General features: G+C 25.7%; 51 protein-coding genes and 1 pseudogene (2 of these 52 running past the window's edge). 7 read left to right on the forward strand and 45 right to left on the reverse strand.

Features of this window, described 5'->3' with window-relative positions:
• On the forward strand, positions 1–608 hold the 3' portion of the coding sequence (locus tag D3Z33_RS03455; RefSeq protein ID WP_160196384.1) for an NAD(P)H-dependent flavin oxidoreductase. Its footprint begins 475 nt before the window's first position; only the last 608 of its 1,083 coding nucleotides appear in the window; its start codon lies beyond the left edge, outside the window; the stop codon is at positions 606–608.
• A 28-nt stretch (positions 609–636) separates the two neighbouring features.
• Here the strand turns inward: D3Z33_RS03455 and D3Z33_RS03460 are convergent, their stop codons facing one another.
• Genes D3Z33_RS03460 through D3Z33_RS03470 form a run of 3 tightly spaced genes read right to left on the reverse strand, consistent with a single transcriptional unit; the run spans position 637 to position 2,493 of the window.
• The gene (locus tag D3Z33_RS03460) at positions 637–1,434 is read right to left on the reverse strand and encodes a hypothetical protein (RefSeq protein ID WP_160196385.1); all 798 of its coding nucleotides are present in this window, start codon (positions 1,432–1,434) and stop codon (positions 637–639) included.
• Positions 1,434–2,129 (reverse strand): ABC transporter ATP-binding protein, encoded by a 696-nt coding sequence (locus D3Z33_RS03465; RefSeq protein ID WP_160196386.1) that lies wholly within the window; start codon positions 2,127–2,129, stop codon positions 1,434–1,436. The genes D3Z33_RS03460 and D3Z33_RS03465 overlap by 1 nt, the downstream gene beginning before the upstream one ends.
• Before the next feature lies 1 nt (position 2,130).
• Positions 2,131–2,493 carry a GntR family transcriptional regulator gene (locus D3Z33_RS03470; protein WP_160196387.1) on the reverse strand — a complete coding sequence of 121 codons (363 nt, stop codon included), beginning with the start codon at positions 2,491–2,493 and terminating at the stop codon, positions 2,131–2,133.
• Between the two features lie 305 nt (positions 2,494–2,798).
• Here D3Z33_RS03470 and D3Z33_RS03475 point away from each other — a divergent pair, with 305 nt between their 5' ends.
• On the forward strand, positions 2,799–3,356 hold the full coding sequence (locus D3Z33_RS03475; protein ID WP_160196388.1) for a hemerythrin domain-containing protein: 558 nt from the start codon (positions 2,799–2,801) through the stop codon (positions 3,354–3,356).
• A gap of 25 nt (positions 3,357–3,381) precedes the next feature.
• On the opposite strand, the gene D3Z33_RS03480 is transcribed toward D3Z33_RS03475, so the two are convergent.
• The 9 genes from D3Z33_RS03480 to D3Z33_RS03520 form a co-directional block, all read right to left on the reverse strand.
• Positions 3,382–3,759 (reverse strand): hypothetical protein, encoded by a 378-nt coding sequence (locus D3Z33_RS03480; protein WP_160196389.1) that lies wholly within the window; start codon positions 3,757–3,759, stop codon positions 3,382–3,384.
• 76 nt (positions 3,760–3,835) lie between these two features.
• Positions 3,836–4,486, reverse strand: a complete 651-nt coding sequence (locus tag D3Z33_RS03485) for a hypothetical protein (RefSeq protein ID WP_160196390.1) — start codon at positions 4,484–4,486, stop codon at positions 3,836–3,838.
• A gap of 61 nt (positions 4,487–4,547) precedes the next feature.
• A complete protein-coding gene (locus D3Z33_RS03490; RefSeq protein WP_160196391.1) occupies positions 4,548–6,284 on the reverse strand; it encodes an ABC transporter ATP-binding protein in 1,737 nt (578 codons plus the stop codon).
• Positions 6,285–6,414: 130 nt separating this feature from the next.
• Complete coding sequence (locus D3Z33_RS03495) at positions 6,415–7,995, reverse strand: Na+/H+ antiporter NhaC family protein (RefSeq protein ID WP_160196392.1); 1,581 nt, start codon at positions 7,993–7,995, stop codon at positions 6,415–6,417.
• 95 nt (positions 7,996–8,090) lie between these two features.
• Positions 8,091–11,399: a UvrD-helicase domain-containing protein gene (locus tag D3Z33_RS03500; RefSeq protein ID WP_160196393.1), complete on the reverse strand. Its 3,309-nt coding sequence runs from the start codon at positions 11,397–11,399 to the stop codon at positions 8,091–8,093.
• Complete coding sequence (locus D3Z33_RS03505; RefSeq protein WP_160196394.1) at positions 11,362–14,505, reverse strand: PD-(D/E)XK nuclease family protein; 3,144 nt, start codon at positions 14,503–14,505, stop codon at positions 11,362–11,364. Before D3Z33_RS03505 ends, D3Z33_RS03500 begins: the two co-directional genes overlap by 38 nt.
• Before the next feature lie 83 nt (positions 14,506–14,588).
• Positions 14,589–14,945, reverse strand: coding sequence for a hypothetical protein (locus D3Z33_RS03510; protein WP_160196395.1), 357 nt, complete (start codon positions 14,943–14,945; stop codon positions 14,589–14,591).
• Positions 14,946–15,070: 125 nt separating this feature from the next.
• On the reverse strand, positions 15,071–15,358 hold the full coding sequence (locus tag D3Z33_RS03515) for a 2Fe-2S iron-sulfur cluster-binding protein (RefSeq protein WP_160196396.1): 288 nt from the start codon (positions 15,356–15,358) through the stop codon (positions 15,071–15,073).
• Between the two features lie 77 nt (positions 15,359–15,435).
• Entirely contained in the window at positions 15,436–15,960 is a 525-nt protein-coding gene (locus D3Z33_RS03520; RefSeq protein ID WP_160196397.1) for a hypothetical protein, read from the reverse strand.
• Between the two features lie 165 nt (positions 15,961–16,125).
• On the opposite strand from D3Z33_RS03520, the gene D3Z33_RS03525 reads away from it, so the two are divergent.
• Complete coding sequence (locus D3Z33_RS03525) at positions 16,126–18,201, forward strand: ATP-dependent helicase (RefSeq protein ID WP_243153401.1); 2,076 nt, start codon at positions 16,126–16,128, stop codon at positions 18,199–18,201.
• A gap of 37 nt (positions 18,202–18,238) precedes the next feature.
• On the opposite strand, the gene D3Z33_RS03530 is transcribed toward D3Z33_RS03525, so the two are convergent.
• The 3 genes from D3Z33_RS03530 to D3Z33_RS03540 form a co-directional block, all read right to left on the reverse strand.
• Positions 18,239–18,994, reverse strand: coding sequence for a TPM domain-containing protein (locus D3Z33_RS03530; protein WP_160196399.1), 756 nt, complete (start codon positions 18,992–18,994; stop codon positions 18,239–18,241).
• Between the two features lie 10 nt (positions 18,995–19,004).
• Positions 19,005–19,574, reverse strand: coding sequence for a LemA family protein (locus D3Z33_RS03535; RefSeq protein ID WP_160196400.1), 570 nt, complete (start codon positions 19,572–19,574; stop codon positions 19,005–19,007).
• 345 nt (positions 19,575–19,919) lie between these two features.
• The gene (locus tag D3Z33_RS03540; protein WP_160196401.1) at positions 19,920–20,525 is read right to left on the reverse strand and encodes a histidine phosphatase family protein; all 606 of its coding nucleotides are present in this window, start codon (positions 20,523–20,525) and stop codon (positions 19,920–19,922) included.
• A gap of 184 nt (positions 20,526–20,709) precedes the next feature.
• Here D3Z33_RS03540 and D3Z33_RS03545 point away from each other — a divergent pair, with 184 nt between their 5' ends.
• Entirely contained in the window at positions 20,710–21,204 is a 495-nt protein-coding gene (locus D3Z33_RS03545) for a peptidylprolyl isomerase (RefSeq protein WP_243153412.1), read from the forward strand.
• Between the two features lie 23 nt (positions 21,205–21,227).
• On the opposite strand, the gene D3Z33_RS03550 is transcribed toward D3Z33_RS03545, so the two are convergent.
• The 8 genes from D3Z33_RS03550 to D3Z33_RS03585 form a co-directional block, all read right to left on the reverse strand.
• Entirely contained in the window at positions 21,228–22,085 is an 858-nt protein-coding gene (locus D3Z33_RS03550; RefSeq protein WP_160196403.1) for a DegV family protein, read from the reverse strand.
• Positions 22,086–22,096: 11 nt separating this feature from the next.
• Positions 22,097–22,549 carry a GNAT family N-acetyltransferase gene (locus D3Z33_RS03555; RefSeq protein WP_160196404.1) on the reverse strand — a complete coding sequence of 151 codons (453 nt, stop codon included), beginning with the start codon at positions 22,547–22,549 and terminating at the stop codon, positions 22,097–22,099.
• 263 nt (positions 22,550–22,812) lie between these two features.
• Positions 22,813–27,081 carry a 2-hydroxyacyl-CoA dehydratase gene (locus D3Z33_RS03560; RefSeq protein ID WP_160196405.1) on the reverse strand — a complete coding sequence of 1,423 codons (4,269 nt, stop codon included), beginning with the start codon at positions 27,079–27,081 and terminating at the stop codon, positions 22,813–22,815.
• 136 nt (positions 27,082–27,217) lie between these two features.
• Complete coding sequence (locus tag D3Z33_RS03565; RefSeq protein ID WP_160196406.1) at positions 27,218–29,014, reverse strand: peptidoglycan D,D-transpeptidase FtsI family protein; 1,797 nt, start codon at positions 29,012–29,014, stop codon at positions 27,218–27,220.
• A 215-nt stretch (positions 29,015–29,229) separates the two neighbouring features.
• Positions 29,230–30,777 carry a TolB family protein gene (locus tag D3Z33_RS03570; protein ID WP_160196407.1) on the reverse strand — a complete coding sequence of 516 codons (1,548 nt, stop codon included), beginning with the start codon at positions 30,775–30,777 and terminating at the stop codon, positions 29,230–29,232.
• Positions 30,778–30,942: 165 nt separating this feature from the next.
• Entirely contained in the window at positions 30,943–31,122 is a 180-nt protein-coding gene (locus tag D3Z33_RS03575) for a hypothetical protein (protein WP_160196408.1), read from the reverse strand.
• A gap of 100 nt (positions 31,123–31,222) precedes the next feature.
• On the reverse strand, positions 31,223–31,966 hold the full coding sequence (rlmB, locus tag D3Z33_RS03580) for a 23S rRNA (guanosine(2251)-2'-O)-methyltransferase RlmB (RefSeq protein ID WP_160196409.1): 744 nt from the start codon (positions 31,964–31,966) through the stop codon (positions 31,223–31,225).
• A gap of 867 nt (positions 31,967–32,833) precedes the next feature.
• Positions 32,834–33,667, reverse strand: a complete 834-nt coding sequence (locus D3Z33_RS03585) for an aminotransferase class IV (RefSeq protein ID WP_160196410.1) — start codon at positions 33,665–33,667, stop codon at positions 32,834–32,836.
• 239 nt (positions 33,668–33,906) lie between these two features.
• On the opposite strand from D3Z33_RS03585, the gene pflB reads away from it, so the two are divergent.
• Positions 33,907–36,138, forward strand: a complete 2,232-nt coding sequence (gene pflB, locus D3Z33_RS03590) for a formate C-acetyltransferase (protein WP_160196411.1) — start codon at positions 33,907–33,909, stop codon at positions 36,136–36,138.
• Between the two features lie 36 nt (positions 36,139–36,174).
• The gene (pflA, locus tag D3Z33_RS03595) at positions 36,175–36,909 is read left to right on the forward strand and encodes a pyruvate formate-lyase-activating protein (protein ID WP_201750420.1); all 735 of its coding nucleotides are present in this window, start codon (positions 36,175–36,177) and stop codon (positions 36,907–36,909) included.
• Between the two features lie 252 nt (positions 36,910–37,161).
• Here the strand turns inward: pflA and D3Z33_RS03600 are convergent, their stop codons facing one another.
• From D3Z33_RS03600 to D3Z33_RS03690, 20 genes and pseudogenes are all read right to left on the reverse strand, one after another.
• A complete protein-coding gene (locus D3Z33_RS03600; RefSeq protein ID WP_160196412.1) occupies positions 37,162–37,347 on the reverse strand; it encodes a hypothetical protein in 186 nt (61 codons plus the stop codon).
• Positions 37,348–37,367: 20 nt separating this feature from the next.
• On the reverse strand, positions 37,368–38,597 hold the full coding sequence (locus D3Z33_RS03605; RefSeq protein WP_160196413.1) for an ABC transporter permease: 1,230 nt from the start codon (positions 38,595–38,597) through the stop codon (positions 37,368–37,370).
• Between the two features lie 11 nt (positions 38,598–38,608).
• Positions 38,609–39,511 (reverse strand): COG1361 S-layer family protein, encoded by a 903-nt coding sequence (locus D3Z33_RS03610; RefSeq protein ID WP_207708346.1) that lies wholly within the window; start codon positions 39,509–39,511, stop codon positions 38,609–38,611.
• Positions 39,498–40,175: an ABC transporter ATP-binding protein gene (locus D3Z33_RS03615; protein ID WP_347561209.1), complete on the reverse strand. Its 678-nt coding sequence runs from the start codon at positions 40,173–40,175 to the stop codon at positions 39,498–39,500. Before D3Z33_RS03615 ends, D3Z33_RS03610 begins: the two co-directional genes overlap by 14 nt.
• A 19-nt stretch (positions 40,176–40,194) precedes the next feature.
• Positions 40,195–40,872, reverse strand: coding sequence for a Yip1 family protein (locus D3Z33_RS03620; protein WP_160196415.1), 678 nt, complete (start codon positions 40,870–40,872; stop codon positions 40,195–40,197).
• A 344-nt stretch (positions 40,873–41,216) separates the two neighbouring features.
• Positions 41,217–41,375, reverse strand: a complete 159-nt coding sequence (locus tag D3Z33_RS03625; protein WP_160196416.1) for a hypothetical protein — start codon at positions 41,373–41,375, stop codon at positions 41,217–41,219.
• A gap of 51 nt (positions 41,376–41,426) precedes the next feature.
• Complete coding sequence (locus tag D3Z33_RS03630) at positions 41,427–41,585, reverse strand: hypothetical protein (RefSeq protein WP_160196417.1); 159 nt, start codon at positions 41,583–41,585, stop codon at positions 41,427–41,429.
• 39 nt (positions 41,586–41,624) lie between these two features.
• A complete protein-coding gene (locus D3Z33_RS16645) occupies positions 41,625–41,870 on the reverse strand; it encodes a hypothetical protein (protein WP_243153402.1) in 246 nt (81 codons plus the stop codon).
• 66 nt (positions 41,871–41,936) lie between these two features.
• Positions 41,937–42,062: pseudogene (locus tag D3Z33_RS16890) on the reverse strand (hypothetical protein); the annotation flags it as partial.
• A 301-nt stretch (positions 42,063–42,363) separates the two neighbouring features.
• The gene (locus D3Z33_RS03640) at positions 42,364–43,638 is read right to left on the reverse strand and encodes a sensor histidine kinase (protein ID WP_160196418.1); all 1,275 of its coding nucleotides are present in this window, start codon (positions 43,636–43,638) and stop codon (positions 42,364–42,366) included.
• Positions 43,635–44,336: a LytR/AlgR family response regulator transcription factor gene (locus D3Z33_RS03645; RefSeq protein WP_160196419.1), complete on the reverse strand. Its 702-nt coding sequence runs from the start codon at positions 44,334–44,336 to the stop codon at positions 43,635–43,637. The genes D3Z33_RS03640 and D3Z33_RS03645 overlap by 4 nt, the downstream gene beginning before the upstream one ends.
• A 179-nt stretch (positions 44,337–44,515) precedes the next feature.
• On the reverse strand, positions 44,516–45,703 hold the full coding sequence (locus D3Z33_RS03650) for a cation diffusion facilitator family transporter (RefSeq protein WP_160196420.1): 1,188 nt from the start codon (positions 45,701–45,703) through the stop codon (positions 44,516–44,518).
• 61 nt (positions 45,704–45,764) lie between these two features.
• A complete protein-coding gene (locus D3Z33_RS03655; protein ID WP_160196421.1) occupies positions 45,765–47,387 on the reverse strand; it encodes a hypothetical protein in 1,623 nt (540 codons plus the stop codon).
• Positions 47,374–48,168, reverse strand: coding sequence for an ABC transporter ATP-binding protein (locus D3Z33_RS03660; RefSeq protein ID WP_160196422.1), 795 nt, complete (start codon positions 48,166–48,168; stop codon positions 47,374–47,376). The genes D3Z33_RS03655 and D3Z33_RS03660 overlap by 14 nt, the downstream gene beginning before the upstream one ends.
• Before the next feature lie 84 nt (positions 48,169–48,252).
• Positions 48,253–49,626 carry an aldehyde dehydrogenase gene (locus D3Z33_RS03665; RefSeq protein ID WP_160196423.1) on the reverse strand — a complete coding sequence of 458 codons (1,374 nt, stop codon included), beginning with the start codon at positions 49,624–49,626 and terminating at the stop codon, positions 48,253–48,255.
• 58 nt (positions 49,627–49,684) lie between these two features.
• Complete coding sequence (locus D3Z33_RS03670) at positions 49,685–50,620, reverse strand: hypothetical protein (protein ID WP_160196424.1); 936 nt, start codon at positions 50,618–50,620, stop codon at positions 49,685–49,687.
• A 40-nt stretch (positions 50,621–50,660) separates the two neighbouring features.
• Positions 50,661–51,314 (reverse strand): esterase/lipase family protein, encoded by a 654-nt coding sequence (locus D3Z33_RS03675; RefSeq protein WP_160196425.1) that lies wholly within the window; start codon positions 51,312–51,314, stop codon positions 50,661–50,663.
• Between the two features lie 4 nt (positions 51,315–51,318).
• A complete protein-coding gene (locus tag D3Z33_RS03680) occupies positions 51,319–52,641 on the reverse strand; it encodes a glutathionylspermidine synthase family protein (protein ID WP_160196426.1) in 1,323 nt (440 codons plus the stop codon).
• A complete protein-coding gene (locus D3Z33_RS03685; protein ID WP_160196427.1) occupies positions 52,634–53,953 on the reverse strand; it encodes a glutamate-cysteine ligase family protein in 1,320 nt (439 codons plus the stop codon). The genes D3Z33_RS03680 and D3Z33_RS03685 overlap by 8 nt, the downstream gene beginning before the upstream one ends.
• A 13-nt stretch (positions 53,954–53,966) precedes the next feature.
• Complete coding sequence (locus D3Z33_RS03690; RefSeq protein ID WP_160196428.1) at positions 53,967–54,296, reverse strand: tRNA-binding protein; 330 nt, start codon at positions 54,294–54,296, stop codon at positions 53,967–53,969.
• Between the two features lie 110 nt (positions 54,297–54,406).
• On the opposite strand from D3Z33_RS03690, the gene D3Z33_RS03695 reads away from it, so the two are divergent.
• Positions 54,407–56,023 carry an amidohydrolase gene (locus D3Z33_RS03695; RefSeq protein ID WP_160196429.1) on the forward strand — a complete coding sequence of 539 codons (1,617 nt, stop codon included), beginning with the start codon at positions 54,407–54,409 and terminating at the stop codon, positions 56,021–56,023.
• Between the two features lie 9 nt (positions 56,024–56,032).
• Here D3Z33_RS03695 and D3Z33_RS03700 read toward each other — a convergent pair whose 3' ends face one another.
• Positions 56,033–57,430, reverse strand: a complete 1,398-nt coding sequence (locus D3Z33_RS03700) for an MATE family efflux transporter (RefSeq protein ID WP_160196430.1) — start codon at positions 57,428–57,430, stop codon at positions 56,033–56,035.
• A gap of 108 nt (positions 57,431–57,538) precedes the next feature.
• Positions 57,539–57,671: the end of a hypothetical protein gene (locus D3Z33_RS03705; protein WP_160196431.1), read on the reverse strand. It continues 620 nt past the right edge of the window; only the last 133 of its 753 coding nucleotides appear in the window; its start codon lies off the right edge, out of view; it ends in the stop codon at positions 57,539–57,541.

Raw genomic sequence — 57,671 nt, forward strand, 5'->3', positions numbered from 1 at the left:
TTGTAGTAGAAGGTCCAAAAGCTGGAGGGCATTTAGGATTTAAAAAATCTGATTTAGATTTAGAAGAAAATATTTTAATTAATATCGTTAATTCAGTATTAGAATCTATTAAACCCTTTGAAAAAAAATATAATAAATCTATACCTATTATTGCAGGTGGTGGTATTTATAGTGGAGAAGATATTGCTAAATTAATTCAATCTGGAGCATCTGGAGTACAAATAGGAACTAGGTTTGTTGCTACAAATGAATGTGATGCATCAAATGAATTTAAAGAACAAATAATTAAGTCTACAAAAAATGATATTAAACTAATTAAAAGTCCTGTAGGTATGATAGGACGTGCAGTTAACAATAATTTTTTAGAAGAAGTTTCTTTAGAAAGTAGACATCCTAAAGGATGTATATCAAATTGTCTTAAACCATGTAAACCTAATAAAGCGCCTTATTGCATAGCTGATGCATTAATAAATGCACAAAAAGGTAATTTAAAAGATGGATTTGCATTTGCAGGTGCTAACGCTTACAAAGTTAATGAGATAACATCTGTAAAATCATTAATAGATGAATTAATAAGTGATACAAATAAATATTTAAAAAATAATTAAAAATACTCTCCATCTCTGGAGAGTATTTTTATAAATCTATCTTTTTCTCTAATATATATCCTGTAGTAAATAAAAATGCTACAAAAAGTATTAAAGAAAATATTAATGAAGGTATATTAATAGAAAGTGCTTCTGTCATTGTACTCATCTCTAAATTAACATTACTAAAAGTAAGATTTTCTTGTAAAGCTTCACTATTTATTGTTATATTTAAAGGAAGATATGTTATCAATAAATAATCAATATAAGATTTAGCTACAGTTATTGCTATAAATACTATAAATGATATAAACTTACCAATCTTTTTAACTCCTAGAGCTGCTTTACTTATAGCTATGGAAAAATAAACACTCATAACAAATATTATTGAATCTAAAATACCTAATAATGCAACTATAATAAATTCTGGAGTTAATAAAAATTTATTCACATCTCTAAGTATAGTTGTTAATATTGGTTGCTCAATTAAATTTGAATATTTATTTAATATAAAATAAACAAATATTAATTGTATTAAAGTATATACTGCATACCAAAAAACAGTTACTATTAATTTAGATAATACAATAGAATTCCCTGATACAGGTAAAGTTAAGGTAAGATACCCTCTATCTTCATATACTTCTTTACTAAATGAACTTACAAAGTAAAATAGTATAGCTACATTTCCTCCAATAAATCCTAGTAAAGTTAAAAATATTGTTCTTCCTACAGTATCTACATCAGCTGTTAAATAAGTAAATAAACTTAGAAGTATAAGTGCTATTACTAAAACTGAAATAAATTTAGTACTACCTTTAATTTCATATTTCATTAAATTTAACATTACTTAAAAACCTCCCTATATAATTCATCTACAGACATATTTCTTTCGTTTCTTAAACTTTCAACATTTCCATTTAAAACTATTTCACCATTTTTAAGAAATGCTACTTCTTCAAATACTCTTTCAAGATCATGTACTAAGTGAGTAGTTATTAACATTGAACTATCTTCATTATAATTATTAATTATAGCATCTAATATCTTTTCTCTTGCTACAGGATCTACCCCTGCAATAGGCTCATCTAATATATATAATTTTGCATTTCGTGACAATACCAATGTTAAATTTAACTTTTCTTGCATTCCTTTAGATAACTTTGTCACTTTCATATCTTCTTCTAATTCCATAAATTCTAAAAGTTTTTTTGCTTTTTCTCTATCAAAATCATTATAAAAATCATCAAATAAATCAATAGAATCTTTTATTTTCATCCATTTATATAAAAAATTTCTATCAGGTAAATATGACACCATAGATTTAGTTTCTGTTCCTGGCTTCTTTCCTGCAATAGATACTTCTCCTGTAGATTGTGTAAGTATGCCCATAAGGATTTTAATCATGGTAGTTTTGCCACTACCGTTTGGTCCTAAAAGTCCAATTATCTTTCCTTTTTCAATATTTAAATTTACATCTTTTAAAGCAGTTTTTTTCATATATTTCTTGGTTAAATTTTTCATTTCAACAATATTATTCAAGTTAATTTCCCCTTTCTAATTCATCACTTATTATATTAATTATTTCAGTTTTATTAAAACCTAATTCCTTCATATTATCCAAAAATGAATTTATTATTTCTTTACATAATTCATTTTTTAAATTAAACATTATTTCCTTATCCTCAGTTACAAATGTACCCATACCTCTTTTTGTGAAAGTAATATTTGCCCTTTCAAGTTCACTATATGATCTTTGCACTGTATTTGGATTAACTTTAAACTTTTCTGACATGTCTCGTACTGATATTACCTTATCTCCATTTTTTAATTCCCCTTTGGCTATAAGTCTCTTTATATAGTTCATTATTTGAATATAAATAGGTATATTATTATTAAAATCCATATAATCCCTCCAAGGGTTTTATTGTTTTATATCAATAGTACACTATGTCACTAAGAATGTCAATGATAAATATATTTAAAATTTAATTTTTTAAAAGTAATATGGTAAATATCCCAATTAAAATCCATATAATCCCTCCAAGAGTTTTAATGTTATATATCAATAGTACACTACATCACTAATTATGTCAATAATAAATATACTTGAAATTTAAATTTTTTAAAGTAATATGACAAATATCACAATTAAAATTCTTAATTATTGGTATAATTATATTAAGAACAATTTTTGAAAGGAGATAATTTATGAATTCAATAGATGTTTTAGTAAATGAACATAATAATATAAAAAGAGTTTTAAAAATAATTAGGTGTCTTTGTGTAAATATGGTAGAAGGAAATAAAGTAGAGATAGATGATTTTTCAAAAATTATTGATTTTATCAGAAATTATGCAGATAAATATCATCATGGTAAAGAAGAAGAAATGCTATTTAAATATATGCAAGAAGATTTATCTTCTGATATAGGCGAAGGACCTGTTAGAGGAATGTTCATAGAGCATGATTATGCAAGAAGTTTTATTATGAATTTAGAAATAGCTATAAAAGAATATAAGAATGGTAATACTGAATCCAAAGTAGATATAATTGCAAATGCCATAGGATATGCAAATTTACTAAATAACCATATTCTTAAAGAGGATAATGTAATTTATAAATATGCTATAACTCATCTACCTAAAAAAACTATAAATAAAATGAATAAAGAATTTGAAATTTTAGAACAAAAACAAGAAAATATAGAAAAAAGAAAAAAATATATAGATTTAATTGAAAACTTAAGTAAAAAATATAACTGCTAAGATTATAATCTTAGCAGTTATATTTTTAATAATATGGACTTCCATAACCAGGATAATTATAGTAATCACGATCTCTATATCTTGGATAATAAGGTCTTCTACGTCTATTAAATAGTGACCCTAATAATATTAAAGATATAAAGTCTCTAAATATTCTTCGCCTTCCATAATAAGGTCTTTGCATATTTACTCCCCTGCTCATAACACGTCTTTCCCTTATGTCCTCCTCTATTTCAGGATACTCATTTATCATATCATCATATATCTCGTCTATCATTTTTTCTAATTCTTCTTCTGTTGGCATTTCATCCATATCACTATATGGATAGTATTTCATTATAGTATCTTCTACTTTAGGATAAAGCTTCCTGTAAATATCAGGATAAGGTATAGTTCCATTCATAAAAAATCCTCCTCTACATTTTTTCCTTCAATATATACTATGTGAAGAAGATTTTTTTGTGAATATATTATGATTATTAATATTTTTCATCTATTAATATCCCTGAATATTCAATCTCATTATGAGTATACCCTTTAGAATCATTACTAATATCAGGTATTTTTATAGATTTAAATTTATAATATAAAACATCCATTAATTCTTTTAAAGGCTTTAAAGAACTCTCTAGTTTTTCTAAGGTTTTAATACTATCTATAAACTTATAAGTATCTAGTTTTAATCTTTCCTCGTTTCCAATACTTATACCAATTTTAAACAATTGTTCTTTATAGTTTTTTACTATGTTTTTTATCTTAATATTATAAGTCGTATTAAACTCTTTATCTAATATCTCTAAGGACTCTAAAGTTTTATTATATTTTTCTAATAGTTTTTTCATATTGTACGCTCCATAACTATTATTCCTTTGAAGTGCTTTAATTTCCTTTTCTAGACTTATTTCATTATGATAAAACCTATAATAATGTTCTTGTAGCCTTTCTAGATTATCATAAAATTGATCTGATGCTATAAGGTGATTGGCATTAGAATAAGAAATATTATTTTCAGTCTTATTTGCAGCCTCCACCTTTTTTACCCCTGTGGTACTTAATACTTGCCTATTCCTTTCAACAAAACTACCATGTATTCTTCTTTTACTTCTTGAAGTACTAGATACTGAAGCCATTAGAACACTTCCCCTCATCTTTTACTTCTTTATACCCCTAAATTTTAGTTTTTAACTATATTTATGCTACTTCATCAGGAATATATCCTTTAAATTGAGATTTATATAATTTAGAATATAACCCTTTATTATCAATTAAGTCTTCATGTGTACCTACTTCTTCTATTCCTTTATCTGTCAGTACTACAATTTTATCTGCATTTTTGATTGTAGACAATCTATGAGCTATTACTATAGTTGTTCTTCCCTTTGATAACTCTTCTAATGCTTTTTGTATTTTTATTTCAGTTTCATTATCTAAAGCACTAGTTGCCTCATCAAGTATTAAAATTGGTGGATTTTTAAGGAAAACTCTAGCTATAGAAATTCTTTGCTTTTGTCCACCAGATAATCTAACTCCTTTTTCTCCAATATATGTTTTATATCCATTAGGTAATGATATAATAAAATCATGAATATTAGCACTTTTTGCTGCTTTTATAACTTCCTCATGTGTAGCATCTGATCTACCATAAAGAATATTTTCTTCAATAGTACCAGTAAATAAAAATACATCTTGTTGTACAAATCCAATATGTTCTCTTAATGATTTTACTTTGATATCCTTTATATCTATACCATCAATAGTTATACTTCCTTTATCTACCTCGTAAAATCTTGGAATTAAGTTACACAAAGTTGATTTTCCACCACCTGAAGGCCCTACAAGTGCCAATGTTTTTCCATTAGTTATATCTAAATTCATTCCTGAAAGCACTGTTTCTTCTTCATCGTATGAAAATGTTACATCCTCAAATTTTATATCTCCTTTAACATTATCTAACTCCATTGCATCATTAGAATCAATTATATCGGGTTTAACTTCTAATATTTGTAAAAATCTTTCAAAGCCAGTCATACCTGATTGAAATTGCTGTGTAAATTGAGTAAGTCTTCTAATTGGCTGCATAAAGAAATTTATAAATAATAAAAATGCTAATAAATCAGGTATATTCATAGTCCCATTATATATAAAAATACCCCCTACACTTACAACAACTAAATTCAACATATTTATCAAAAAATTCATTCCTGTAAAGAATTCTGCCATAGATTTAAATGCATATTCTCTTGAATCTTTAAACTCTCTATTCCCTAATTCAAATTTATACATTTCATATTCTTCATTTGTAAAAGATTTAGATACCCTTATACCAGATATGCTATCTTCAACTTGAGCATTTACATTAGCTATTTTTCTTTTCACTTCTCTAAATGCTTCATTCATTTTCTTCCTTTTTTTCAAAGCAAAAAACAACATCAAAGGTACAAATATAAATACTATCAATGTAAGTGGAACATTTATAGTAAACATTAAGATAAAAGATCCTATTAGCATTATAACTGATAAAAACAAATCTTCAGGACCATGATGAGCTAATTCTGATATTTCTCTTAAATCATTTACTATTCTTGACATAATATGACCTGTTCTTACTTTATCAAAATAACTAAAAGGCAATGTTTGAAGGTGAGAAAACAAATCTTTTCGCATATTCGCTTCCATTCTTGCACCAACAACATGTCCCCAATAGTCTACTATATAATTAAACAACGCTCTTAATATAAAAAGTAAAATTAAAGTTCCTGTAATTATATATAATTCCCTCATTTTTCCGTTTGGTATAATATCATTAGTTAACTCACGTGTTACCATAGGAAATACTAAATCAATCAAAGCCATAAAAAAAGCACATACCATATCTAATATAAATAGCTTTTTGTGTGGCTTATAATATGATGCAAATTTTCTTAACATTTTCATCTCCCCTTCATATATCTTCTATATATAGTTTAATTCTATTAATTATAGAAGTCAATAATATATTTAGAGAGTCTAAATAAATATAAATGATACCTTAAATTTAAGGTATCATTTATATTTATATTTATATACTTTCTTTCTTTCTTATTTTCCTCTTAGTTTTAGGATTTATACCATATTTCTTTCTAGATAATTTAGATAACCAGAACATAAGACCAAATAATAAAATTATTCCAAGTGGTATAAGTATTAATGGTGTTATGTTAAATTGTCCCCATAATAGATACATAAATACTGCAACTATTGCTGTAGTTATTGCATAAGGTACTTGTGTTGAAACATGATCTATATGGTCTGCTCCTGAAAATATTGATGCAAGTACAGTTGTATCTGATATTGGTGAACAATGATCTCCAAATATAGCACCTGAAAATACTACTCCAGCCATAGCTACAGATAAATATGCATCCTTAGTTAATGCATAAGCAAGTGGTATAGCTATAGGTGTAAGTATTGTCATAGTTCCCCAAGATGTACCTGTTGCAAATGAAATAAGCATACCTAATCCAAATATTAACATTGGAACAAATACAAACGGTAAATTTGGAGGTATTGCTTTTACTATGAATTCATCTAATTTCATCTCTGCAGTTATTGATCCTAAACTCCATGCCATTACAAGAATTACACAGGCAAGTAACATAAGTTTAAGACCATCTACAAAAGTATCCATTGCTTCAGATAAAGTCATTATTTTTGTAGAAAGTGCCATTACTATACCAGTTATAGACATTGCAAATGCTCCCCAAAGTAAAGCTTTTGCTGGATCAGAAGCTCCCAATATATCAGTTATACCTCCTGCACCTCTACCTGTAAACCAAAAACCAAATAGTGTAACACCTACAAGTACTATTAAAGGTAAAAAGAATGTTATAAGCATTGGTTTTGTATCCTTTGGCTCACCTAATTCATAATTAACATCAAGCATTGGTTTTGCACCATCACGAACTATTTTTCCTTCTGTTACAGCTCTATGTTCCGCTTTAAGCATTGGACCAAAATCTCTTCCTGTTATTACAAGCATACCTACGAGTAATACTGCAAATATACAATAAAGATTTAAAGGTATACTATAAAGATATCCTGTAAAGGGTTGTATACCATCTATACCTGCTGTTTCCATGCCTGTTTTTACCATACCTATTTGAAATGCTATCCAATCTGATATAAAAAATGTTGCAACTGGTGCCGCAGTAGAATCTAATATGTATGATAATCTTTCCGAAGATATTTTATGTTCTTCTGAAATATCTCTAAAAACATTACCCACTATTGCAGCATTTACATAATCATTAAAAAATATTACAATACCAAGTACCCAAGCGCCTATTCCAGCTGCCTTTCTAGTTTTAATTTTCTTTCTTGCCCAAGCAGTGAGGGCTTCACTACCTCCAAGTCTCCAGATAAATGCTACACCTGAACCCATCAGTAGATTAAATAACAATAATGATGCATTCCACTCATCTGTAATAGAACCTACTACTGTATCCAAAGTATATACAGTACCAGAGAAAGGATTCCATCCAGAAATTATAAGACCTCCTGAGAATATACCTATAAATAAAGAAATTAATACTCTTTTTGTTACAAATGCTAATACTATTGCTACTAGTGGTGGAACAATGGCTAGCCACCCATAATCCATAAATTATCACTCCTCCTATTATTTATTTTGAAATTCCTTTATTTATATATATTCTACATAAATTATTAAATTCCTTTAATTTTTTAGAATATTTTTTATTTACAGATTTTTTGATAATTGCAATATATGCACTTGTTTGTATTTTTACTATAATGTAATTCTTCATTATGCGTGTTTACAAAAGTAATAAATTTTTTTATTCTATCTATATTCTCATTTAGACCATCTTCTGATATATCAATATTCATATATTCTCCTGTTTTAAGTAACATAATTCTAGCTTTTTCCACATTAATTTTATATAGATCCTTTACAACTGAAGTATATAATTGCATTTGTGTAGAATATTGGTCTAATATATGTTTTTTATTTTTTACATCATTAGTTTTAAAGTCAATTATTGTTGCTTTATTACCATCAATTATTATTTTATCAATAACACCAGATAATTTAATATCTAATATATTATAATAAAAATGAATTTCATTGTATTGCTCTTTATTATGAAAGTCATTCATGTCTATGTAATTATTTATATATGGTAGAATTTCATTTATTTTATCTGTTGTAATATTTATATTTTTTTCTTGAAAAACCTTTTTAATTAAATTACACTTATCTATCTCTGGATTATATAATTCACATATTCTATGAACTAAAACTCCTTTTTCAATACTTGATAATGTATTATTTATATTACCTTTAGAGTTATTAAAGTTAATTACAGGACTTTTTTTATAATATTCATAATAAAAGCTTCTCTGACAATTTTTGAATTTCATATAAGCACTTATACTTAATGTTTCAAATTTCTTTTTTATATTATTTTTTATATTAATTAAAGGAAATATATTTGTATCTATATCTCTTTTTTTCAAATGACTTTCTTGAAAGTTCTTTACTCTTGGTATTTTCTCATATTCTAAATCTATATTATTTATATATTTTATATTTTCAGTAGATATATTTTCTTCTATCATTGATTTAAAAGAATTTTTATAATTTCTTCCTAAAGATTGAGATCCAAGTATTAACTTTTCTTCAGCACGAGTCATAGCCACATACAATATTCTTTTATTTTCTTCAAAGTCTTCAATACTTTCATTTTCTAATATATTAGAATAAATAAATGATAATTCCTTTGATTTCTTTTGATTTTTATCTACATGCTTTATTCCTAAACCTTTATATTTTGAAAATAAAATATCTAAATTATTATTTCTAAAAGGTTTTGAAGTTTGTGGTATAATTATTACTTTAAACTGTAAACCTTTTGATTTATGAATAGTCATAATACTTACACCTTTAGAATCTAAACTATTCACATTATCTTTTTCAATATCTTGTCCATATTTTTTAAAATCATCTATATAATTTATAAATTCATTTAAATCTAGATTTTCTTCATATACTAATTTTTTTGTAAAATCAATAAATTTTTCTATATTAGAGATTTTTTGTACATTATCATCTAATAGCAAGCAAGTTTCTTTAAATTTAGTGACCTTTAAAAGCTCTATTAATAATTCGTCTACCCTTAATATTTTTTTAAGCTTATTAAATCTTTTTATAATTGAATAAGCAAATTCTAATTTATCCTTTTCTTTGTTTTCTATAAAATCTTCATAGTCATAAAAGTGTTTATATAATGTACTATCTGAAACTCCTATCATAGATGATCTTAAAAAGCCTATAAAAGAAATCATATCATCATTATTATTAATAGATTTCAATGCATTCATTATATCTACTATCTGTTCTAAATATAGCAACCCTTCACCAGAAAAGTTTGAAAAAGGTATGTTATATTTTTTTAAAGCTGATTCATATAATGAAACATCTGTCATACTTCTAAAGAGTACTGCAAAATCACTATAATTATATTCTCCTTTATCAACTGATAGCTTAATTCTTTTAGCTATTAAATCTGCTTCAATCTTTTTGTGATATTCACTTTTATTTTCATCATTTGGAATTTCAATTTCATCATTCTTTAATATTTCTACATCTATTTCATTCTCAGTAGATTTATTTGAATTAAGTATTTGATATTTATCTACCATTAATTTTATAAAGAAGTCATTTATTACTTTCATTATTGTGTTTACAGTTCTAAAATTATCATCTAAATTAATTATTAAATCGTTATTTTTATTAGAGATATCCTTTGAAACTTCATCAAATACTGATACATCTGCCCCTCTAAATCTATATATAGATTGCTTAGGATCACCAACTACAAATAAATTATTTCTGTCTAAAGGTTTATTTAATGAACATAATTTATATAATATACTTTTTTGCAAATTATCTGTATCTTGAAATTCATCTATCATTATATACTTGAATTTGTTTATGTAATGATTTAATATGTTTTTATTATCAAATAATTGTAAAGTTAATATTTGTAAATCTTCATAATCTAATTTAGATAATTTTTGTTTTTTTTCACTATATTTTTTGTCTAATAATTTTAATATATAAAAGGTAAATATATATATATCTTTGTTTAATTTTTCTAACATTACTAATAAATTATTAATCATACTTTTGACTTCATCTATATTGTCTTGTAACTTCTTGTTTTTCCCTAAATTCTCTTTTATATATGCAAGATTAAATAAATCTTCTTTTTTTATTTGATTACTCTGTTTATCATACAACTCTAACCATATTTCATCATTTTTTAATTTAGCTAATTTTGAATTTTTACGTGAATTTTCTATTAAATATAATACTTTTTCTTTTATAGCATCTAAGTTAGAAAAATCTACTTCCAAATTCTCAATATTTTTAAGTGTTAAATCTTCTATATAATTTATATTCTTCCCTGTAGTTCTTATATCTAAATATATTCTTTTTAAGGTCTGTATTATATTGTCCTTATGCATACTTTCTTCTATAGAAAAAGGAGTAAAATACTCTAAAAAATTATATATTTGATTATCTTTCTCTACTTGTATAGTAAATATATCACTTAAAATTTCTTCGATAAATTTTTTCTTTTCATATTCTTCTAATATCTTAAATTTTGGTTGTACACTACTTTCAATAGGATTTTCACTTAGTATTTTGGAGCAAAATGCATGAATCGTTGATATATTAGCCATTTCTAAATCTTCATATATTCTTTTCCAGTATTCTTTTTCTTTAGATTCTTCTTCTATTTTTTCTATTACTCTTTTTCTAATTCGTTCTTTCATTTCACCCTGAGCTTTTTTAGTAAACGTAATAGCAACAATAGATTCAATTTCACTATATTTATCTAGATTGCCATTTTCTAAAATATTTATATATCTATCTACTAAAACTTTTGTTTTTCCACTTCCTGCTCCTGCATTTACAGCTAAATTTTCATTTATTGTATTAATAGCTTGCTTCTGGCTCTCTGTAAGTTTTATCATACTCTACATCCTTTCCATCTATTCTTTCCTTATTATATCTGCATATTTCTTTATAAGGGCAATAAGGGCTACATTCTTGAGGCTTTACAAAAAAATCACCTAATTTTATACCATGAATATATCTATTGATTTTGTCCTTAGTTATTTTCATAATATCCTGCCATTTTTCTTCATTTAAAGTTTTCTTTTCATCTATTATATCTTTAGACTCTTTTTTAGCTAAAATATTTATATACTTTTTGTCATTTAAAACTATATAGCCTCCTGATAATATTTCATAACCTATCTTTTCCATAGCCATTAAATATATAGGTAATTGAAGGCTTGTCCCTTCCTTAATATCTTTTAATTTTAATCCATGAGAAGTTTTATAATCATATATTATTATTTTTTCATCTTTTATATCTACCCTATCTATTTTTCCTAATAATTTCACATTAAAATCTTCAGTTTCTAAAATGAAATCTTCTTTATAACCAAATTTATATTCAAAAAAATTAGGATAAATTTGCTTTTCTTTTAATCTATTTAAATCTTGATATAAAAACTCTAAAATAACTTTTTTCATAAACTCTATTCTTAAATTCCACATTTTATTTATATTTTTTATTTGTAATTCATTTTTTACTGTCCTTATAAGTATTTTAGTTACAATGTCTTCTATCTTTTCAATTTCAAGAACTTTATTATCAATATAATTATAAATTTTATTTTTATATCTAGAGTAAAATTCTGCTAATACCATATGATAAATATTTCCTTTATCCCTATTATCAAAATCTTTCTCTTTTTCTTCTTCATTGATATTTAATACATATTTAAAAAAGTATTTCATAGGACATTGTCCATATGTTTCAAGACTAGTTATACTAAATGTCTTATCAATAAAATTATATTCTTCATTAATATTTCCATCAAATTCACTAAATTCATGGGAATTTCTTTTAAACTCTACATTAACATTGCTCATTATTTTAGATATAGCATATTTATCTAGGTTATTATACATATTAATTTCACGAGACATATCTTCACCTTTGGAATATTTATATAATATATTTTGAAGTAGCTCTTCATTATTATGTATATTCATTAAATCTTTTTTAAAAATATAATCGCTATTTATGTTTTCTATATGTTTTTCATTTAATCCTATATTTTTAAATACTTCCTCTATAAAAATAGATGGTATTGAAAGTTCAGATGTATTTTCATTACAATATGATAGCAATAATTTTGAATTTGCTCTAGAAATTGATATACCAAATAATAATTTCTCCTTATCATATAGCTCTATATTAGATGGATATATAATTCCTTTTTTATTTAATAAATTCATATTTCTCTTATTAAAGAACCAATTATTTTTCTTTATTTTAGGATATTTACCTTCACTTAATCCTAATATATATACATTTTCAAACTCTAATCCTCTTGATAGTGAAGGACTTATTATATATACTCCATTCTTATTTTTTTCTTTTATAATTAGTTCTTCCTCTTCAAACAAACTTTTTAATAAATTTATAAAGTATTTTATATCAAAATTACTATTTGGAATAATATCAATATAATTTTCCAATTTTTCAAATAGAATATCTAGATTATTAATAAATGCTACATCTCTATAATATATATCTTCATCATTATGTAACTGATATAATTCTTCTATATTATCTTCTATTTTATAATCTATTAATAAAGTATTTAAAAATTTTATAATATCGTGTGGGTATCTTATTGAATCCAATTCGGGTATTTTTTCTAATAATACATTAATTTCAGTTTCTATTATTTGGATACTTTCTAATTGTTGATTATATTTTTTATCGTTAGACGCATTTATTAAATAGTTTAATTTTTCCTTTTCTTTAGATATTGCAATACCAATATTACTTTCCTTATAATTGTCATATATATAATCTAAACTCTTCTCTATAGTTTCTTCAGGTATATTATATTCTATATTTAAATAAGGTGATTTTAATACTTTAACTACATTACTTATATTATTATTATTTATTAAATCTAATATATTTAATATATCTCTTGCTATAGGTATATTAATCATTTTTTCTTTTTTATCTAAATTACAAGGTATGTTATAACTACTTAACTTTTCTCTCATTAATTCACCATAAATATTTAAATCATCAGTAATAACAGCTATTTTATTTGGGAGTATTTTACCTAGTATATCCTCTTTTACATCATTAGCTATTTTCATAATTTCCAAATTCAAATTATCTGCTCTTATTACATTTATTTTTCTAGTGTCAAAATTTTCATTCTTTTTATTAGAAAATAATTCAATTCCTAATTTATCAAACAAATCTTTTTGCTCATTTTCCTTTTGTTTTAATATAAAACCTAAATCTTCTAGTCTTTCTATTGTTTTTGTTATAGTTATATACTCTTTATCTGTTTTATATGGAATGTTTATTAAAATATCTATATTCATTTTAGACAATTGCTTAATTATTTCAAATTCTTGTGATCTAAAATCAAAAAATTCATCTATTATTATTAATTCTAAGTTTTTAAAAACACTTTTAGTTTTTTCAAAATTATTTATTGATTTTAAAAAAACTTCTTCTTTATCTAATAAATTGTTGTTATATAGAAATAATTGATATTCTTTATAAATATAAAATATCTCTTTAAACTTTATATGTTGATTTTCTTCAATATTTATATCTTCACCTGTTACTAAAGATCTTTTTATTTCACCTATTATATAGATTAAAGATTCTATAAAACTATCATTTTTCATTATATCTTTATAATATTTAATTTTTCCTTGTTGCTCTAATTTTTTTAATATATCTTTTAATATTATTTTTTTTGCTATATCTTGTATCTCAGTATAAATTGATTTATCAATTAATTTGTCTACTATATCATCGAATGTTATTACATTTAAGTTAAATGCCCCTTTAACTTCACTTAATAATAATTTTCTATATTTCGCAAGTAAATCTCTAGAAGGAAGTATGTAATTCATTTTTTTGCAATTATTATTACTTACATATTTTCTTGCCTCTTCTATTAATTTATTTGTAAAGTTATTATTTATATCACCAAAAAAAATTATCTTTTTACTCATTTTATACCTCCAAAAAATTTATACTATAATTATACTAAAGTTTTAATTTATTTCCAAAAAAATAATCCCCTTATATAAGGGGATTATGCAGAAAATTTATATTCTCTAAATATAGAAACTATATCATCTACATTATATTTGCTTGTTTTATCATAAATTAATGAATCTAATATCCTTTTTAATTTAATTTCAAATTCATCGGCATTTGGATTATCTAAATGAAATGGATTTTTTACTATATTTAATTCTAATAATAATTCCCAGAACGTTCTATAACTTACAATTTCTAAGGTTGAAATAGGATATTCTTCAATAAATTTATTCTTATCTATTTTACAAGCTTTTTTATATAGTCTTCTTGTTATATAGTTGTCAGTATCTTTTAGTTCTAATAGACTATTATAGTACTCCTTTGCTATTTCTCTTTTATTAATAATCATATAAATGCCTCCTTAAAACTCAAACTCAATATTAAAAAGATTATAACATGAAAAAGATGCTATAATTGTCGATTTTTCAGTATTTACAAAAGTTTAAAAATCATCTTAAATTATTGAGATAATAACTAGGCATCTACTACAATATCTTTATATGGAATAAAACTACAAGATAATCTCCAATTATCTTCTATTTGCTCATCAGATAATTTATTATATTCTTCAGCACTTACATCAATAATATCATTACCCTCAATCACTTTTACTCTACATCCTCCACATAATGCATTTCCACCACAAGGAGATAATATAGGTATTTTATTTGCCCGAGCAATTTGTAACAATGTATATCCTGGATAAGTCCTTACAGTTTTTCCACTCTTTTTAAATTCTATATTAATATACATATCATTCATCTAATCAACCTTTCTAAAAATATCATTATTAATATACCCAATTCATAATTAGTTTAATATTTTTAGAAATAAATTAATTAATTGTTAATAATAGATTCATATTTTTCTACTATTTCTTTACCTATTTCATCTTTAGATGATAATATTATAAATTTGATTCTATTTTTATCTACTGAATGAATAGCATCTTTTATCTGACTCCATTCTAAATTATCTAAAATATAATCATTTACCAAAACATGAATACTCTCATCACTTTCAATAGTATTAAGCTTAGATATAATTACAGGAAATAATTCTGCTGCACTCATAAACCCTACTATTGATTTTACTTTTACTATATTAATATCTTTTTTATTCATATAATCTACTAAATTATCTTTTTGTAAAAAATCTTCAACTGATATCTTTATGTGATATCTTTTTTCTATATTAGATTTATATGGAGAAGATATGAACCTTGAATACTTTTCTTTACTCCAAAAAGAATCTAGTAATACTATTTTCTTTCCTTGTTTTGATAATTCTACAATATATTTTTTTGCATCTATTTCAGCTTGTTTTATCTTTCTATTTAAAAATAATACATTTCTATCATACATAATATTCACTCCTCTTAATTTAATACTAGTTATTAGTACCTGATACTAATATTATATGTTATTATAGCATAAATATATCAATTATGTCGAGTTTATTGTTATTGCTGTATTAGTATAAACTTTTTTATGATATACTTTTATATTATAGATAAAGGAGTGTCACTATTGTCTAATAATTTCTTTGACAATTTATCAAGTAATTTTAATATAAATTTAAATCCTCAACAACGTGAAGCAGTATTACATAAAAACGGTCCAGCTCTAGTACTAGCAGTACCTGGTGCTGGTAAAACTACTGTTCTTATATCTAGAACTGCTAATTTGATTTTAAATCATAATATAAATCCACAAAATATATTATCTGTAACTTTTAGCAAAGCTTCTGCTATTGATATGAAAAGTAGATTTTCAAAGGTATTTGGTAATAATTTAGATAGAAAAGTACACTTTTCTACAATTCATAGCTTTGCATACAGTGTTATAAGATATTATTCAAAAATCAGTAATGATTATTATACTTTAATTGAAGGTAAAAATTCTCCTGTAAATAAAATTTCTATACTTAAAAAACTATATATGGAATTAAATAATTCTATGCCTTCTGAAGAAAAGTTAGAAGAACTATTAAATGCAGTAGGCTTTGTAAAGAATATGTTGCTAAACAAAGAGGATTTTACAACATACAAAAAATTAAAAATAAATAATTTTAAAAAGATATATGCTAAATATGAAAGTTATAAAAAACAAAATAACTATATAGATTTTGACGATATGCTTTCATTAACTATTAGTATATTTGAAAAAAATCCTCTTATATTAAGTAACCTAAAACAAAGATATCAATATATACAAGTAGATGAAGGACAAGATACTTCTAGAGCTCAACATAAAATAATTCGTCTTTTATCTAGCCCAAAAAACAACCTATTCATCGTGGCTGATGATGATCAAAGTATATATGGGTTTAGAGGAGCTTATCCAGAGTATTTATTAAATTTCGAAAAAAATTATTCTCATTCCAAGAAATTTTTTATGGAACAAAATTATAGATCTAGCAGTAATATAGTTGATACTTCAAATAAGTTTATTACAAATAATACTATTAGATATAGTAAAAACTTATATACTGAAAATAGTGAAGAATCACCTGTAACAATTATTAAATTTAAAGATGAAAAAAAACAATATGAATATTTATTTGATAATCTCAAAAATAATAGTCATGACTCAGCAATTCTTTTTCGAAATAATATTTCTACTATATCCATAGTAGATGGATTACTAAAAAATAATATTCCTTTTTTTGTAAGAGATTCTAATATAACATTTTTTAACCATTGGATAGTAAGGGACATACTATCTTTTATAAAATTATCCTATGATGAAACTGATATAAATAGCTTTGAAAAAATATATTATAGAATGAATGGATATATTTCTAAAAAGCAAATAAGTTTTATTAAAAGTAAAAATATAGATGAATCAATATTCAACAAACTATTAAACTTTCCCGACCTAAAAATTTATCAAAAAAATAATATTAAAAGAATACGAGATAAATTTAAAGTCATTAGAAAATTAAATGCAAAAACAGCAATTGATTCTATATTATATGATTTAGAATATGATGAATTCCTAAGAAAAAATTCTAAAAGATATGGACAATCTTATGAAAATATAAAAATAATAATCTCTACAATAAAACTTATTTGTAGAGATCTAGAGTCTCCAATTCTTTTAATAGATAGGTTAAATTATATAAAAAAATCTCTATATGAAAATAGAGATTTTGGTGAGGAAAAAGTTAGACTATCAACTTTTCATTCAGCAAAAGGATTAGAATTTGAAAGAGTATTTATGATTGATTTAATTGACAATGAATTTCCTAATAGTAATAGTATTGATGAGTATGAAATGGGAAATAAAAAACCACTAGAAGAAGAAAGAAGACTCTTTTATGTAGGTATGACTCGTGCTAAAAAAGATCTGAAGCTTCTTACATATAAATCTCGTGATGGAGAAGAAGTGTTGATATCAAGATTTGTAGCTGAATTAGAAAGAATAATCTCAAATCAATCTTTAGGTATAAATAACGGGGACAATATAGTTCATAAATCTTTTGGAAAAGGAATTGTACTTGATATAGATAAAGATATACTCACAATTAAATTTGAGAAATATGGCAAAAAGAAAGTTTCATTAAGTCTTAGCATGGAGAATAATTTATTAAAAGTAGTATAGGGCAGATATTAATATCTGCCCTATACTACTTTTAATTTTACCAGCCACCGGATGCGCCGCCTCCTCCTGAAGAGCCGCCACCTCCTCTTCCTGATCCTCCTCTTCCTGATCCTCCTCTTCCTCTTCCTATACTTCTTATTATCATATAAGTCAAGAAACCACCAAAGAATCTAAAATCTATAAATATTAATATAATAATGAGTAACCCTATAAATATTTTCTGAAGTGTACTAAAGCCATTTGATTGTTCACCAGGTTTATTTTCTTCTATATTATCTTCTTGATTTATACCTAAGTATTCATTTTCTATTTCATTTGTTATATTGTCAAATGCTAAAAGTATACCTTTACTATAATCGCCATTTCTAAAATTAGGGTTTAAATACTCATCTCGAATACGTCCTGCTTTTCCATCAGGAAGTGCTCCTTCTAGTCCATATCCTACTTCTATTCTAAGTCTTTTTTCATTTGGAGCTACTAATAAAAGTACTCCATTATCCTCTTCACTACTACCAATTCCCCACTCTCTAAACAATTCATTAGCAAATTCTTCTATAGAACTCTCTTGTAGTGAATTAACAGTAACTACAACTACTTGTGCACCATATTTACTATATAAATTCTTGTTTTTATTTATAATATGTTCTTCCACATCAGATTCTATAATATTTGCTTCATCATAAACATAGTATTCATAACTAGGTTCTGGAAGTTCAAAATCTGCGGCAATAGATATATTAAAATTAAATAATATGGAAAATAATAGTAATATAGTGAGCATCTTTTTGATCATATTCTATCACCTATTCAAATTCTACATCAGGTACTTCTTGATCTTCTTCAGATACCTCAAAATATTCTCTTTTATCTATTCCAAATATTCCTGCTACAATATTTGTTGGAAATCTCCTTATCTTACTATTTAAAATTTTAGCTGATTCATTATAATCCTTTCTTGCAACAGCTATTCTGTTTTCTGTACCAGCTAATTCATCTTGAAGTTGAATAAAATTCTGGTTAGATTTTAACTCAGGATATCTTTCTACCACTACATTAAGTCCTTGCAAGGCATTTGTAAGCTGATTATTTGCATCAGCAAACTCCTCAGGTGAATCTGCTTTCATAACTTTACTTCTTGCTTCAGTAACACCAATTAATACCTCTTTTTCTTGATCTGCAAAACCTTTTACTGTTTCTACTAGATTAGGTATAAGATCTGCTCTACGCTTCAATTGATTTTCTACTTGAGCCCATGAACCATTCACTTGTTCATCTAATGATACTAAGTCATTATAACTCCCAGCTAAAAACATAATAGGAATTACTAAAATAATAATTATCACAACTAATACTATCAACAACGATTTCTTCATAAAATATCTCCTTTCAATCATATATTATACAATATGTATATTATACTCTAATTATATGCTTATACACAAATTTTTATAAAAAATAACCCCTAGATTCCGTTTCTAGGGGTTACTCCACATTGGGAGGTTTCATTAAAGTATTATCGGCAAGATATACTTTTAAATATTACTATGGAATTGTGTAAATTATGAATTTACTTAAACGGGTAGGTATTGATAATGGGGGTAATTTATTATTCAACACCTTAATTTACTTTATTGTTTAATTGAGATTCATTCTCAACTCTATAAATATAATACCACAGTTGATAATTATTATCAAGTACTTTTTTGAAATTTTTTATTTTAACTAAAATGACTTGTATCCCCATACATTTTTATATCAAATTTATCATTTTCTGCTTCTACTATTGTAAGGCTAGTATTAGGTAATACTTGTTCTTTCCATAAGTTATCTATAGTTCTACCTTCAACATACATCATTATAATTGCAAGTACTATCCCATGAGCTACTATAAGTACTTTGCCATCATGTTGTTTTTTAATATCTTCTATTGCAGGAACAACTCTATTATATACATCTTCATATGATTCTCCACTATTAGGCTTGTAATCCATTGGAGAGTTCCATAAATTATCAAACATTTTAAAATGTTTTTTCTTTATTTCATCTCCTTTAATGCCTTCCCAGTCACCAAAATTCATCTCTTTTAATCTATCATCTGTGACTATATTAATTTTCCTATCTCCTTTTATTATATTTGCAGTATCATATGCACGTGGTTGAGGACTAGAATATATTGCTTCAAATTCAACTTCTTTTAACCTCTCTCTTAAATTTTCTGCATCTTTTATTCCTTTTTCTGTCAACGGAGATCCCATCTGTCCTTGAAATCGCGCCTCAATATTCCACTGAGTTTGACCATGTCTTGTTAAATATAATTTTGTCATATAAATCACCTCTAAATTTTATTCATAATACTATATTACCCTATAATTAATAATTAATCTAATAATATACTATGATTATTTAAAATATAATTAGGATATATATATGTTGTTAGTGTATAATATAATTGATATAAATTTATTAGGAGATGATATTGTGAGTGAAAAGCCAATTGTAACTATTGAAATGGAAAGTGGAGATAAAATTAAACTAGAGCTATATCCTGATATAGCTAAAAATACAGTTAATAATTTTATTTCTTTAATAAAAGAAAACTTTTATGATGGTCTTATTTTTCATAGAATTATAAAAGGATTCATGATTCAAGGTGGTTGTCCTCAAGGTAGTGGAACAGGTGGACCTGGATATAGTATAAAAGGTGAATTTAGTGGTAATGGTATTAAAAACGATCTTAAACATGAAAAGGGAATTATTTCTATGGCAAGATCAGCTCATCCTGATTCAGCTGGTAGTCAATTTTTTATAATGCATAAAGATTCTCCACATCTAGATGGTCAATATGCGGCATTTGGAAAAGTAATAGAAGGAATAGAAATAATAGATAAAATAGCAGAAATGGAAACCGGATACAACGACAGACCTTTAGATGAGCCAAAAATAAATTCAATGACTATCGATTTAAATGGATATGAATTTAATGAACCAAACAAAATAAAATAATAGGCTAAATTTAGCCTATTATTTTATTTTGTTTTATTTAAGAAAAATATTGCAAGGGTACCTGGTCCTGAATGTGCTCCTATAGAACACCCTATCATATTAATTACAAACTCTTTAATTCCAAACTTTTCTTTCATCATATTTTTTAATTCATTAGCTTTTTCTAAATCATCTCCATGACTTATAGCAACTGTTTGATCTTTTAAATCTACTCCTCTTTTATCCATTATTTCTATCATTCTTTTCATAACCTTACTTGAACCTCTGACTTTTTCAATAGGTATTAGTTTACCTTCTTCTACATTTAATATAGGCTTTATGCTTAAAAGTCCACCTACAAATGCTTGAGTTTTACTTACTCTACCACCTCTATAAAGATATTCTAAATTATCTACTGTAAAGACATGCTCCATATGATTACTGTAAAAATCAATTTGTTCTAAAATCTCATTTATAGTTTTTCCTTCTTTTGCTAAAGATGCTGCTCTATGTACTATAAGACCACAACCAAGTGAAGCAGCAAGTGTATCATAAACCTCTATTTTTGATTCAGGATATTCTTCTAATACCTCTTCTTTCATAAGATAACCGGTATTAAAAGTACCTGATAATTGTGATGAAAATCCTATATAAATAATTTCTCTATTTTGTTTAGCATATTTAATGAAAGTATTTTTAAATGTTCCTGGAGATACTTGTGCTGTTTTTGGAGCTTTTCCATCTTTCATGAGTTTATAAAGCCCTTTAGGATTCATATCAACACCATCGCCATATTCTTTATCATCTATTATCACAGATAAAGGTAATATTTCTATATCTAATTCTTTTATTATTTCTTTTGGTAAATCACATCCACTATCTGCAATTATTTTTACAGTCATATAATCATCTCCTATTTTTTATAGTTTTGATACACCATTTCAACATGAGGTATATCATCTTCTAAATATACATTTGAAACTTTTTCAAATCCTAAGTTTTCGTAAAAACCAATTAAATATTCTTGAGCAGAAATTCTAATTATATTATATCTTAAATTATTTATTATAAAATCAATAGCTTTATTCATCATCTCTATAGCAAGACCATTACCCCTCTGATTTTTATCTACTAAAACTCTTCCTATTGAAATATTTTCAAAGGATATCCCAGGCTCTAATATTCTTAAATATGCAATAACATTCATATCTTTTTTTAAAAAGATATGATAAGAGTCTTTATCTCTATTATCTATTTCATCATAAGGACAGTTTTGTTCTACAACAAAAACATCTATTCGCTTTTTTAATATTTCATATAGTTCATCTTTAGTTAATTCATCATAAGTTTTTATTATCCACTCCATTTCATCACTCCTAAAAATTTATATCTTATTATTAGTAATATATATTATTGCTCTTAAATAAATTATACTATAAGGTTATAATTCTTTCCATCATATAGATAAATAAGAGGTGATTTAATGAGTAAAATTTTTTTCATTAGAAAAAAAACATTATATCTATTGATAGGTGCTTTAATACTTCTAATAGCAATATTAGCAGGTTCAGCACTAATTTAACTTAAAATCTAAAGAATAAGGCCCTAATTTCGGGCCTTAAAGTTTTGCTATTCATTTGTTTCAAAAACTTCTTTATTTTCCTTTTTAGTTTTTTCTAAATTTTTAAATGCTACAGCAAGCATAAGCTTTATACGGTTTAATTGATTTACTTCGCTTGCTCCAGGATCATAATCTATAGCTGCTATATTTGATTTAGGATATGACTTTCTTAATTTTTTAATCATTCCTTTTCCTGTTATATGATTAGGAAGACATGCAAATGGTTGTAAACAAACTATATTTTCTACTCCTTCTTCTATCAATTCCACCATTTCAGCAGTTAAAAACCACCCTTCCCCTGTTTGATGTCCAAGTGATAAATGTTCTTTTGCTGATTCAGCAAGTTCTATTATCTTTTTAGGTTCATTAAACCTTTTACTTTTCTTCAATGCTTTTTTCATATCTTTACGTAAAAATTCAATAGCTTTTATTGAAATATTGCCTAAAAATTTATTTTTTAAACTACCAGACAATTTTTCATATTTAAAATTATTATTATATGAAGAATATAAAAAGAAATCTAATAAATCAGGCACTACTGCTTCTGCTCCTTCTTCTTCTAGTAATTCCACTATATTATTATTTGCAGTTGGATGAAATTTAACAAGTATTTCTCCTACCACTCCTACTTTAGGCTTAAGCATATCTTCATTTATATCTAATTTATCAAAGTCATCTACTATAGAATAAATATTATTTTTAAAATCATCTGTATCTTCACTTGATAAACTAATTTTACATTTATCCATCCAATATCTATACAACTTATCTGATGATCCTTTAACTTTTTCATATGGTCTAACTTTATATAATACCCTCATAAGCAAATCACCATATACAAGAGATTTTACCATTTTTATAGCCATTTTTAAACTTACATTAAATCCTGGTTGTTCCTCTAATCCTGATGCATTAAGTGAAATTACTGGTATATGATTTAATCCAGCATCTTTTAAAGCCTTTCTTATAAAAGCTATATAGTTTGTAGCTCTACACCCTCCACCTGTTTGAGATATTATCACTGAAGTGTTATTTAAGTCATATTTACCAGACTTTAAAGCATTCATAATTTGACCTATTGTTATAATAGAAGGATAACATGCATCATTATTAACATATCTAAGTCCCTCATCTATAGCTTTATAGTCCACTGATGGTAAGATCTCTAAATTATATCCTACACTTTTTACTGAAGCTTCTAATAACTCAAAATGAATAGGGGCCATTTGAGGTGCTAATATAGTATGAGTTTTTTTCATTTCTTTTGTAAACAATTTTCTCTTATCATTATCATATACTTTTTTAGGAATGAAGTTTTGGTTGTCTCTTTCATCCATAGCAGCTATAAGTGACCTAATTCTAATTTTAATAGCACCTAAATTATTTATTTCATCTATTTTTAAAACAGTATAAATTTTCCCATATTGTTCTAAAATCTCATTTACCTGATCAGTAGTTACTGCATCTAAACCACAACCAAAAGAATTCAATTGAACAAGTTCTAAATTCTTTGTTTTTGCTACAAACTCTGCTGCTCTATACATTCTAGAATGATATACCCATTGATCTACCACTCTAATTGGTCTTTTTACTTCTTCAATATCATCTATAGCATCTTCTGGAATTACAGCAATACCAAAGGAATTTATCATTTGTGGTATTCCATGATTAATCTCTGGATCTATATGATAAGGTCTACCTGTTAAAACTATTCCTTTAATATTATTTTTTTCAATGTATTCTAAAGTTCTTCTACCTTGCTTTTTAACATCCTGTTTAAATTTATCTAATTCTTTATATGCAGCTTCTACTGCATACTTTATTTCTTTTTTAGATAAACCTTCTTCTTGTAATTCTTCTATTAATCTTTTAATTAATTTATCTTTGTTATCTAATGGTAAGAAAGGATTATAAAATTTGATATTCTTATCATTTATATCTTCTACATTTGCCTTTAATGTTTCAGGATAAGAAATTACAATAGGACAATTATAATGATTGTCGGAATTCTTATCTTCTTTAATATTAAAAGGAATACAAGGATAAAATATTTTATCCACTCCTTTGTCTATCAAATCCATTATATGACCATGTGTTAATTTAGCTGGATAACAAACTGATTCAGAAGGTATACTATCCATTCCCATTTCATAAACCTCTTTAGAAGATCTTCGAGATATTCTAACTCTATAACCCAATTCAGTAAATAAAGTAAACCAAAAAGGATAATCTTCATACATATTTAATGCTCGAGGTATTCCAATTTCACCTCTTATAGCTTCATCTTTTGAAAGAGGCTTATATTTAAATAATCTTTTATATTTATATTCATATAAATTTGGAATATCATTATTCTTTTTTTCTAATCCTGCTCCTCTTTCACACCTATTTCCTGATATATATTTCCTGCCATCAGAAAAATTATTAATAGTCAGTAGACAGTTATTCCCGCAAAGTTTACATCTATCTATATTAATATCTATTTTAAAATCATCAATCTTTTCTTTTGTTATTAATGTAGATTTGTGATTAAAATTATATTTTTCTTTTGCAATAAGAGCTGCTCCAAATGCTCCCATTATACCAGCAATATCTGGCCTTACAACTTCTCTTTCTGAAATAATCTCTAAAGCCCTTAAAACTGCATCATTATAAAATGTTCCTCCTTGAACAACTATTTTTTCACCTAATTCTTCAGGTGAACGAAGTCTAATAACTTTATATAATGCATTTTTTACAACTGATATTGAAATACCTGCTGATATATCTCCTATATCTGCCCCTTCTTTTTGTGATTGTTTAACTCTTGAATTCATAAATACTGTACATCTACTACCTAGATCTACAGGATGCTTTGAAAATAAGGCTTCTTTTGCAAAATTTTTAATATCCATATTCAAAGATTTTGCAAAAGTTTCTATGAAAGATCCACATCCAGAAGAACACGCTTCATTCAACATAATGGAATCTATAACACCCTTTTTAATTTTCAAACTTTTCATATCTTGACCACCGATATCTAATATAAAATCTACACCTGGAAGGAAAAAATCAGCTGCCTTATAATGTGCTACAGTTTCTATTTCCCCTATATCGATTTTTAAAGCAGATTTTATTAAATGTTCTCCATATCCTGTAACTGTAGAATTAACTATATGGATATTATCATTTAATTTATTATACAAGTCTTTTAAAGCTCTTATGCTGGAGTTTAAAGGACTACCTGTGTTACTTCCATAATAAGAATATAAAAGCCTTCCTTTCTCATCTATTAATGCCAATTTGGTCGTGGTAGAACCTGCATCTATTCCTAAAAATGCATTTCCTTTATAGTCTTTTAATTCTATTCTCTCAACTCTATTCTTGTCATGACGTGATTTAAAAACTTTATATTCATTTTCACTCTCAAATAATGGCTTAATTTTTTGTACTTCTCCTCTATTCATTTTATATATTCCTGGTACTCTCTCATACAAACACTCAAATTGAACAGGTTCTTGTTTTCTAGAAGAAAGAGCCGCTCCCATTGCAACAAAGTACTGAGAATCTTCAGGAAATATTATATCTTCATCTTTTAATTTTAATGTTTCTTTAAATCTTTTTCTAAGTTCAGACATAAAATATAATGGACCACCTAAAAGAGCTACACTTCCTTTTATAGGTTTTCCTTGTGATAACCCACTTATTGTTTGATTTACTATCGCTTGAAGAACTGAAGCTGCAATATCTTCTTTTCTTGCACCTTCATTTAATAAAGGTTGTATATCAGTTTTTGCAAAAACTCCACATCTAGATGCAATAGGATAAATTGTTTTATATTTTTTTGCAAGTTCATTTAATCCAGATGCATCAGTTTCTAATAGTGAAGCCATTTGATCTATAAACGCACCTGTTCCTCCTGCACAAGTTCCATTCATCCTTTGCTCTAATCCTTCACCAAGATAAGTTATTTTAGCATCTTCACCACCTAATTCTATAGCTACATCTGCTTGTGGAATATATTTTTCTATAGAACTAGTACATGCTACAACCTCCTGTATAAATTCAGCATTTAAGTTTTTAGATATTGAAAGACCTCCTGAACCCGTTATTAAAACTGTAATTCTTTTCTTATGTAATACTTTTTGAGCATCTGAAAACATTGATATAACTGATTTTTTAATATCAGAAAAATGCCTTATATAATTTTTATAGAGTATATTAAACTTAGAATCTAAAACTATCATTTTTATAGTAGTAGATCCTATATCTAAACCTACATTTAATATATCGTACATATTAAGCCCTCCACGTACCAACATTTATTTTGTTTGTTATTATTTATATTACTATAATCAATGATTAATACTTTTTAGCTAGATTTAATTATATTAACTATACTATTTATTTTTAATTAAATTGTTCAATTTATATTTAATCTTCTACTTTTCTTTGTGGTACATTGAGATATGTTAATGATTCTTCAATTACTTCTTTAGTTATAGGTGCGGCTAATGCTCCACCATAATGAACTCTTCCCTTTGGCTCATCTATAATAGTCAAAACAGAAAGCCTTGGATCATCCATAGGAGCAACTCCTACAAAAGAAGCTATATGTTTACCATTTACATATTTTCCATCAATGGCTTTTTGACTAGTTCCAGTTTTACCACCTACTCTATACCCTTCTATATACGCATTTTTTCCAGAACCATTAGAAACTACAGATTCCATCATATCCATCATAGTTGCAGCTGTTTTTTTAGATATAATCTGCCTTTTATAAGTTGACTCAAATTCTTTTATTACTTCCCCTTCATCATCTAATATGTTCTTTACAATTCTTGGAGTCATTAACTTACCATCATTTGCTATGGAAGAAACTGCATTTATAAGTTGAATAGGAGTTACAGCTATACCTTGTCCAAACGACATGGTAGCTATATCAATATCTTTCATTGTCTTTTCACTTTTAACTAATCCTCCAATTTCAGAAGGCAACTCTACACCTGTCAAGTCTCCCATTCCAAAAGCTTTTGCATATTCTACTATTTTTTCTTTCCCTAATCGCAAACCTAATACTACTGGTACCTCATTACATGAATTTTCAAGTGCTTCCTCTAATGTTTGTTCTCCATGTGCTTTTAGACAAGTTATATTTCCAGGAACTTGAGTAACTTTACCATCACAGAAGAACTTTTCATTTGTATTTACAAGACCTTCTTCTAAACTTGCTGCTGCAATTAATAATTTAAATGTTGAACCTGGTTCATATATATCTGATACAAGAGTGTTCTTCCACATATCATATAATGTGTTTTCTTTTTCTTCCCAACTTTTTTCACTAAATTTTTCTTTATATTCTTCTCCTAAATCTATCCAAGGAGACTGAGGATCATAATTTAAAACCATTCTATCGTTTGGATTATATCCAGGTTTAGAAGCCATAGCAAGAATTTCACCAGTTTTAGGGTCCATTACAAGTACTGATGCTCTTTTTGCTTTATTATCTTTTAAAGCTTTTTCTGCTCCATTCTCAGCAAAATGTTGTATTCTCTCATCTATAGTTAATACTAAGTTATTACCATTTTCAGGTTCATATTTTTTTTGATAATTATATGGAAGTTCCATCCTATTCCCATCTACTGTTTTAATCCATCTACCAGGATTACCCATCAATATTTCATTAAAATATTTTTCTATTCCATATTGACCAACTCCATCTCTATTAGTGTTTCCAATAACTTGAGATAGAAAATCATCAAAAGGATAATATCTCTTACTTGTTTCATCAACACTAACTCCTATTAAACTTTCTTGTTTCAATTTTTCTGCCTTTTCTGTTTCTACGTATCTTTTTATCTCATACCAATTTTTGTCTGATCTTAATGCCGTTTCGACCTTTTCTTTTTCTATATCTATTATTTTTGAAATCTTATTTATGTAATCTTCATGTTTTTCTTCAGATATGTTTTGAGGCATAATAGATACAGTATATAGAGAAATGCTAGTAGATAATTTTTTACCATTTCTATCATATATATCTCCTCTATTAGGCTTCAATTCTATATCTCTAGTCCATTGATGAATAGCTTTACTACTTAAGCTATCACTTTGCACAATCTGTAAATAACCTAGTCTTATTATAAAAATAAATACTAGGGTCGACAAGATTAATGAAGATATTATTAATCTATTTTTTATAATCTTACTATACCTTTTCTTCTTCATAATTGTCCTCCGTTTCTTTAAGTATATTTTACCACAGCAAGAAGAAATTTTCACCTTTTATGCATAAAAATAGACCAGCGTTGCTGGTCTATTTAGGGGGAGTTTAAATGAATTTAAGTTTTAAAATATCAAATATTAACTTATTATTATTAGATGATAATTATTATCATTAACATCCTATTCTTATATTACCCTTTCTTATTTTTATTAAACATTTATTTTAAATCTTTTATTTCTATGAAAGTTTTATCTTCAGAATTCATATCATATTGAACATACAATGAAACTTTTTTATAATCAGGTGATATCTTAGCATCTACATTTAAAATATTTTCCCCATAATTTTCCTTGAAATTAACCAAGTTACTTATATTTAAATTTTCATCGACAACAAATATTCCTTCATCAGTAACAATATATATATCATTATTATTAAAACTAATATCATATACATATCCTATATTTTCTGATAAAATTTTCCCTTTATTAATGTCCATAATATTTATATTTTTAACATCTTTATCAATATCCATGAATAAAAAAAGTCCATTCTCAAGTAATTTTAAAGGCGTGATTTTGTGCACAGGATAGTCTTCACTTATATCAATTTGATCTTTAAGTACTGTATGTTTTTTTTCATTTAATATAGATATATGTTCTACATTACCATCTATTTTTTTTACATTTCTATTTATAATATCATTTAGCTCTTTTATTTCTGCAGTCTCTATAATAATTGAACCACTCTCTTGTGTCCAATAAATTCTTGAAGTAGTTAATTTCCCTTCTAAATCAACTACTTTCAATTTTTTAGTGTCAGTATTATATATTCCTATCTTATCAGATAAAAGATAATTCATCTCTAAATCATTTAATATATATTCATCATATTTAGATGATTGAATTAAAAATGCTAGTTTTTTACCGTCATGAGACCAAGTAGGAAGAGTTAATTTACTATCTCCAAATTTTAATTCTTTTTCTATTCCTTTATTTATATCTATTACATTTATAATATCATCTCTACCTGGTATTTGAGATACAATATGTATAGAGTCAGGACTCCAGCTAGCTGCAAGATATGAATACACATAATCAATATCAGGTATATAATTTGCATCTTTAAATTTATCATTTTCTAAATAGTATATAAATCTTTCATTACTTTCTAGATTACTATTTCTCGGTATTCCATTTACAATAATTTTTTTACCATCTGGAGAAACATTATACCATTCTTGAGATTCAGATATTTTTTTCTTCTTATCTTTATCTTTCATATAAAATAATCCATCAAATCCATCATTTGAATATACTATACCTTCTTCATTTGCTCTTTTCCATTCCCAAATAACTCCATCAATATGGAATGTTTCTTCAAGCTTTTGATCTTCTGCATTATATTTGTAAATTATATTTTTAATATTTTCATCTTCAAATGTCAAATTAAAACTAAAAGAATTATTATTAGTCCAAGATAAATCTGTTATAGGATTTATTGATTCTAATTTTGATTTTATATATGTTTTATCACCTTGTTTTTCTATATATATTTTTTCATCTTTATTTTCTTCATTTTCTTTTTTAGAATCTTTAGTTTTTTTATTTTCTTTCTCTTCATTGTTTCTACTGTTTTCTTCATCCTCTTTTTCTATTACAATTATTTTTTTTATTCCTTCTATATCTTTTTCATCTAAAGTAAGTGAAATTATAAGCGCTATAGTTATAATACAAAAAAACAAAAGAATTTTTTTGTCTTTCATATTTTCACCCCCCATTTTATAATATTTAATCTAGTTTTACTTTATACCATACTTTATTTATACCCACTTATTATTTTGATATAGTAGATTTTTGGTTACAATAATATTACAATTATTAATAACAAAAAAGAAGCATAGAAAGATTTTTCTATACTTCTTTTAATATTAAATATCATCAACTGATGTCATTGCATTTTGAATCTTTTTTATAGATTGTTCCTTGAGGCATTCCATATGATAGGATTTTTTGATTTTTACGTCATAAATCAATTCTTTATCCAATGGATTGTCCTGGCAAATATAACATGTATTTTCATTCCCCATAAACTTCTTTAATATACCCATTTTTAGCCCCCTAACTTAATTCAAGTTTTTTTCTAAAGTTTTCCATTGGACTCTATATTGTAATTATATTATATTTTTCCTCAAAAAGATAATTAATATTTTATTTCATTTTATTACTTTTTTGCCTCATCATTTCAAATGCAATTATTGAAGTTGCTGAAGTAACTGCAAGTGAAATTCCTTCATCCCTACCATAAGGAATACTAATTATAGTATCTGCTTTATCTAAAAACGATCTAGTTATTCCTCTTTTTTCCCCACCAATAAGTAAAAATGTAGGTCTATCTAAATTTACATCATATAATGATTGCGAATCTTTCTTTGCAGTAGCTGCTATATTTAATCCATTTCTACTAAAAAATTCTGCAGCATAATCTATATCTTCTGCTATAGCCATAGGCATAAGTTCTGTAGTACCTGCTGAAGCTTTAGCAACAATACTAGTAGCTTCCATCCAGTTTCTTGGCTTTACTACTACCCCATCTACTCCAGCTAAATAAAGACTTCTTACTGCATATCCAAAATTATATGGATCTTCTATACCATCTAACATTACAATAAAAGGATTATTATTATCTTCAATAAGGTTTTCTAAAGTTAAAAATTTCTTTTCGCTAACCTTAGCTATAATACCACCATGAGTTTTCCCCTTTGTCATATCATCAATTACTTCACTGTCTACTTTTTTTATTTTAATACCTTTTCTATCTATCCAACTAATAAAACTTTTAATTCTTCTACTCTTTTTATTTTTATCAACATAAATCCGACTAATTCTTCTACTTTTTGCTTTTATAGCAGATTCTATAGATAATTTTCCTTCTAATATATATTCTTTTGTCATGTAACCACCTTTCTTTATTATATATTATACTTTAATTTAATAAATATTAAAATATAAAAATAAAATGCGACAATTGTCGCATTTTACTAAGTTTTAATTGTAGATTCTATGATCAATTGCTCCTTCATACCAATATTTTCCTTAGTATCAACTAAATATTTACTAATCAATATCATATTACTAACCTCCTTTACCTTAAAATTTATTTATTAAATTCTATTTTAATATATTCATCTAATCCACAATCTCTTTTTATAGAACTCATATTTATTAGTCTATCAATTGTATTATGCATAATTTCACCTCCTATTATATAACTTAATTTTTTACTTTTCTTCATAAGAATCAATTTTATAACCTAATTCTTCTTCTATACCATCATAAACCTTAAACATAATATCACCACCTATACTCTTTAATGGCTAATACTTACATGATTCTATTTTTTTAAATAAATCTAATTCTGTTGATTCTTTTGAAACATTTACAATATTGCTAGTTTCAAATACTAAAAACATGATATCACCTCACCTCTTTATTAATATGTGTAACAACAATAGATTGTTACATTTATTACAAATAGACAACAAAAAACCGCAGTATTAACTGCGGTTTCTTCTAAAGACACAAAAATAGCCGCAGTTCTGCGGCTATTTAAATATCTAATTGTAAAAGTATATAAATAAATCGCAGTATTCCTGCGATGTTTATTACAAATATAATTTATGTAAAGCTAATTTAATTATAAATCGCAGGTCGTTTTTTATATTCAATTTTTTTAATTTTTAATTCATTTCTTATCATCATCTAAACGACCTCCTTTAATTTATTTGTTATAATTGTATCACATAAATTTTCCTATTACAACTATTTTTTTAGAAAATTTTTATTTTTCTTTATATATTCATCTACTCTTTTATTATATTCTTTCCTTATATTTTTTATTACTCTATTTTTAGCTGAATTATATTTTCTATCATCAACTACTTTTATCGGTAATACTCCGACAGATGTGCCACTCATAAAAATACCATCAATATTATTAAGCTCTTCTATTTTTAAATTTTTTTCAACTATATTTACATCTAAACTTTCACACGCTTTTAATATATTAGCCCTTGTAACTCCTAAAAGTACTTCTCCTTTTGGAGCTGTATAAACTTCATTTTCTTTTATAAAAAACATATTTGAACGACTTCCTTCTGTAATATATCCTTTTTCATCTATAAGTAATGCTTCATATGCATTTTTTTGTTTTAACTCTTCTTTTACTTTTGTTTTAAAAGTATTATTTACTTTCTTAACATTAGGTAAATCTCTCATAGCCTTAATTGTAATAGTAGCTACACCTTCATCATATATTCTTTCCTCTGGATAATTACTTTTTATAAAAAGGAATACAGATTCAAAATTATCACCATAATAATTTAATATAATTTTTATATTCATATTGAATTCATCATTTTTGCTTATAAGTTTATAAATATTTTCTCTTATGCTTTCTTCATTTATTTGAGATTCATATCCTATCAAATCAATAGATTTTTTTAATCTTTCTATATGTTCTTCTAGAAAAAGAGGTACTCCATTAATAACTCTAATAACCTCATATACTTTTTCTCCTTCTTTTAATTTTAATTCTTTATTATTAGACACTTCATTGTTATAAATAAAGAACTCTTTGTTAGTTTCTATATTCATTTCACACTACCACCTTTTTTACTTGATTTATACCTTTAGTATACCAAATATATTGATAATATAAAATCTAAAACCATATATTATATTGAATAAAATAACTCTACATACACAAAATATATTATAAGTACAAAATAATAAAAATACCCTTTACAAATGATTTTCATATGCTATAATAAAAGCAAAAGTTATTGTATACAATATTCAGTATCCAAAAAATAAATTTACTGGAGGTTTTAATATTGAATAAAGAATGGCAAGATTTTAAAACTGGTAATTGGACAGATGAAATAGATGTACGAGATTTTATACAAAGTAATTATACCCCTTATCTGGGTGATGATTCATTTTTAGAAGGGGCAACAAAAAATACAATAAAACTTTGGGATAAAGTATCTGAATTTATGAAAGAAGAAAGAGAAAAAGGAATACTAGATGCAGATACAAAAATAATTTCTACTATAACTTCCCATGATTCAGGATATATTGATAAGGGTTTGGAGCGTATTGTGGGGCTTCAAACTGAAAAACCTCTTAAAAGAGCTATTATGCCTTTTGGTGGTATAAGAGTTGTAAAAGGATCTTTAGATGCTTATGGATATGAATTAGATAAAGAAACTTCAGCTATATTTGATAATAGATATAGAAAAACACATAACGATGGAGTATTTGATGCTTATACTGATGAAATGAGACGTGCAAGACGTTCAGGAGTTATAACAGGTCTTCCAGATGCTTACGGTAGAGGAAGAATAATTGGAGACTACAGAAGAATAGCTCTATATGGTATAGATAGATTAATAGAAGAAAAAGAAAATGAAAAGAAACAATTAAATATGGACTTTATGTCAGCAGATGTTGTTAGACTTAGAGAAGAAATTTCCGAACAAATATATGCTTTAAAGGAACTTAAAGAAATGGCAGCTAAATATGGATTTGATATATCACGTCCTGCTAAAAATTCTATAGAAGCTGTACAGTGGACATATTTTGGTTATCTTGCAGCAGTAAAAGAACAAAATGGTGCTGCTATGTCACTTGGTAGAGTATCTACATTTTTTGATATATATTTTGAAAGAGATTTAAAAAATAAAACTATAACAGAAAAAGAAATTCAAGAAATTATGGATCATTTTGTTATGAAATTAAGAATGGTAAGATTTTTAAGAACTCCTTCTTATGATGAGTTATTCTCAGGAGATCCTACTTGGGTTACAGAAGTTATAGGTGGTATGGGTATAGATGGAAGAACTCTTGTAAGTAAAACAAGCTTTAGAATTCTTCATACATTATATAATATAGGCCCTGCTCCAGAACCAAACTTAACTGTACTTTGGTCAGAAAGACTACCAGAAAACTTCAAAAAATTTGTTACTAAAGTATCTATAGATACAAGTTCGATTCAATATGAAAATGATGATTTAATGAGAGAAACTTATGGTGATGATTATGGAATAGCATGCTGTGTTTCAGCTATGAAAATAGGCAAACAAATGCAATTCTTTGGAGCACGTGCAAATCTTGCAAAAGCTCTCCTATATGCTATAAATGGTGGTAAAGATGAAAAAAGCGGTGCTCAAATAGGCCCAAGATTTGAACCTATTACTTCAGAATATCTAAATTATGAAGAAGTTGCAGAAAAGTTTGATCTTGTAATGGATTGGCTATCACAACTATATATAAATACTCTAAATATAATTCATTATATGCATGATAAATATTCATATGAAAGAATACAAATGGCACTTCATGATAAAGATGTAGTAAGAACTTCAGCTTGTGGTATAGCAGGATTATCAGTTGTAGCAGATTCATTATCTGCAATTAAACATTCTAAAGTTAAGGTTATTAGAAATAGTGAAGGTCTTGCAATAGATTACGAAATAGAAGGTGAATATCCTGCATTTGGTAATAATGATGACAGAGTAGATAAAATAGCTACTTCTATAGTAAAAGATTTTATGAATAAGCTTAGAAAGCATAAAACTTATAGAAATTCTATCCCCACCTTATCTATATTAACTATTACATCAAATGTAGTATATGGTAAAAAAACAGGAAGTACTCCAGATGGTAGAAAAGCTGGAGAGCCATTTGCACCAGGTGCAAACCCAATGCATAGTAGAGATACAAATGGAGCTATAGCATCAATGGCATCAGTTGCAAAAATACCTTATGAACATTCAGAAGATGGTATTTCTTATACTTTCTCAATTGTGCCAAAAGCTCTTGGAAAAACAATAGATGATAGAACAAATAACTTAACAGGCCTATTAGATGGATATTTCCATGATAAAGGTCATCATATAAATGTAAATGTATTTGATAGAGAAACTCTATTAGATGCAATGGATCACCCAGAAAAATATCCTCAATTAACAATAAGAGTATCAGGATATGCAGTTAACTTTATTAAACTTACAAGAGAACAACAATTAGATGTAATAAATAGAACATTCCATAAAAGAGCTTAAAGTTAATATCTTTATCTCTTAATAGGAGGTGTAAGTTTGAATATAGAAGGCAACATTCATTCAATAGAAACATGTGGTACAGTAGATGGACCTGGTGTAAGATTTGTAGTATTTACTCAAGGTTGTCCTTTAAGATGTCAGTATTGTCATAATCCAGATACATGGAAAGTAAATGATGGCAAAAAAATATCAGTAGATGAACTTATGGAAAAAATAATTAAATATAAATCATATATGAAATATTCTGGTGGTGGTGTCACTTTAACAGGTGGCGAACCACTACTCCAACCAGAATTTTCAAAAGAATTATTTAAAAGATGTAAAGAAGAAGGAATTCATACAGCCATAGATACATCAGGGTTTATTCCACTTGATAAAACAAAAGAAGTCTTTGAATATACTGACTTAGTATTACTTGATATTAAATCATTTAATCCTATTTTATATAAAGATTTAACAGGGGTAAATAATGACCCTACTATAAAACTAGCTAAGTATTTATCAGAAATAAATAAACCTACTTGGATTAGATATGTATTAGTTCCAGGTCTTACTGATAAGGATGAAGATATAAAAAATTCAGCTAAATTCCTCTCCCCTCTTAAAAATATAGAAAGAGTAGAACTACTTCCCTTTCATAAAATGGGAGAATATAAATGGGAAGAGCTTGGATATGAATATAAATTAAAGAATACCCCTACCCCATCAGATGAAATGGTAGAAAGAGCAGCTCATATATTTAAAAGTAAAGATGTAAATGTAGTTTATTAAAGAACCTGTGGTCAATTTTGACCACAGGTTCTTTAATATATTATTTAAACTCTTTTCTTAAATCATATTCCACCTGAGCTATTAAAGATATAACGAATATAACAAATAAAACAATATTATATTCAAATAAAAATTCTATATCTTTTTCTATATAACGACCTTATTTTCATTAATTTTATTAGTTTTATTATTTTTATGATTAAATAACTTATATAATAGATTTTTTATCATAATAGATCACATCCCGGCATACTATTTCCTTTTATTTAACTTTAAAAACCATATTCCTATAGCAGATGATAAGATTAATATAGCATATACAAAGTATTTTATTTCATCATATGTGATATAATTAAGGGTTACTGCTATAAATGATGTTATGAATGATAACCCTAAAATTATTTCTAAGCTCAATATAATTTTTTTTGGTTTTATCATAGTATCACTTCCCTTTATAATTACTCTTGTCTAAGTGCCTCTAACACACTTATTTTTGCTGCTTTGTTTGCTGGGTATAATCCTGATAATACTCCTACAATTACAGAAAAAATAATTGCAAATAATGCTAGCCATATTGGAATAGATGTAATATTATTTTCAAGACCATTCATGAATATTTTAGCTACAGTATTGATTATAAATGATAATATATAACTTAGAATTAGCCCTGCTATTCCACCTAATAATCCTATAAACGTAGCTTCATATAAAAATTGTTTTCGTATATCTTTTACTGACGCTCCTATTACTTTGTTTACCCCTATTTCTTTTGTTCTTTCATAAGTACTCATTATCATTGTATTAGTTATACCTACAGCTGCTACAATAAGAGCTATACTTCCTATTCCTCCAAGAAACAGTTGTAAAAATTTAAACACACTACCTACTTGTTCTATCATATCTTTTGTAGAATAAGCCATATAACCTTTATCATTGATTTCTTTTGATAGTCTATCTATCTCATCCATATCATTAGCTACTACTCTAATATTAGAATAGCCTTCTTTTTCTATTATATCTCTAGCATTTTGCTTTTCTTCTACAATATCTACTAGTTCATCTATATCCATTACAGCAGAATAATCTTCTGCTCCTCCAGTAGATTTTAATATTCCTGTAATTCTAGTTCTATATTTCTTTGAAGTTTCCTCTTCTACTTCTGAGATGCGATCTGAAAAGCTAATGGAAGAAGAACTTCTAAGTAAATCTTTTTCACTTTCATTAGATATTTGTTCTGAAAGGCTTGAGCCTAATAGAATAGAGTTATTCCTTGGAAAACGTCCTTCTTCTAATTCATATCCTAATTCATCTATCTCCTTTGTATCTATACCTGTAAAAGTAGCTGATATAGTTTCTCTACCTATATTTAATTCACCATAAGTCTGATATATGGGAGTAACTGCTTTTACTCCTTCTAACTGCTTTAATTCATTTACATGTTCTTTTTTTAATATCTTTACACTATCTCCTTCATTAGGTCCCATATTAACTCCAGGATAAACTTCAATATTAGTCATATTTCCACTTTCAAATTCTCCTGTAACACTTTCCTCTAGTCCTACTCCTAAAGAAACCATAGTTATTATTCCTGCTGTACCTATCATAATCCCTATAAGAGTTAATATAGTTCTAAGTTTTCTTCTCCACAAACTCGTCCATGCAAATTTTATTATATCTTTATCTATCATATTATCCACCACTAAAATCCAAATAATCCTTTGATAAATCTAATAAATGCATTACCTTCTTCTTTGTTATTAGAATTATCAATATTTTCCCCTGATTTCACATTATATTTTATCTTTTTTTCTATTTCTGTATTTTTATTAAGTCCATCAATATAGCTTACTTTTACATTTATATTCTTTTTACCCTCTTTATCAAATACTGTATTAAAAGTATAACTATCAAAATCACCACTATTAAAATTACCTAGATATTCTGTATAGTTATTTTGTCCTTCTCCTTCTACAGATACAGTTACTCCTTTAACTTCAGTTATAGAATTGTTTACTATATTTATAGTTGATTCTACTTCTTCTCCTATAGATATATCTCCATAATCACCTTTACCTAAAACTTTTATACTTTCTTTTTCAGATAATAATATCCCTATAATTTGATCTTCAGTATAAACTTTCCCATTAGAATCCATATAAGATAAAGAGACCACTAAATTATAATTTCCTGGTTTCATATTAGGTGAAGAATATAAATCATACACTACTTCTTCTTTTTTATCAGCCTTTATGAGAGAAATATATTTTACATTACTTTGATTTATAGGAGAAAAATTATTTAATTTCACTTGTTCTTCTTTTGATTGTATTTCTCCTGATTGCATATCTTGTATTTCTTCTTCTACTTTATCTTTTAATGTTAATTTAACTTTTCTTGCATGATATTCACCATAATTATTTAATGTTAGTTTTATTTTAAAATTTTCTCCTGGGCTAATTTCCTCAGGTTCTATTTTATATTCTGAAATTACTACTGCAGGACTTTTAGGTGCTGCATATATATTAGTTGATACTAAAAGAATTGTCATTAAAATTATTAAAATAGTTACTACATTTCTTTTCAACATATCATTTCCTTTCATCTTTTATTATTTTTCCATCATGAATAGATATGATTCTATCACAATTATTTGCAACATTTATATCATGAGTTACAATAATAAAAGTAACTTTATTTTCTTTATTCATTTTAGTTATAAGAGATAATATTTCCTTACCTGTTTCTGAATCTAAATTTCCCGTAGGCTCATCACATAAAACTATTTCAGGATTATTTACAATTGCCCTGGCAATACTCACTCTTTGCTGTTGCCCTCCTGATAGTTCACCAGGTTTATGACTTTTTCTATCATCTAGTCCTACAAGTTTTAAAGCATGAGTTGCCATATCTTTTCTTTTATCTTGTTTTACTCTTGCATATATAAGAGGCATCATCACATTTTCAAGAGCTGATAATGTAGGATTTAAATTAAAGGATTGAAATATAAAACCTATATTATTTCTACGAAATAAACATAAATCATTTTCAGAGTAATTTGTAATATCTTTATTTCTAATTTTAGCTTTACCTTTTGTAGGCTTTACTAGCCCTCCTGTCACATTTAATAATGTAGACTTTCCTGATCCAGAAGGACCTATTAATGCTGTAAGTTCACCTTTAATTATATTTAAATCTACCTCATCAAGTGCTTTTACTATGCTTTTTCCCATCTTATAATGCTGAGATACATTTTTAAGTTCTATTATATTTTCCACCAAATCACCTTTACTGAACCATATTAGATAAATTACTATTTATCATTGCAGATCCTACTGTAAATAATGTAGTAACAATAAATATTCCTACATTTATTATTAGACTTTTTTTCATTGATAAATTAAACATCACTTTTATACCTATGATTAAAAGAACTAATTGCCAAATAGACCAAATGTTAACTACAGATAATATACTATCCATAGTAGTAGTATCTGCAGATGGATTTAAAAACAAACTTTGAATTAATCCAGCTATTGATACTGGATAAGATGCTACTATAACTACTGCAAACATTTCTTTAAATTTTCCTTCACCTTTAAATAACTTAATAAATACATATCTAAAAAAAGCAGAAATTAAATATGTAAGTCCGAGTATTAGAACTGCACCAAGTATAACAAAAACTGGTGAAGAAAAAAAACCAACAATATTTTCTGTAATTTCTAATTCTTCTCCACTCAATCCTTCTAAAGCTTGATTTTTTATTTCATCCGTTTTTGAATTTGTAATCATAGCAGTAATCGCTGATAAAATAGTAATCATTATAAAGTGAATCAAAGCCTTAGGATTTTTCTTAAATTCCTCAAAAAATCTGCTTGGCTTTACTATGTACCATTTAATCTTTTGTACTAAACTAACTTTCTCATCCTCCATCATTAATTCTCTCTCATTTTCTTCATTCATACCAATACACTCCCTTTAATTTTTATTAACAATTTATTACTATATATTAGTTCTATAATTATTCCATTATTCCTTTAATTTGTTATCTTTTTAATATAATTGTAATATAATGTATTTTACAGATGGAATATAAATATAACTAATAGAAATACTGCAAATATGCTTAACAACTTTATTAAAATACTTATGATATCGTGATTTTTAAAATTCAAATTTAGCACATCCTTATTTTTCCTATATATAGTCATAGTATTATATTGATATATATTTTACAATAGATAATGGACGAACGACAATTTTATCAGTATGAATGACAATTTGAGTATAAAAACACTCCAAACTTTTTATTTTGGAGTGTTTTTTCTTTTTTCTATTAAATCATATATGAAATTATAAAGCACAACTCCACCCATGACTACAATTGCCCTTGGAATAAATGACTCTGGAGCTATAAAAGCTAGAAATCCAATATAAGGAATAAAAATTATATCACTCTTTTTCATGTTTATCCTCCATATTTTATTAATTTAAATCCTCATCTATCATATTTAATCCTACTTTCTACTCCTATCTTTTATCAAATATTCTATTATCAAATACAATGGAAGAAATAAAATTAATAATTTAAGTCTAGATTGTAGAGTAATTGAAGAAATTATTATTAATACTATTAGAAACAATTTAAAAAATATATCATAATTATTCTTTTTCATTCAAATACCACCTATATTAAGCTTTTATAAAAAATTAACCTACCTTTTATTTTCAAGTATATCTTTATTAACTGTATGGAATTCTTTAGAAATCATTTTATTTGTTAAAATAGAAGGTAAGATAAATAAAGCTGAAAATATAAAGCTTTTTATATTAAATTCACTCATATTTATATAGATTATAGCTTCAGATACATATAGAATAGATAATCCAATTGTGAGTAAAATACCATCTCTAAAATATACTTTATTAGCTAATTTATTATCTTTGTAAAAAAGATTCAATTTAATATAATTCAAGTATTGATATATTATAATGCTATAAAAATGATAATATAATATATTATATTTAATACTATCTGTAATTATATGAGCTATTGTTGGCAGGGTAAATTTACTTATAAAAGCTTCTCTATCTACTCTTATTGCTTTAGATTCTAATCCTAATTTTTCTGCCCCTTCAACTATACCCTTTATATTTGTTCCTTTTTACATCTTAACTATAAACAATTACATAACTTTTAATTTCTTATCTATACATATCCTACCAATTTAAAAATAACTTGTACATAGGAAATGGATAAATAGTAATCTAATCCGTATAAATAACATTTCTAAAGAGTAAAAAATGTCATCTATAGATTTTTCATATTTATGGAGTGAACCCAAAACTTTTGAAATATTAGATAAGAATATTAACAATTATTGATTTTTCCCTTTCATATAAATATTGAGACTGCTATAGCTATAGCAGTCTCAATATTTATAAAATTTTCTATTAAAACATAATCCTAAATTTAATGAAATTAGAAGTATATTCATTCCTATATTCATTTTCAACTAAAATTCTTATATTATATTTATTTAATCTCTTTTTCACATTATAAAGACCATATCCCCTACCCTTTTTCTTTTTAGTGGAGAATTCTTTTTCAAAGAATTTTTCTATTTTTTCTTTTTCTACTTTAGGATGTTTGTTACTAACTTCTATAATATCATTACCATATTTTCTTAAAAATTTCACTACAACTACATTGTCTTCTACTTCTGTTTCAAATGCATTATCAATTAAATTTCCTAATACTTGAATCAATTCATAGCTTTTTAATTTTGTATCTATCATAGGATTTTCTATTACAATGTTAAATTGAATATTATTTTTTTCTGATTCTTTTTGTTTACTGAACAAAAATCCTGCTAATATTTTATCTTTTAATTTTATAAGATTTCCTAAGTCATTTATATTTTCAATTTCTGAAGTATATTGTTTAAGAGATTCAACTACTTCATTATTATTACTATTAGAATATATAATTGAGTTTATAGCTTGGATATGATTGTCAAATTCATGTTGCTTTCTTCTTACCTCACTAATTAGATTATCTATAATAGGCAAATTTCTCTTATACATTTCTAGTTCTCTAGCTTCATATTCATTTCTTATACCATTTTTAATTACTATAAAATATATAAATATTATACTTAAAGATAAAATAGAAAGATCAAGAAAATTATTTAATAAATTATCTATATCTAATCTCCAATACATTAAAATAATAATTAAAATCATAAATATATTTGCTAATAAAATTATAGCAATTTTCTTTTGTTGATTTATATATGTTAATAATACATGTATTTTAATCTTATAAAAAGTAAATATCACTATAAAAATAAATATTATCTGAGAAATTAATCCATAAAAAAACTTATATTCTATATTACCAATAATTATATTTAAAATTATTAATGATATGTATTGTATAGTTAATATTAATACAGTAGATAGAAACCAAATTTTAAATGTAAATACTAACCCCTTTCTATAAGTTAAATATATAACGATGTATAAAAATATAAGAACAAGAATTGGAATATATTCAATAGGAATAATAATTTCTATAACTGACATAATTAAAGAGTATAAAAAAATATAAATAAGTGATTTTTTAAATATTTTATATTGATTTTCTTCTCTAAGTAAACCCAAGGAAATAATTATAAACCCTAAAACATCAAAAATAGATAATATAAATGATTCAAAAACTGTCATTGTAATAACTCCATTACTTGGTTTTTATATTTTCTGCTTACAGGCATATATTTAGCGATATTTTTAAAATGTAAAACCCATTTAGTTCTATCTATTTTAGTAATATATTTTTTATTTATAATATAGGACCTATGGACCCTAATAAAATCATCATTTAATATTTCTATTAATTTATTTAATGTATAGGTCTTAATTTCATATTCATCATTTAAAGTATGTATATATATTCTTTTAAGTTGAGATTCTATATAAATAATTTCATTCATTGGTATAATATATGTTTCTTCTTTTTGATTTATAGTTAAATTATTTTCTTGGTGATTTTCTGTGAAGCTTTGTATAATAGGGGCAAAAATGTTCTTTACTTTCTCTTTCTTAAAAGGCTTTGTAATAAAAGCATACGAATGAATTTCTCTAAATGCTTCTAATTCTTCATTTATCATAGATGTTATAAATATTATAGGAGTAATTATGTATTTATTTAATTTTCTTAGCTCTTGTCCTAATTTAATACCAGAATAGTCTTTTAAACCTATATCTAATATAAATATATCTATGTTACTCCTTATAGAAATATCAAGAGCTTTAGATGAATATTCTGTAGATATAATTTCTATGGAATCATCTATCTCTCTTATTATTTTTATTATTGAACTTCTAATTAATTCATTATCTTCTACGATTAATATTTTACTCATAACAGCTATCCCCCTTTTGTTAAACATTAATCTATATCACCATACAAATTATAACAAAAATTAGTATTATAAGCAATTAACTTTATTAATTAACAAATTATATTTTTATTATCATGAATAAATTTCATTCTTTTTAAAATTAACTATAAAAAAACTTTGAAGACAGTATCTTCAAAGTTTTATCTAACAATATCTTGATAATCTATTGTTATATTTATTTTACAATAGAAATCTCTATCTATATTCTTAATAACATCTATTAAATCATTTTTAAATTCTTCTTCAAAAAAGTTTTTTCCTATTTTATTACCATCAAGTGATACATCAAATATAATACATTTATAATTACCTTTATCTATTATATTAAAATCATGTATTGAATTTATAAGGTAATTATCTTTTAATTCTTTTCTTATTTCCTCTATTATTTTTTCTCTTGTTTCTGTTTCTAGACCTATTGGGTCCATATGAATAACAAGATCAATATCATATTTTTCTCCTAGTTCCCTTTCAGCTTGATCTATTATATTATGAATTGTAACTACGTCTATATCAGGTGGTATCTCTGCATCAATTGTAGCCATTGTTTTTCCTGCTCCATATTGATGAACTTTTAAATCATGTACCCCTAATATATTATCATATGATAATACTCCTTCTAATATTTTTTCTATTAGATCTTCACTTGGAGCTTCTCCTATAAGTTCACTTACTGCTTCTTTTATAAGGGTAAATCCTGAATAAAATATCATAATTGCTACAACTATTCCAATATATCCATCTATGGGAAAGTCAGTTACAAATGATAATGCAAGTGATAATACTACTATAAGTGTTACAAGTGAATCCCAAAGTGAATCTATTGATACTGCTTTTAGAGCATTAGATTTTATTTTTTTACCTAAATATTTGTTAAATGAACTCAACCATACTTTTACTACAATAGATATAATAAGAAATACAAATAATAATAATCTAAATTCTACTGGTTTTGGATCAATTATTCTATCAAATGATGATTTTACAAATTGAACACCTACAAACATTATAAGTATTGCAATAGTAAGAGTAGTTATATGTTCTACTCTTCCATGACCATAGGGATGATTCTTATCAGGTGGCGTATTTGAAAGTTTAAATCCTACTATTGTCATAATGGAAGAAGCTGCATCTGCTAAATTGTTAAATGCATCTGCTGTTACAGCTATTGATGATATTATTATGCCTATTACAAGTTTTAATATTGCAAGTAGTGTATTTACAATTACTCCTACTATTCCAGAAATATAACCTACTTTTTCTCTTGTATATTTATTGTTATAATTATTATTTTTCAATGTTTTTTTTAATATGTATTCTGTTATCATTTCTCCTCCAATAAATCCTTTTTATAATCAAATAACATTATAATATAATTGAGAATTTTTATCAATTATATTGCTGAGTATAATTTTTATCTTCTTTTAACCCATATTTCCAAGCAAAAATATTAGCTATTAATAATATTATTATATAAACATATTTTCCATAAACTACCTTTCCTGATAAGTAATGTAATCCTGCTAATATTCCAATTGTTAGAAAAAGTTTGAAAGCATCTAATATAGATCCCTTTTCTTTTACAGCCCCAAATTGTTCTGAAAATGGCAATGTCTTTTTTCCTGTTTTAAATAATATAAATAATCCTAAATAAAGTCCAGTATATGCTATTATTAAATCTATTATAATATTTTCTTTAAGTATTATAAAAAATATTATACTTACCAAAATGAATATTGGAGTTATAAAATTTACATATACTGACTTAAGTGTAGCTTTATAAATAATTTCTTTGTCTATTCTAAAATAATTATAAATCCAAGATGCTTTATAGCTATCTGAGTATTTTAATAATTGTAATATAGTGACTAACGAGAAACCTATAAAGTATATACTTAAAATAGATGATATCCCAGAACCAAATGACATTATAAACGGAAATATAATACTAAATCCCAAGTTGGGATATACTCTTAACTTAAAATTTCTTTCATTTCTCATTATATTACTAGCAAAATTAAAGAAGTTTTTTTCAGATCTTGTTTTACATATAATATTACTTATTAAATGAGTAAATCTATGTTTTTTCTTTGTATTTGTATCTTCTGCATTTAATTTTTGTAGATTTCTTTCAAAGGATGGTATTAATTTTATATATATTATTATTGAAATTATAGGAATTACTATGGCAAATATTGAATATAAAATTATAATCGGATCTCTACTATTATTAAATATAAATTCAAAAAGTGAAGCAAACCATACTGGAGGTAAAAATCCACTCCACCATGTAGGGTCAAAATTTATCTCTAATAATTCTGTTATACTAAATAACCTTCCTATTATTTGATATGAAAGTGTTATTGTTATTGCAAGCCCTATTTGAACATAATTAATTATATCTTTTAATTTTTCTCCACTAAATAATTTAAGTATTACTAGATATAAAAGAGCTGTAATCATTATTATAAATAAATCTAATAGTATTAGAGTAAATAGATATAATAGAAAAAAAGCTATTCCTCTTCTAAATATTGAAACTACAAGTGAAGGTAATACTAATGCTCCTGTCACCATTGAAACATAATATGATATATGAAGAACCTTTGCCATATTAAGTGTTATACTATTTACTGGCTTTGTAAGAATTATATTTTTATCTCTAACATCTAAAAGCACAGAAGAAAAATCAGATATTAATGATGTCATCATAAAAAACATAAAAAGTCCAAACACTATACTCATTGGAAATAAATAATATGAATCTACAAATATAAAAAATATTATAGGTAATCCTAATAGTACATATACAGGGAGTGAACGTAAAAATTGATTTTTTCCTTCATTATCCGCGTTTGATGTATTATTTGATTGACTTATTCCTGTTTGTCTTCTTGTATCTAGAGTAAGTTTTATCTTTAGTATTTCTCTCATTATAGAATAATCTATACCCATTTTTGTAAATAATATCTTAAACTTATCTAAAATCTTAAGTATATTATATTCTTTCATTAACTTCACCTCTAGAGATAGTATTTACTATTTCTTTTGCTATATTTTCATGTTCATTGAAGCCAGTTAATTTATTAAATATCTGTTCAAGAGATCCTTCTTTAAGTTCCGTATTCAAGCTTTCCATATTTCCATCTGCAACTATTTCTCCATCATTTAAAAGTATAATTCTATCACTTAACTTCTCAACTACTTCCATAATATGAGATGAATAAAAAATAGTTTTACCTTTTTTTGCAAGTTCTTTTAATACTTCTTTAAATACAAGTACACTATTTGCATCTATACCACTTAATGGTTCATCTAAAAATAATATGTCAGGATCATTTATTATGCTTGATATTATAAGAACCTTTTGTTTCATTCCTTTTGAGAAAGAGTTTATTCTTCCGTCATATACATCTTTTATACTAAATAAATCCATTAATTTTTGTGCTTTTTCATCTGCTTCACTATAATCCATACCATAAAGACTTCCTATAAAAGTAAGATATTCACGAGCAGTCAAATTTTCATACATATCTGCTGTTTCAGGTACATATCCAATTCTTTTTTTATAATCTACAGGATTTTCTACTATGTTTTCTCCAAAAATTTCTATACTGCCACTATATTCTTCTACAAGTCCTAACATGATTTTTACTGTAGTGGATTTCCCAGCACCATTTGCTCCTATATAACCTATTATTTCACCTTTATTTATATTTAAATTAATATCATTTAATACCCTTTTACCCCCATAATATTTATTTAAATTTTTTATTTTTATTATATTTTCCATTTTACTCACCCCTTTTAAACGTTGATAATATTATATCATATATATTCTATACATTTACCAAAGCATAGACAAATGCCTATGCTTTTATTTTAAAACTTTCTTAATTAATTTTAAAGCAGTTTTTGAATAGGGTGGATACCTAAAGTTAAAATCAAATGACTTTGAATTTTTAAATATACTTTTTTCATGTGTAAAAGTATCAAAGCTAGCCTTACCATGATAATGTCCCATCCCACTATTTCCCACTCCACCAAATGGAAGCTCAGATGATGACAAATGAAGTATTGTATCATTTACACATCCTCCCCCATAGGAGACTTCTTTTATAACTTTTTTCTCTATGTATTCATTATCTGTAAATAAATATAGTGCTAATGGTTTAGGATGAGAATTTATCATATTTATAGCATCTTCAATATTTTCATATGTTAATATTGGAAGAATAGGCCCAAATATTTCTTGTTTCATTATATTATCATCCCAAGAAACGTCATCCATTATTGTAGGTGCTATATATAAATCCAATTTATCTGTTTTTCCTCCATGTAATATATTACCATCTAACAATAATTTAGACACTTTATTAAAGTGATCTTCATTTACTATTCTAGGATAATCATTACTTTCTATTGGATTTTCACCATAAAATTTCTCTATATAATATTTTAGTTTTTCTATTAATTTTGCTTTTAACTTTTTTTGAACTAATATATAATCAGGTGCAATACAAGTTTGACCAGAATTCAAAAACTTTCCCCAAACTATTCTTTCAGCTGCTATATCTATATCTGCATCTTTATCAACTATTGTAGGAGATTTTCCACCAAGTTCTAGCGTTACAGGAGTCAAGGTTTTGCTTGCAGCCTCCATTATTTTCTTACCTATATTTACGCTCCCTGTAAAAAATATATAGTCAAACTTTTCTCTCAAAAGTTCCTTGGATACAGTACTCCCTCCAGGAATAAACTTTACATGATTTTCATTAAATGTTTCCTTTATTATTTTTTCTAGTATTTCTGTTGTATTAGGTACTTTTTGGGACACTGTAAGTATAGCACAATTCCCTGCTGCCACTGCTCCAAGTAATGGTTCAAGTGTAAGTTGAAATGGATAGTTCCATGGAGATATTATAAATACTACTCCCAATGGTTCTTTATATATATAACTCTTTGCTTGAAATTGGAATAGTGGAGATTTTACTTTTTTAGGCTTTGCCCATTTTCTTAAATTAGATGTTATATGATCAATCTCACTTAAGGTAATTCCTATTTCCGTTGCATAAGATTCAAATTTTGACTTACCCAAATCTTTATATAATGCATCAGATATATCATCTTCATATTTCTTAATATTTTGTTTTAATATATTTAATAGTCCTATTCTAAACTCTATATCTTTAGTATGACCTGTAGCAAAATATTCTCTTTGTTTTTTTAATATATATTTATATTCAGTCATGGTATTTACACCCCTTTTTTACCTTTTAATCATAAATACCCGAAAATTTATAGTAATATCAATTTGCTACTTCTTTTATTTTTTCAATATTATCTAATACTACATCTCTTTTTATTTTTACTAAATTAATATCTTTATAATTAAGAGAATTTATCAGATCTTTTATTGATATTTCAAGTGTGTATAAATGCTTCTCATCTTTTTTTTCAATATTTATTTTTTGTCTTAACATAGAAAAATAACTTTCATATTCTTTTGATACTTGTTTAGCCTTTTCAAAATCTTCTTCTAAGGCATAAAGATATATTTCACGAGCAATATATGTTATTCTATTTAAGTCCCCCTCTATATTTCCTTTATATAAATCAAAATAATTACCTAAAGAAAATATTAACTTATCTGATTGTTTAAGTGAATTTATTTTTTCTTTTTTTCCTACAGCTATTGTTAGATTGTTTAAATGGTTTTCAGTTTGACTTATAGTATCAGTATTTATACCTTTCTCCATGGCCTTTACCTTGTATTTACCCCAATTAGTATGTATCTTTTCTATTGTCTTTGATAAATCCATCCAATTTTTCTCTATTTTTTCATATTTCTTTATCTTTTCTTCTTCTTTTTTTTCTTCGTAAGTTTTTTCTTCAGGTGGTATTACTGACTGGGGATTTTCTGAACCTTGTGAGCCTCCTGACTGCCCCTCTGATTGTCCTCCCGAGCTTGAGTCTGAGCCTTGGCCTTGTTGTTGAGAATCTTGTTCTTTTTCAGAGTCTTCTTCTTCTTTTTTGTCTTTTTCTTCTACAAATATAGGTTTTTCTTCCTCTTTCATTATTTTTTCTATCTCTTCTATGACTTTACCAACATTCTCTTGAACCTGTGTTAATTCTTCAGGTATTTTTTCTTTATTTTCTTTCATTTCAGTGCTTTCTTCTTTTTTTGTACAAGAAGAAAGTAAAAACAAAATTATTAAACACAATATTAATACTTTTCTTTTCATAAATAATCACCTCAAAACTAGTATTTCCAGAGGTGATTATTTATATCCTAAAACGACTATATTCTATAAAATTTGAAATATATTTTGCTGTTTTTCTTCTTTTATGAATTTCAAAATGATTGTATGGTAAAACAATAAAATCATCAATATCTTCATATTTAACAGAGTCTACACTTACTTTACCATCATTTTCACTTTTAAAAAATGGTTTCGTAATGATTCCAGGTTCATTTCCTGCTATTGCTCCTATATTTATATGAGTACCGTCTAGTGAGCTTATTTTCTTTACATTTTCAGGATGTAAAGATCGTAGAGTCTTAAATATTCGTGGAATGATATAGAAGTACTCAGTAATAAATTCTGCTAGTTCATTACCAGTATTAGGGGTAGCTATTAGTATTATTTTATCTATATATTTTGATAGTTTAGGGTAATCTATTATAAATTTTCTTATAACAAGTCCCCCTGTACTATGACCTGCAAGTGTTATCTTTTCTTCGTTTTTTAATTTCATAATTTTCTCTTCTAAAAACAACTTAAATTCTTCAACTGCCTTATCTATTTCATCGAAAGTAAGTGGAAGATTCACACAAATAGCATCGTATCCTAATTCTTTCATATACTTTTTTAGTCTTCTCATATCTCTATGAGTTCTAAGATAGCCATGTACCAATACTATTTTTTTTTCACTCAAATTATCACTGCTTTCCTATATGAAGTGTTGGTAAAGTATATCCATCATGAATACCAGATATTATTGACTTTTTGCCTACACGTGAATATACTCCGTAAAAATTCTCATTATATATATATAACCCTGTAATATTTTTAAAGTATCTTTCTCGTTTTTCTGATTCAAAATCAATCATTAACGTTTCTGGAGGATTAAAATATTCTTGTAATAAATAGTTATTATTATTATTTTCTTTAATTAGATTTTCCCATTCTTGTTCACTATAATCCTTCCCTACATATACTCCTTTTGAAGCGTATAAATCCATTGGTTTTATGATAAAATTATCTTTATTTTTAATTACTTCATGAACATCTAAATTATCTAAGATAAGCTCTTTAGTATATGGAATATGCTTTTTGATAAATTCTCTTTCATTTTCATCTAAAAATTCTAAAGTTTCCTTCTCTTGTAATATTTTAAATACTATTTTATTATGAATTATTTGTGATTTTATAGGTCCTATTATTTCTGTTTTTCCTTTTTTTATTCCTTTTATAAAATCTTTTATTTTATCTTTATTGTCTAATAAATCTTTTGTTACAAGTCTTCTATATACTATATCAATTTTTTCATTTTCAAAGTATAAATATCCATCTTCATTATATTCTATCTTATCTGGACTTATTATTTCACACCATAACCCTCTTTTTCTAAATCTATCTCGAAATTCAATAAATTCATCCATTGAAGATTTACTTATAAAGTCCACAATAGCTATAGAAGGCTTTTCTTCATGATGATTCTCCATATAAATATTTAAAATTTCATCAATCCATGTTTCAAATAATTCAAATGGATGAAATTCATATCCCCCCCCAAATTGTTTTGCTGCTTTTGTTTCTAAATATATACGAGATAATTCTCTTTCCTCATTCATAGCAGAAGTACCATCTGTATTTATTTCACAAAATTTAAAATAACCATTATAATCATAAAATATATCGAACCTTGCCATAGGAAAAGGGGAACTATAGTTTGTAGGTAAAAGTATAAGTTCATTTAACCACTTAGGAAATCCAAATTTTTTCCTATACTCAGGATCATTTAAAAATTTTTCTATAATCTTTCTAAATATTTGGCTCATTGTTTTTGTTAATTTTTTAAAATTTTCTATATCATTATCTGTATAAAATTTAGGCATATATAAAAAGGGAACTGGTTCCCCTTTATACGTAGCCTTAGAATTTCTTACTTTTTCTTTCATATCAAAATAATCTTTTTGATATTCATCAATATTTTCTAAAATCATATCTCTATATTCTTTGTCTATTATCTTTCTATTCATTTTTCGCCTCCAAAACTATATCATTTAATATATTTTCTTTTATTGCTTGATATAATCCATAATTCATATTTTCTTTTATATTCATAGCTGGTGTTTTTTTCTCACTTATTAATTTTTTTAACGGCATTAAATATCTTTTTTCATATTCATTTAATGAATTATAAGCTAAATTATATATCTTATTTACTATATTATTTAAATTAAAGTCTTCTACATCAGCATTATAACCATATTCCATTATTCTTTTTTTCATTATGCTAATTTTTTTATCATCAAAATCCTTAAAAACATCTAATAATTCATCAATATTTGAATCACTATACATTATTCCCTTCACAAGTGCAACCCCTGCTAAATTCAAAGGAAAAGGTACTGAATCCATCATTCTAACCTCTATAAATCCTTTAACTCTAACATCTGGAAAAAACATAGTTAATATATGTTCAAATTCATCTTTTGAGATATTACATACATCAAAGATATCTTTTGTTTTTTTCTCTTTAGTAAATATAAATTCTCCTTCTTTTTTAATTATTATTGGAGGATTATTTAATATATATTTTGCATAGTCACTATATCCAAAATCTTTATCTAAAGCACCAGTCACAATTTTCGATCTATCATTATCACATTTATTCCATATATCTGTTCTAAGTATATTATTAGGATAGATCTCTTCTTCAAATATAGGACTATTATCAAACATTAAAGAAAGTATAGGAGATAATAAATTTGAAAGTCTAAATTTTCTTTTAAAATCTACTTCATCTCTATAATCTATGGCAACTTGTAGAGCTGCAGTACCTTTCATCATATTATGTGCATACTTCCCTTTGTCTTTAAAATACTCTGACATATATTTATATCTTTCCTTTGGAATAAATTGAATATCTTCTATTTTAGTATTTGGCTGGTATCCCATACACACTATATACTGATTTTTCGTTTCAAGTATAGGTACTATATCATTTAAAAAATTCATATAAATATCTTCTATTTTTTTGATGTCTTTAAAAGGATTAATACTTACTTCAAACTGTGCTCCTGGTTCTAAGGTTATATTTATATTCTTTTTATAAAGTCCCATAAGATAATTATCAGTATAAACTTCATTCCAACCTTTTTCCTTTAACTTAATTAGAGTATCTTCAACTCCTTTTTGTCCAAAATATGGAATTGATTTCAGTGTCTCTTTATCTATTATAAAATGCTCAAACTCTGCACCTATTTTCAATTCTTCTTCTTTTGTATGATTATTATTAAAATACTCTTCGAAATACTTAATTTGTTTGTCTATAAAAAAACTATCCAACTTTCCACCTCATTTAACCCAATTTATCTCCTTTTTCTGTTTCTTTATCTGGAGATATTAACACTACACCATCTTTAGTATATACCCCTAAAACTAATACTTCAGACATAAAATTTGCAATTTGTCTTTTGGGAAAATTTACTACTCCAAGGACATCTTTCCCTATTAAATCATCAAGTGAATATTTTTCTGTAATTTGAGCACTAGATTTTTTTATTCCTATTTTTTCTCCAAAATCTACCCATAATTTATATGATGGATTTCTTGCCTCCTTAAATTCTTCTGCTCTTATTATTTCTCCCACTCTTATATCTAGTTTTAAAAAATCATCTATATTAGCCAAAAAAATCACCCCTATCATTTCCTTTTATTATACCAAAATTTATAGTTAATAGAAAATATTATATATAAATGATAGAATATAATTAAATATATTTTGTAAGGAGGAAAGTTATGAATAAGATTTTTGTCAATGGAAATATAGTTACAATGGATCCTAATCAACCTAAGGTGGAAGCAATATATATAGAAAATGATATTATAAAAAATATTGGATCAAATAAAGAAATATTAAATTCAAAAGATAATTCAACAGAAATAATTGATTTAGAAGGAAAAACTATGTTGCCTGGTTTTAATGATAGTCATATGCATCTTATAGATCATGGGTTAAGTTTAAATAAATGCTCTTTAGTAAATATTTATAGTATAGAGGAATTAATCAATAAAATAATCTCTTTTACAAAAGATAATTGTAGTGATTGGATTTTAGCCGAAGGGTTTAATCAGGATAAGTTCAAAGATAAGAAACTTCCTAATAGATATGATTTAGATAAGATTTCAACTGATAAACCAATATTTATTACTAGAACTTGTTTACATCTTGGGGTAGCAAATTCTAAAGCACTCAAGTTAGCTGGTATTTTAGATCATATTCCTGAAATAAAAGGTGGAGAGATAGACTTAGACAATAATGGAAATCCTACAGGAATTCTAAAAGAAAATGCTATGAAGCTAATTACAGAAAAAATACCTACTCCTTCAAAGTCAGAAATAAAAAATCTCATAATTAAAAGTGCGAATATATTATTATCTAAAGGTATTACAAGTATTCAAACAGATGATTTAAATAGTGTCAATGGACTAGATTACAAAGATATTATAAAAATATATAAAGAATTGATAAATGAAAACAAACTACCTATTAAGATCTATGAACAATGTAGGATGAATACAATAGATCATTTAAATGACTTTATAAACAATAATTATAACAATTATAATGGTAATGAGTTTTTTAAATTAGGACCAATAAAATTATTTACAGATGGTTCCCTTGGCTCAAGAACTGCTAATTTAAGAGAACCTTATCATGATGATAATTCCACTAAAGGGATCTCTACTTGTAATCAAAATGAATTAGACAAATTTGTTATGAAGTCACATAATATAGGATTAAGTGTAGCTATTCATGCTATAGGTGATAAAGCAATGGATAAGGTTTTTAATAGCATTAAAAAAGCTTATGCTAGAAATCCAAGAAGGGATGTCCGTCATGGTATAGTTCATGCACAAATTACAGATGAAAAGTTGATAAATGAGTTCAAACTCTATAATGTCATTGCATATGTTCAACCTATATTTTTAAATTATGATGTACATATTGTAGATGATAGAATAGGAAAAAATAGAGCTAAAACAAGCTATGCTTACAAAACTATGATAGATAATAACATAAAAATTTCATTTGGTTCTGATGCACCTGTAGAAACATTTGACGTTATGAAAGGGATTTACTCTGCAGTTACTCGTTGTGATTTACAAGGAAATCCTAAGGGTGGATGGTTATCTAAAGAAAAAATTTCTATAGAAGAATCAATTTATAACTATACTATGGCTGGTAGTTATTCTAGTTTTGAAGAAAATATTAAAGGAAGTATTTCAAAAAATAAAAAAGCTGATTTAGTAGTACTTGAAGAAAATATATTTGAAATTGATAAAGATAAAATTAAAGATATTAAAATTTCTATGACATTTGTTAATGGAATTTTAAAATATAAAAACAACTGATAATTAAATTTAATTATCAGTTGTTTCTCTACCTATATCTGTTTGTTCCTTTTTAAATGTTTTTTTATAGAATATAACAAATGTTATTGTGGTTGCTAATGCTGCTATTATATCTGCAATTGGCTCTGCAAGTAATACGCCAAATAATTTATCATCCATAAAGTTTGGAAGAATAAATATAAGTGGTATAAGAAGTATTATTTTTCTAAGAAGTGCTAAAATTAAAGAAACTTTAGCTTTTCCAAGTGCAAGGAATGTTTGTTGAAATGCTACTTGAGCACCAAATGCAAATATACCTGCAAAATAAATCCTTATACTCCATGTAGTCATATTTAATAGTTCAGGATCATTATTAAATATAGATACAAATACCTGTGGTATAATCATAAGCATTGCCCACATGATTGTTGTATATGAAAAGCACAGTTTTGCCAAAAGAATAAAAGTTTCTTTTACTCTTTTTATGTTTTTAGCTCCAAAATTATAACTTATAATTGGTTGTGCACCTTGTGTTAATCCCATCATTGGTAATATTATAATTTGCATAATACTACTCATTATTGTCATTGCACTAACTGCAATATCTCCACCATAATTCATAAGCATATTATTTAAAGATATTAAAACTAAACTTTCTGTAGACTGCATTATAAATGGTGATACACCTAATCCCATTGTTTTTTTTATTATACCTAGATCTGGAATCATATATTCTTTTCTTATCTTTATCTTTGTTTTTTTACCAAATAAAAATATAAGTACCCATATAGCAGAAACAGTTTGAGAAATTATTGTTGCTAATGCTGCACCTTTTACTCCCATATCAAACCCAAATATAAATATAGGATCTAATACAATATTGATTATTGCACCTATTATTACAGTCATCATTCCAAATTTAGCAAACCCTTGTGTATTTATAAAAGGGTTCATTCCTAATGCAATTTGAACTGCAATTGTACCAATGGCATATATACTTAAATAATCAAGTGAATAAGAAATTGTTGTTTCACTTGCCCCAAAAGCCCAAAGTATTGGTTCTTTAAATATCAACACAATTGTAGTTAGTATTAAACCAACAATTACAACACTAGAAAAACTGTTACTTACAATTTTTTCTGCTCCATCATTATCCTTTTGTCCCATCTTTATAGCAGCAAGGGGTGCGCCACCCATTCCTACAAGAGAACTAAATGCCATAACTATCATAATTATGGGAAATGCTACCCCAATTCCTGCCATAGCTATTTCTCCATTATCAATTCTTCCAATATAAATTCTATCAACAATATTATATAATAAATTAACTAATTGAGCTATTATGGCTGGTAATGATAATTTAAATAATAATGAAGACACTTTCTCTTTTCCTAAGTCCGTTCCTTCTTTTTTTATCATATTAATCATCTCCGTTAAATTTATAAAAGCGGGCCTAAAATATTAGACCCACTAAATAATTATTATATACCTATTTTGACTATTTTAAAAGTTAAGTTTATTTTATAATAATATTATTTATTCTGGAGGTAATTTATTTGCTTTTTGCTGAACTTCTTCTGTCTCAAAATCAGGTGATAAAATTAATTTACAAGCTCTAGATATTCCATCCTCTCTTGACTTTTCAGCAAGCCATCTAATATACCCCTTG

The organism is Senegalia massiliensis, assembly GCF_009911265.1.
GTDB lineage: Bacteria > Bacillota > Clostridia > Tissierellales > SIT17 > Anaeromonas > Anaeromonas massiliensis_A.

Coding starts and splice junctions, on each gene's coding strand:
- D3Z33_RS03655 (WP_160196421.1), bottom strand. CDS start 47,387: ATGAAAGAATATAATATACTTAAGATTTTAGATAAGTTTAAGATATTA.
- D3Z33_RS03585 (WP_160196410.1), bottom strand. CDS start 33,667: ATGAATATAGAAACTAACAAAGAGTTCTTTATTTATAACAATGAAGTG.
- D3Z33_RS03510 (WP_160196395.1), bottom strand. CDS start 14,945: ATGATTATTAATAAAAGAGAAATAGCAAAGGAGTACTATAATAGTCTA.
- D3Z33_RS03460 (WP_160196385.1), bottom strand. CDS start 1,434: ATGTTAAATTTAATGAAATATGAAATTAAAGGTAGTACTAAATTTATT.
- D3Z33_RS03505 (WP_160196394.1), bottom strand. CDS start 14,505: ATGAGTAAAAAGATAATTTTTTTTGGTGATATAAATAATAACTTTACA.
- D3Z33_RS03670 (WP_160196424.1), bottom strand. CDS start 50,620: ATGAAAAGAAAAGTATTAATATTGTGTTTAATAATTTTGTTTTTACTT.
- D3Z33_RS03530 (WP_160196399.1), bottom strand. CDS start 18,994: ATGATCAAAAAGATGCTCACTATATTACTATTATTTTCCATATTATTT.
- D3Z33_RS03650 (WP_160196420.1), bottom strand. CDS start 45,703: ATGATAACAGAATACATATTAAAAAAAACATTGAAAAATAATAATTAT.
- D3Z33_RS03605 (WP_160196413.1), bottom strand. CDS start 38,597: ATGATAGATAAAGATATAATAAAATTTGCATGGACGAGTTTGTGGAGA.
- D3Z33_RS03625 (WP_160196416.1), bottom strand. CDS start 41,375: ATGAAAAAGAGTGATATAATTTTTATTCCTTATATTGGATTTCTAGCT.
- D3Z33_RS03695 (WP_160196429.1), top strand. CDS start 54,407: ATGAATAAGATTTTTGTCAATGGAAATATAGTTACAATGGATCCTAAT.
- D3Z33_RS03630 (WP_160196417.1), bottom strand. CDS start 41,585: ATGAAAAAGAATAATTATGATATATTTTTTAAATTGTTTCTAATAGTA.
- D3Z33_RS03640 (WP_160196418.1), bottom strand. CDS start 43,638: ATGACAGTTTTTGAATCATTTATATTATCTATTTTTGATGTTTTAGGG.
- D3Z33_RS03485 (WP_160196390.1), bottom strand. CDS start 4,486: ATGGCTTCAGTATCTAGTACTTCAAGAAGTAAAAGAAGAATACATGGT.
- D3Z33_RS03645 (WP_160196419.1), bottom strand. CDS start 44,336: ATGAGTAAAATATTAATCGTAGAAGATAATGAATTAATTAGAAGTTCA.
- D3Z33_RS03550 (WP_160196403.1), bottom strand. CDS start 22,085: ATGACTGTAAAAATAATTGCAGATAGTGGATGTGATTTACCAAAAGAA.
- D3Z33_RS03515 (WP_160196396.1), bottom strand. CDS start 15,358: ATGAATGATATGTATATTAATATAGAATTTAAAAAGAGTGGAAAAACT.
- D3Z33_RS03495 (WP_160196392.1), bottom strand. CDS start 7,995: ATGGATTATGGGTGGCTAGCCATTGTTCCACCACTAGTAGCAATAGTA.
- D3Z33_RS03480 (WP_160196389.1), bottom strand. CDS start 3,759: ATGAATGGAACTATACCTTATCCTGATATTTACAGGAAGCTTTATCCT.
- D3Z33_RS03560 (WP_160196405.1), bottom strand. CDS start 27,081: ATGTACGATATATTAAATGTAGGTTTAGATATAGGATCTACTACTATA.
- D3Z33_RS03575 (WP_160196408.1), bottom strand. CDS start 31,122: ATGGGTATATTAAAGAAGTTTATGGGGAATGAAAATACATGTTATATT.
- D3Z33_RS03565 (WP_160196406.1), bottom strand. CDS start 29,014: ATGAAGAAGAAAAGGTATAGTAAGATTATAAAAAATAGATTAATAATA.
- D3Z33_RS03475 (WP_160196388.1), top strand. CDS start 2,799: ATGAATTCAATAGATGTTTTAGTAAATGAACATAATAATATAAAAAGA.
- D3Z33_RS03520 (WP_160196397.1), bottom strand. CDS start 15,960: ATGTATGATAGAAATGTATTATTTTTAAATAGAAAGATAAAACAAGCT.
- D3Z33_RS03470 (WP_160196387.1), bottom strand. CDS start 2,493: ATGGATTTTAATAATAATATACCTATTTATATTCAAATAATGAACTAT.
- D3Z33_RS03610 (WP_207708346.1), bottom strand. CDS start 39,511: ATGAAAGGAAATGATATGTTGAAAAGAAATGTAGTAACTATTTTAATA.
- D3Z33_RS03665 (WP_160196423.1), bottom strand. CDS start 49,626: ATGACTGAATATAAATATATATTAAAAAAACAAAGAGAATATTTTGCT.
- D3Z33_RS03555 (WP_160196404.1), bottom strand. CDS start 22,549: ATGGAGTGGATAATAAAAACTTATGATGAATTAACTAAAGATGAACTA.
- D3Z33_RS03535 (WP_160196400.1), bottom strand. CDS start 19,574: ATGAAGAAATCGTTGTTGATAGTATTAGTTGTGATAATTATTATTTTA.
- D3Z33_RS03490 (WP_160196391.1), bottom strand. CDS start 6,284: ATGTTAAGAAAATTTGCATCATATTATAAGCCACACAAAAAGCTATTT.
- D3Z33_RS03620 (WP_160196415.1), bottom strand. CDS start 40,872: ATGAATGAAGAAAATGAGAGAGAATTAATGATGGAGGATGAGAAAGTT.
- D3Z33_RS03545 (WP_243153412.1), top strand. CDS start 20,710: ATGGAAAGTGGAGATAAAATTAAACTAGAGCTATATCCTGATATAGCT.
- D3Z33_RS03660 (WP_160196422.1), bottom strand. CDS start 48,168: ATGGAAAATATAATAAAAATAAAAAATTTAAATAAATATTATGGGGGT.
- D3Z33_RS03680 (WP_160196426.1), bottom strand. CDS start 52,641: ATGAATAGAAAGATAATAGACAAAGAATATAGAGATATGATTTTAGAA.
- D3Z33_RS03500 (WP_160196393.1), bottom strand. CDS start 11,399: ATGATAAAACTTACAGAGAGCCAGAAGCAAGCTATTAATACAATAAAT.
- D3Z33_RS03700 (WP_160196430.1), bottom strand. CDS start 57,430: ATGATTAATATGATAAAAAAAGAAGGAACGGACTTAGGAAAAGAGAAA.
- rlmB (WP_160196409.1), bottom strand. CDS start 31,966: ATGACAAAAGAATATATATTAGAAGGAAAATTATCTATAGAATCTGCT.
- D3Z33_RS03570 (WP_160196407.1), bottom strand. CDS start 30,777: ATGAAAGACAAAAAAATTCTTTTGTTTTTTTGTATTATAACTATAGCG.
- D3Z33_RS03540 (WP_160196401.1), bottom strand. CDS start 20,525: ATGACAAAATTATATTTAACAAGACATGGTCAAACTCAGTGGAATATT.
- D3Z33_RS03600 (WP_160196412.1), bottom strand. CDS start 37,347: ATGATAAAACCAAAAAAAATTATATTGAGCTTAGAAATAATTTTAGGG.